This window comes from Gleimia sp. 6138-11-ORH1, assembly GCF_024814355.1.
Taxonomy (GTDB): Bacteria; Actinomycetota; Actinomycetes; order Actinomycetales; family Actinomycetaceae; genus Gleimia.
In genome coordinates, this window is the sequence record NZ_JANUXV010000003.1 from 1 (window position 1) to 57,671 (window position 57,671).

The window sequence follows — 57,671 nt, forward strand, 5'->3', positions numbered from 1 at the left end:
TGCGGTGGTCATAGCCTAAGGGAAACGCCCAGCCCCATCCCGAACCTGGAAGCTAAGCCTTAGCACGCTGATGGTACTGCACCCGCCAGGGTGTGGGAGAGTAAGACACCGCCGCAAACCAAACACACATAACTGGAGCACAAACACCAAAACCCCCAAAACGGGCGTGGTGTTTGTGCTCCAAAACAATACCCCCCAAAAACACAACACGAGGGCGTATGGGGGCACACAATCAGGGTGGAACACGCGCAAACGCGCAGAAGGGGCGCGCACACGCGGGATAACACACCCACAGCCACGCGAGGGCGCGCACACGCGGGATAACACGCCAACAGGCAGGGCGTAGAACACGAATAACATACGCATAATGACGTGCGTAGGATCAGTATGTGAGCAATGCCTGCCTAAAAGAAACTCCCATAAACCCAACTAGCACAGTTGAGTACCACAAACAGTACACGTTTACATCCACTCCCGGTTATAGGGGTGAAATAGATGCGCATGATGACGCGTCTATTGTAGTGCACACCTAGAGTACCGGTCGGATAGAGTAGCATTCAGTACCCAAGAAATCCAAAAACTTCCCGTGCAATCGTGCCTGTCCTCATAAGTTATTCTGCTGACCTCGCACGGCAGTCATACTTGCTTTTAGACTTGCAATTGTGCAGTTGTTTCTTTTGATTTTTGCTGTTTTAATTACATATGCTCTTTGTTTAGCTCATTCTACGTTTAAGGATCTTTATGCGTCATCTCCTGTTGAGACTTAACTTGATACAACGGCTCAGCCTGATAGGTGTCGCATTACTGATTGGCGCACAAGTCTGGTTCGACCTGTTAATTCCTGACTATATGGCCAATATTGTGCTTTTAACGCAAAGATCTGGTGTACAGCTTAGCCAACTTTGGTATATCGGGTTTTTGATGTTGCTGGCTGCCCTAGGGAGTGTTTCTGCCTCTGTCCTCTCTGCCTTGTTGGTAGAGCGGATCGCCGCTGGTTTCTCCCGCCAGCTACGTGCAGATTTATTTCACAAAGTTGGGTCTTTTTCTGCCGCTGAAATCAATAAGTTCTCTACCGCTAGTCTAATCACGAGGGCGACAAATGACGTTTCTCAAGTACAAAGGCTCATCTCGGTTTCGGTATGGTCTTTGGTACGTGGTCCCTTTATGATTGTTTTGGCTCTTTCCAAAATCTCTGGAAAGGGAAATGAGTGGCTTACCTTAACTTATATAGCAGTGTTCTTAATGGCCGCTGTTTTTGGTGTGATGCTCCGCCTGGTGATTCCTAAGTTTAAGCAGATGCAGGAACTAACCGATGAAGTTTCCCGCCTTACTCGTGAACATCTGCAGGGATTAGCTGTTGTGCACGCTACCAACTCTCAACGGCGGATCGAAGGTAAGTTTGCCGATGCAAATTTAGATCTCTTCAAAACGACAAGGTTCACCGGTCTTACATTTTCCCTTATGTTCCCGCTCATTATAGGGATTCTTAACCTTTTTTCCGTGGCTATTTTTTGGTTGGGTGCGCAACTCATTGAAGGAGCAGAAACGGATGCGAAACTAAGGTATTTCGCAGATATGGTGGTTTTTTCTAACTACGCAATTCAGATATTCATGTCTTTCTTTGTGATGTCTGTAGTTCTTTTTGTTTATCCTCGGGCGTCGGTGGCCGCGAAGCGTATAAATGAGGTCTTAAATACCTCTGCTTCGATTAGAGATCCACAAACGAATAACTCAACTGGTTTAGCTGAATCCTCTAAATCCTTAAAACCTAAATCTTTAACTCAAGCTGAAACAATTATGTTTTCGGAAGTGGACTTACCGGCTGATCAACAAGCAAATCAAACCGCCCTCGGGAAAATTGAATTTCGGAACGTTTCTTTCAGATTCCCAGATGCAGCTGACGATACACTCACAGGGATCAATCTGACGATTGAGCCAGGGCAAACCGTGGGCATTATTGGAGCTACCGGAAGCGGTAAAACTAGTTTTATTAACCTTATTGCTCGGTTTTATGATGTTTCTGCCGGACAAGTTTTAGTCGATGGGAAAGATGTCCGTGACTACAAACTGACTGAGCTATATGAAAAACTCGGCTATGTAACGCAGCAATCAGTTCTCTTTAAAGGCACGGTGGCTTCAAATGTAGCTTATGGGCTGCGGGAGCAGGGAATTCCCGTTGAGAAAGCACCGGTATCGGAGCAGGAAATTCCCGTTGAAAAAGCACCGGCTCTAAACTCTCCAGCAGATAATACTGTAGAAAAACCAGTTCAAAAGGTAGAAGCCTCTCTTAACTTACAAAAGGCTTTAGAGATTGCGCAGGTAGCTGATTTCGTGGCAAGTCAGGAAGCTGGTTTAGATATGGAGATTGCTCAGGCAGGTAAGAATGTTTCAGGTGGGCAAAAACAGCGTTTGGCGATTGCTCGAGCAATCGCTCGTGATCCTGAGATTTTAATATTTGATGACTCTTTTTCTGCGTTAGATTATCGGACTGACCGGTTATTGCGTGAGGGGCTAAAAGAGCATACTGCCGGAGCAACAACTTTGATTGTGGCACAAAGAATCGGGAGTATTCGCGAAGCAGACCAGATTATTGTGCTAGATGCGGGCGAGATAGTGGGAATGGGAACGCATAGCGAGTTGTTACAAACTTGTCCCATTTATCAAGAGATCGCTCACTCTCAGCTTAGCGAAGCAGAAATCAAAGGGGAGTGAGAGAGTATGGTAGGTAGAAGACAACAAATGCCTGAGAAAGCAAAGAATCTGCGGGCAGCGCTTGGAAAACTGGCTCGAGATTCACGGCGTTATACTTTAGCTTTGACATTAGCTTTGATCGGAACTTCAATTGCGACCCTTTTAACTGCGTTAGCTCCGGGATATTTTCAGCAGCTAACTGATTTGCTCTTAGCAGGTTTGAAAGCGGATTTAGATTGGGCACAGATTAATCGAGTTTTCTTTATTTTAGTGTTAATCTATGTGACTTCATTGATTTTTGATCAGATTGAAGGGTACGTTGTTACAGAAATTTCCCAGCGGATTGGGCGGAATCTGCGACAGCGGATTTCTGGGAAGATTAATCGTTTACCTTTTAAATATTTCAATCAGACTACTACCGGCGATATTATCAGCCGTGTAGCTAATGATGTGGACACTATTTCGTCTACTTTAGCTGAGAGTTTGGGGAGCCTGTTTTACTCAATCGTAATGTTCACCGCAGTATTGTTTTTGATGTTTTACACTTCTTGGCTGTTGGCTTTAGTGGCATTAAGTTCAGTTTTAGTGGGGATGTTTTTGACCGCGTTGATTATGAATAAGTCTCGTCGTTATTTTGTGGCGCAGCAAAAATTGTTGGGCGACTTGAACGGGCATATTGAAGAGGTTTTCACTAATCATCAGGTGGTGAAGGTTTATAACGGTTTCCCAAAGGCTACAGAGACTTTCGAGAATCTGAATGGCCAGTTATTCCAGGCAGCTTGGCGAGCTGGATGGATTTCTTCACTGATGCAGCCGATGATGCGTTTTATGGGAAACTTAGGTTATCTGACGGTGGCAGTTACCGGTGGCATTTTGGTTTACGAGCAGCAGATCACTTTTGGGGTGGTGGTTGCGTTTACTCTGTATTTACGGCAGTTGAGCCTGGCTCTGCAAGAGTTTGCGCAGCCGGCGGCTTCTTTGCAGCGCACAGGGGCGGCGACAGAGAGAATTTTTGAGTTCCTTGAAGCTGATGAGATCCTTCCCGATGGAGTTCTTCCCGAGGGCGGTAAAACGGAACTGCAAGTTTTGTCTCAGGTGCGCGGAGCGGTAGAGTTTCGGAATGTCCAGTTCGGATATGAACCTGATAAGCCGGTTATCCGTGATTTTAGTGCTTACGCGCACGTGGGTCAGAAAGTGGCTATTGTTGGGCCAACGGGGGCGGGTAAAACTACACTTGTTAATTTGCTGATGCGTTTTTATGAACTTGATGGCGGTCAGATTTTAATTGATGGCGTGGATATTACGCGTGTGAGCCGTGAGAATCTGCATCAGCAGTTTTGTATGGTTTTACAGGACACGTGGTTGTTCACGGGGAGCGTTTATGAGAATGTGGCTTATGCGCGTCCAGAGGCAACTATTGAAGAAGTGATTGCTGCTTGTAAGGCGGTGGGTATTCACAAGTTCGTGAAAGCACTTCCGAATCGTTATGACACGGTTTTGGATGAGAACACGCAGCTTTCTGTGGGGCAACGTCAGTTATTGACGATTGCGCGCGCTATGGTGCAGGATGCGCCCATTCTTATTTTGGATGAGGCAACCAGTTCGGTGGATACTCGCACTGAGCTAATTGTCCAAAAGGCGATGGATAGGTTAATGGAGGGGCGCACTTCTTTTGTGATTGCTCACCGTCTTTCAACGATTCGGAATGCTGATTTAATTTTGGTTATGAAAGATGGCGATATTTTAGAAAGCGGCAACCATTCGATGCTTTTAGAGAAAAACGGATTCTATGCGGATTTGTATAATTCTCAGTTTGCTTCGTAACCGCTATGATGGCTTAGGACAATTTTAGTTTCCAAATATTGAACGGACATTTGCGTCTAGGAATTTCTACTCAGGTTTTACCTGAAAGTTGGTGAGATACTTAGAGAGCTTTGTCCATCATCAGGAGAGATCTACTGTGACATCTGTTTTTGAATTTCTGGCTGCCCAGCCTATTTTGACACTATTCCTTGTACTTGGTGTGGGAATGGCTTTTGGGCATATTAAGATTAAGGGCGTCAGCTTAGGAGCTGCCGCGGTTCTTTTCTTTGCAATCGGTTTGTCTGCTTGGGCGCAGTCTTACGAAATTGCGGTACGTATTCCCCATGAGATGGGTATTCTTGGGCTGGCAATTTTTGCTTTCGCGATTGGGGTTACTTCCGGTCCAAGTTTCTTCCACAATTTGAAGACAGCTTTAGGGCCGATCGCAGCTATGCTAGCCCTCTATGTTGTAGCTGCGGGTGCCGCCTACGGGGTAGGTAAGTATGTTTTCCAAATGCCGATTTCATTAATTGCCGGCACATTTGCTGGGGCAACTACTAACACCCCAGCTTTGCACGCAGCACAACACGCTTCCGGTGACCCAGGGACAGCTACAATCGGCTACGCAGTAGCTTACCTATTCGGGGTTATCGGCATGCTAATTGCTGCATTAGCGGCGCTTGCTTACGGTAAAAGTGACACTGATAAGCCTTCCCCAATTTCTAACCGCACTATCCGCGTGGAACGCACCGATCATCCGGTGATTGGGGATCTCTACCAGAAATTTGATCGTAAAGTAACTTTCTCTCGCTTGCGTCGTGGTGAAACTGGCCCGATTTTTGCGCCTGCTTTGGAAGATACTTTAGATAAAGACGATTTGATTACTATCGTTGGCCCACATGAGTTAATTCAGAGTTTGGCAAACGAATTGGGTCACCCTTCAACTCACTCTTTGATCGCAGACCGTCGTTTCTTAGACTTCCGCCGGATCACCGTTTCTGACCCTAAGGTGGCGGGACGGACTATCGAATCTTTAGATTTGGATCTTAAGTTTAATGCGACTATTTCCCGTGTCCGTCGCGGCGACATTGACATGGTGGGTGAACCGAATTTGGTGCTCCAACTTGGTGACCGTGTTCGCGTGGTAGCTCCCACTCACAGCATGAAAGATGTAACCAAGTTCTTTGGAGATTCTTCGCGCGGGCTTTCCGATATTAACCCGATTGCTATGGGTGTGGGGATGACCTTAGGTATTCTCTTGGGTGAGCTTCCTATTTTGACTCCTACCGGCGAATACTTCTCAATTGGTGCGGCTGCAGGTACTTTAATCGTTGGTTTAATCTTCGGTAAGATCGGCCGTGTCGGTAAGGTAATTACTACTTTGCCTAACTCGGCAGCTGCAGTTCTTTCTGAGTTCGGCCTGTTGGTCTTTTTGGCTATGGCAGGTACTGTTGCAGGTGGACAGGTGGCTGAAGCCTTCGTGGGTGGCCAGTGGTGGAAGATCCTGGTGTTAGGTATGTTAATTACCTGCATTATGGCAGTTGGTATCTACGCTACTATGCGTTGGGTATTTAAGATTGGCGGAACTAAAACTGCAGGTATCCTTGGGGGTGCCCAAACTCAGCCAGCAGTATTGGCATTTGCAAATGGTCGTACCAACTTAGATCCACGTGTCGCCCTCGGATACGCGTTAGTTTACCCAGCGGCGATGATCGGGAAGATTTTGGTAGCGCAAATCCTGGGCGGACTGTAACCGGTGATTTGTTGGCAAACGCTAAGTTAATACGCTGAACTTAAGCTATTTGCACCTTTTTGTTGGGGCGGGAACTTTAGTTCCCGCCCCAATACCTTTACTTAAAATACGCGTATCCTCTGCTGGGCAGCTCAATCAAGAAACAAACAAACCAAAAGGTTAGCTCTAGTAAACCAAGAGATTCATGCCAGAAAATCAAGAGGTTGGAGTTAGTAAACCAAAAGGTTAGCGCAAAATAAACAAAAAGGTCTTTTCCAAACAACAGATAAACCCTTAGAGAAAAAGGCTAGTTTTCACCGGTTTTACGCGAACGTATGATGACCTATCCAAAATAAGAGACGGATAAGAGAAGCAAAACAATCATCCGTATAATAAAGCATTATGAGAAACAGCAGCATTGTGATTATTGATGCCGTGGTCATTGTGCCAGGGCGTGTGCTTTCTGCTGTTTAATAATAGGTGAAACACACGCCAGGCCCTTCGCAAGCAAAGCTTTAGCTGAAGGGATTTTTTTATACCCACTGAATCGGATAACAAAAACTAACTACAGAAAACCTGGCAGAACGGACAAAAAGTGACTAACTCAGAACAATCCGCCCCCACCCAAACAATGCGACTAACCGGCGCAGAAGCTATTGTGAAAACCCTGGAAAACCTAGGTGTAACCCACACATTCGGGATGCCAGGCGGAGCGATCCTCCCCACCTTCGATCCACTTATGGACTCAAAAATCCGGCATATTTTAATCCGCCATGAACAAGGCGCCGGACACGCAGCTGAAGGATACGCTATTTCCACGGGGGAAACCGGTTGCGCGATAGTCACCTCTGGTCCAGGCGCCACAAACACGCTCACCGCTTTGGCAGACGCCCACCTAGACTCAGTTCCCATCGTAATTATCTCTGGACAAGTAGGCACTAACTTCATCGGTACCGACGCTTTCCAAGAAGCAGACATAATCGGCGCTTCCATGCCAATCAGCAAACACGGTTTCATTGTCCGCGACGCAAAAGACATTCCCGCGCGGATCGTAGAAGCATTCCACCTGGCCAGAAGCGGACGACCCGGGCCAGTCCTGGTAGACATCACTAAGAGCGCCCAAAACGAAGAATTCGATTTCAGTTGGCCACCCCAACTAGACCTACCGGGCTACACCCCTGTGTACGCTCCCAAAGAAGAAGAAATCGAAGCCGCAGTAGAACTCATCGTAAATGCTAAGAAACCAGTACTCTACGTGGGCGGCGGTTTAATCCGCGCCAAAGCAAGCGAAGAACTAAAAGAACTGGTAGCCCTGACTGACTTTCCCGTAGTCACTACCTTACCGGCCCGCGGAGCATTCCCAGATACAGATCCACACCACTTGGGAATGCCCGGCATGCACGGCACTGTCCCTGCAGTGGGCGCACTGCAAAAAGCAGATTTGCTAATCAGCTTAGGGGCCCGTTTTGATGACCGCGTAACCGGTGACTTAGGTTCCTTCGCTCCTGAAGCGAAAGTCGTTCACATTGACATTGACGCTGCAGAACTATCGAAACTCCGCTTCGCAGATGTGCCAGTACACGCTGACTTAAAACCAGCTTTACAAGCAATCTGTAAAGCTCTGCCCACCGCCCTCGAGAAGAACCAAAAACGCGATCTGGCACCTTGGTGGAACGTACTTAACCGACTGAAAGAAGCCTACCCAGCAGGCTGGGAAGAACCCAGCGACGGGATGCTCGCCCCCCAGCATGTAATCCGCAGAATCTCAGACCTGACTGGGCCAAACGCGATTTACGTAACCGGCGTTGGACAACACCAAATGTGGGCTGCGCAGCATATTGACTTTGCTAACCCCGGCTCCTTCATCACCTCAGCCGGGCTGGGAACTATGGGATACTGTATTCCCGCAGCTATGGGGGCAAAACTTGGAAAGCCAGACACCCCCGTATGGGCCATTGATGGAGACGGCTCTTTCCAAATGACCAACCAGGAACTGGCCACCTGCGTAGTCAATAATATTCCCATCAAAATTGCGCTAATTAACAACTCAGTACTGGGCATGGTCCGCCAATGGCAAACCCTGTTCTACAACCAACGCTACTCAAATACGGTACTTGCCACCGAAGAGCAGGAAGTACCTAACTTCATTAAACTTGCCGAAGCCTACGGGATTGAAGGCCGACGCGTCTATACTGAAACTGAAGTGGAAGATGCAATCCAATGGGCACTAAGTGTAAATGACCGCCCCGTATTCATAGATTTCCGGGTTTCAAAAGACGCGCAGGTATGGCCGATGGTAGCTGCCGGAGTATCCAACGACGCAATTCAATACGCTCGCGGGATTGCCCCAGTTTGGGAAGAGGAGATTTAAGATGACGGAAAAACACGTTCTATCGATCCTGGTAGAAAATAAACCCGGAGTATTAACTCGCATTACCGCATTATTTGCGCGCCGTTCCTACAACATCGTTAGTTTAGCGGTGGGTGAAACTGAACAGCCTGAGACTTCCCGAGTTACTATCGCAATTGTCGGAGACGAAAACGAAATCGACCAGATAGTTAAGCAAACTAATAAACTAATTAACGTTCTGCATATTGAAGAACTTTCCAAAGTCCCCTCTGTACAACGGAGGCTAATGCTGATTAAAGTTAATGCAGACGAAAGTAGACGTACCGGAGTTTTACAGGTAGTGGAACTTTTCCGCGCCCACGTAGTCGATGTATCAGCAGAAAGCGTAGTTATCGAGTCAATCGGTAATGAAGAAAAACTAAATGCTCTGGTGGCAGCTTTAACGCCATACGGGGTGAAAGAAATTGTCCAATCTGGTTCAGTGGCAATCAGCCGTGGACCCAAAACCATTCGCAACGAAAAATAAGGAGAAATTCATGGCTGAAATGTTTTACGACGATGACGCAGACTTGGCGCTAATTCAAGGAAAGAAAGTTGCCATTATCGGATACGGTTCACAGGGGCACGCCCACGCACTTAACCTGCGTGACTCTGGAGTTGAAGTAGTAGTCGGTTTGCGCGAAGGCTCTGCATCTTGGGAAAAAGCAGCTGAACAGGGCTTAGAAGTAGCTCCCATCGCCAAAGCAGTAGCTGAAGCTGACGTGGTAATGATCCTCACTCCAGACCAGGTGCAGCGTCACGTTTACGCGGCAGAAATTGCGCCAAACCTAAAGGCAGACGCAGCACTCTTCTTTGCCCACGGTTTCAATATTCGCTTCGGATACATCACCCCTGATGCTTCACATGACATTTGCATGGTTGCGCCTAAGGGCCCCGGCCACACTGTCCGTCGCCAGTTCGAAGAAGGCCGTGGCGTGCCAGCTATTGTGGCAGTTGAAAACGATGCTTCCGGACAGGCTTGGGATTTGGCGCTTGCATACGCTAAGGCAGTGGGCGGAACCCGCGCTGGGGTAGTAAAGACCACTTTCAAAGAGGAAACTGAAACCGATCTTTTCGGTGAACAAGCGGTACTGTGTGGCGGGGTTTCCCAGCTGATTCAATACGGTTTCGAAACTTTAGTGGAAGCTGGTTACCAGCCTGAAATCGCCTACTTTGAAGTTTGCCATGAGCTTAAACTAATCGTTGATCTGATTAACGAGGGCGGTTTGGCTAAGCAACGTTGGTCCTGCTCTGACACTGCCGAATACGGTGACTACGTTTCTGGCCCCCGCGTAATCACTCCTGATGTGAAAGCTCACATGAAAGACGTGCTAACTGATATTCAGACAGGTGCGTTTGCTAAGCGTTTCATTGATGACCAGGACGCTGGGGCACCAGAGTTTTTGGCATTGCGCGCTAAGGGTGAATCCCACCCAATCGAAGCAACTGGACGTGGCCTGCGCCAAAGTTTCGGTTGGACTTCCCGTGACGAAGACTACACTGACGGCTCTGCAGCACGTTGAGTTAATTAAAGGGTTGGAGGGCGTAAGAAACGTTCTCCAACTCTTTAATTACGGCTAGCTAACTCCCTGTAACTATGGGAAGGTTAGCGAAGCAGAAAACTATTGAGGAACGGGGAAATGGAACAAAACACCGGCACACGCTTCACGCTTAAACCACACGCTACGCCCACAGACGCTGAGACTAAAGCGCAACTGTTGGCAGATCTTAAGTTCGGTAAGTATTTTACCGACTACATGGCTCATGCGCGGTGGACTGATGCAAATGGGTGGATTGAACAAGAAATCCGCCCCTACGGTCCGATTGAGCTTTCCCCCGCGGCCGCAGTATTGCACTATGGGCAGGAAGTTTTTGAGGGGTTAAAAGCGTACCGTCACCCAGATGGTTCAATTTGGAGTTTCCGCCCCGAATATAACGCGGCACGTTTTAATGCTTCTGCGCGGCGTCTGGCTATGCCAGAAATGCCAGTTGAAGATTTCCTAGCTTCCCTCACTGACCTGGTGGCAGCTGATCCCAGTTGGGTGCCCGACTCTGCAGGTTCTTCTCTCTATTTGCGTCCGTTCATGTTCGCTTCTGAACCTTTCTTAGGGGTACAACCAGCTGGCGAGTACACTTATTTGCTGATTGCTTCTCCAGTTGGCCCGTATTTTGCATCCGGGTTAAAACCAGTGAAAATTTGGATTACCACTGAATATCATCGGGCAGCTCCGGGGGGTACTGGGGCGGCGAAAACTTCCGGCAATTACGCGGCTTCACTTTTGCCACAGCAGTTGGCAGCGCAACGCGGTTACGATCAAGTATGTTACTTGGACGCGGTGCAGGGGCGTTTCCTTGAAGAGCTGGGTGGTATGAATGTTTTTGTAGTTTACGAGGACGGAAAAGTAGCCACTCCAGCTTTAACTGGAACTATTTTAGAAGGTGCCACCAGAGATTCTATTCTTACTCTCTTGCGCGATCATGAGATTGAAGTTGAAGAGACGAATATTGATTTTGAGCATTTAGTAGCGCAGATTAAGTTAGGTAAAGTAACGGAAATGTTCGCCTGCGGTACGGCGGCGGTAGTCACTCCGATCGGAGAGTTAGGTTCTGACGATTTCTCAGTGAAGTTACCTGGCGGTGATTTTACCCAGTGGGTTTATGATCGTCTCACTGGTATTCAAAACGGTACTGAACCTGATCCCCACGGGTGGATGTACAGGCTGTACTAGCACTCCAGACGAATCCTTAAAGCTGAGCATGTTGCAGAGCTTATTGCAGTCGACAACGTTTCTCTGGCAATCAATAAAGGTGAGAGTCATGCTTTGATTGGTCCAAATGGGGCTGGAAAGACAACGTTAGTTAAAATGGTCTCTACCATTTACATCCCTCTGCGGGGAGAATCGTCACTAATGGTTTCGACACCAAACGGCAGGTTTCGTGTGCTAGAAGAAATCTTGGCGTCGTCCTTGGTGGAGATCTTGGCTTTTACCCCAGGGCAACAGCGGAACAGAATTGGGAAATTGAAAGATATTATTAAACATTCTGGAGTGTCAGTTACGAGTACACTAATACTGCACGCACTATTCAAACAAAACGGCGTATCAGTCCCAATCGACTTGTTCTCTCACCCTGCAAGCTCTTGCGTTATACGCATGGGGAGGAGTTCCTTCTGGTGGGCACTAAGAGTGACTTGGTATCTGCAGATGAACTGGAGGAAATTAAAACACTGTTGCTTGCACAGCAGATCGCGTTTTCTTCACGTCAATCTATGAACCCGACAGTTTAGATGAGTTAAAACAGTGCTTAGAGGACACGGGAACAGCGGTAGTGTTCGGCAGATCTGGGGCGGGGAAGTCTTCCTTGATAAACCACTAACGCCGGGTTAGAAGCCAGGAGGTGCGTGACAAAGACGGTAAAGGACGGCACACCACTACTCGGCGTAGCCTGCACCAGCACGAGGGGATTATTCTGATAGATTCTTTTGGAGTGCGCGAGATTCCCGCGGTTGAAGATTTGGACAGTATCGACAGTGTCTTCTTGGATATTATCGAGGTCGCTCAAGAATGTTATTTCAGTGACTGCGCCCACGAACAGGAACCAGACTGCGCAGTTCAGGATGCTATTGAAGCTGGTGAACTTAGTGAGGATCGTCTTTTGCGCTATCGCAGAATGCAGTATGAAGCGTTACGAAACGATCCGGCACATAGGCGAGAGCAGCGCCGAAGTGAACGGCAATCTTCAAAAAACGCTACTCGTGGTAAACGCTTCGCAATGATGCAGAAGAATCGTCAAAACTAGCTCGGTTTTCTGTTCCCACTAATGCGGGAACGCAAACTCCCGCATTGGTAAAAGCGGGAAACAGGTTAGCGCCCGCGGCGCTGCAACTGGGAAATATCTCGTGCCGCCCCAGTAGAAGCCGAAGTCGCGGTCAGCGCATAAAGCTGCAAAGCCTGCGATACAGTGCGCTGGCGGCGTAAAGGCGTCCACGGATTTTCGCGTTCCAACTGCTTTTGACGGCGCTGCTCAAGTATCTCAGCCGGCACATCCAGATGCAAAAGACGTTCATTCACATCAATCACAATTCGATCTCCATCTTCGATTAAACCGATTAAACCGCCGGCAGCGGCCTCTGGAGAAATATGCCCCACGGAAATACCCGAAGTACCACCAGAAAAACGCCCATCGGTAATCAATGCCACTTCCTTACCCAAACCTCGCCCCTTAATGAAGGAAGTAGGGTAGAGCATTTCTTGCATGCCTGGACCACCGGCAGGACCCTCGTAGCGAATTACCACCACATGGCCTGCTTGGACCGTCTTATTAAGGATTTTCTCAATCGCTTCATCTTGGGATTCAAAGACTATGGCGGCGCCCTCGAAATGGAAAAGCGACGGGTCAATGCCAGCTGCTTTAATGATCGCGCCATCAGCAGCCAAGTTACCGTGTAAAACCGTTAAACCACCGTTTGCCGTGTAAGCATGTTGCACGTCGCGGATACACCCAGTAGCCGCGTCAGTATCTAACGAGGCCCAACGGTTTGCGGTAGAAAACGCTTCGGTAGTGCGCTTATTCCCCGGGGCAGCGTGGAATAAATCCAAAGCTTCGGTAGCTGGATTGGCGCTGCGAATATCCCACTTATTCAACCAAGATTGAAGATCTTTAGAATGAACTGAACGAACTGAGTGGCGTAAGAGACCACCTCGATTAAGCTCGCCTAGCAAGGCTGGTACGCCCCCGGCGCGGTGCACATCTTCCATGTGGTAGTCGTTGTGATTTGGAGCCACTTTCGATAGGCAAGGAACTGTATCCCCTAACCGGCCAATATCTTCCATAGTGAAATCCACGCCAGCTTCCACCGCCGCTGCCAAAAGGTGTAGCACCGTGTTAGAAGACCCGCCCATGGCCATATCCAAAGTCATCGCATTCTCAAACGCGTCTTTAGAAGCAATAGAACGCGGAAGCACGGAAGTGTCACCGTTGCCATAGTAGTCGCGGCATAGTTGCATAACCGTGCGCCCCGCTTCTTCAAATAAAGTCCGCCGCGCCGCGTGGGTGGCTAGGGTCGAGCCATTTCCGGGTAGGGAAAGCCCCAGCGCCTCAGTTAGGCAGTTCATTGAGTTAGCGGTGAACATGCCGGAACAAGCGCCACAGGTGGGGCAAGCGGCTTTTTCTAACGCCAAAATCTGCTCATCGGTTACGGAATCATCCGCGGTGGCGTTCATAACCGTCACCAAGTTGCCGCGCCCGTGTTCAGAAGGGCCCACAATCAGCTGCGGATCAATATTTTTACCCGCTTCCATCGGCCCGCCTGAGACGAAAACGGTAGGAATATTCAGCCGCAGCGCAGCTAGCAACATGCCGGGAGTGATCTTGTCACAGTTGGAAATGCACACCAGTGCGTCTGCGCAGTGGGCTTTCACCATGTATTCCACCGCGTCGGCAATAACTTCGCGGCTGGGGAGTGAATAGAGCATTCCCTCATGTCCCATGGCGATGCCGTCATCAACTGCGATGGTGTTGAATTCTTTGGAAACCCCTCCGTTTTCAGCGATTGACTCGGCTACGATTTTTCCCAGGTCGCGCAGGTGAACGTGTCCGGGAACAAACTGAGTAAATGAGTTGGCAATAGCGACAATAGGTTTCCCAAAATCGTCATCGCCCATTCCTGTAGCGCGCCACAGGGCACGTGCCCCGGCCATATTTCTTCCGCTGGTTGAGGTTGCGGACCGTAGGGGAATGCTCATTAATGCTCCTTGGAATTTTACAAATATGTTGTAATGGTAGCTGTTTTACTTTAGATTCCTCCAGAAATCCCAGGTTTTGGGGGTGAGATTTTAGAGACATTTGTGAGGGCGAGCAGGTTTCGCGGTGGCGGGTTGCTTTTCTTCCCGAGGGCGCTAGTGGAGCTGGCTTTTGCCGGTTTAGGCTTTGTGTGGATTTTTACTGGGATGCTTTAGGTGATCTAGCAAGGTGAGGGTAACGGATCTGGTAGTTGAAAGGAGCTAAGATGAAGCTTACAGTTTTCCAAGAAGAGCTTGATTGGACGTTTACTTGGCTGCTTGTTTGGATGTTTACTTGGCCGCTTGCTTGGCTTAAAGGGATGGGGCTTAATCTTGTTTTAGCCACCCTGTATCTGCTGATTTTTCCGTCAGAGAGTAATCCGAAGTACGACACGGGTTTGTATCTACTTCGCGACGTTCTTGATAGCGGATGTAACTACTACTAGTATTTTTGGTCCGGACTTGAAACCCACTTACGCGAACTTTGCGGCAGGGGAGTCTTTTACGCGGATTCTAGACCTGCAAACTTGGTGGTAGTGGCGTTGGGATTTTCCTGGGGCAACTGCCGGTGCAGTAGCAGCTTTTAAACTTAGGGGCTTGCAAAATTTGGAGAGACTAACTTGTCGTATTAGTCTCGCTTTCCAAAAATAGCTGTGCCCACGCGGATACGGGTGGCGCCCTCGGCAATAGCCAGTGGATAATCCCCACTCATCCCCATAGAAAGCTCCACCGCCTGCGATAGCTCCGGGAGCTTCACCGCTTCATCACGAATCCGCCGCAGATCCGCAAAAGACTTTGCAACCACACGCTGGTCACTTACAAAAGCGCCAATCGTCATAAACCCAATGACTTCTAAACCAGGAAGCTGCGCAATCTGCGCGGCGGCTTCCACGGCGCCCTCGGGAAGAAAACCCGACTTAGTATCCTCTCGCGACGTATTCACCTGCAGCATCACCTGCAACGGTTCGCCCGCTACCCGCTGCGAAACCGCGCGAGCCAACTCAAGCGAATCCAAAGTCTCAAACTGGTTGAAAACCCGCAGCGCATGGTTAATCTTATTCTTCTGCAACGGGCCAATTAGCACCGAAGAAAATGACGGAAGCTGCGCCGCACGTAAAAACGGGGTAGTCACCTGCGCTTCTTGCACCCGATTATGCGCCAAAAGCGCTGGGCGTCCACACGCTTCCAAAGCTTGCCCGGCCGCTAACGCCGCCTGCGCCGACTGGGTTTTAATCGCGATTTCCAAATCCACCGGCTGGGTACTTCCCACCTTAGCAATTTCCTTTTCGAGGGCGGTACACATTGCCTCTACGTTACGGTGAATGTAATCAAACTGCGGATCAAAAGTCATAGTCCCAGTCTAACTTTCCCTGTCCGCCTATCGGTAACTGGTAGTATCCGAATAGTGATTTTCGCTACGCTAAAGACATGAGCCAAAACTATGCATCCCTTCCCACTCGCGTCCTGCTACTTGGCAGCGGCGAACTGGGTAAAGAACTGACTATTTCTCTCAAACGCCTAGGCTGCTCTGTAGTAGCCTGTGACTCATACGCGAACGCTCCCGCCATGCAGGTAAGCGACGAATCGCGCGTTTTGAACATGACTGATGCCGCGGCTTTACATGCCGTAATCTCCGAAGTTAAACCCGACCTGGTAGTTCCAGAAGTAGAAAAACTGGCAGCTTCAGTTTTGGTTGAAGTAGCCGCTGCGCAGGAACTACACGTAGTTCCCTCTGCCCGCATCGTGGAACTAACTTTTGACCGCCAAGGGATCCGCACCCTGGCAGCTGAAAAAGCTAAAGTACCAACCTCACCGTATGCGTTTGCAGCTTCCTTGGAAGAACTCCGCGCCGGCGCACAAAAGGTCGGGTACCCATGCTACGTTAAACCAACTATGTCCTCTTCCGGACACGGGCAGTCACGGGTAGCTACGCCAGAAGATTTGGAAGCCGCTTGGAAGGAAGCGATCAGCGGAGCGCGGGCTGACACCGGGCGCGTCATTGTCGAAGGTGAAGTTAAGTTCGACTACGAAATCACTTTGCTAACTGTGCGCCACCTGGTAGACGGGCAGGTGCAGACTTCCTTCTGCGCCCCCATCGGACACCGCCAAGAATCAGGGGATTACGTAGAATCCTGGCAGCCTCACCCGATGTCCCCAGAGGTTTTGTTACAGGCACAAAAGGTAGCTCAGGCAGTAACCGACGCGTTGGCAGCAGATACTCCCGCGCACGAAGGAGAAGTGCTGGGGATTTTTGGGGTGGAACTGTTCATTGCCGGCAGTGACGTGTACTTTTCTGAACTGTCTCCGCGTCCCCACGATACTGGGTTAGTAACGCTGGCAACCCAGCCACTGTCAGAGTTTGACCTGCACGCCCGCGCTATTTTGGGGTTACCTTTGCACACTACTTTACGTGCTGCAGGTGCTTCAGCTCCTTTCAAGTCCCCACTTGAATCGCACGCCCCCGCATTTACCGGGGTAGCAGAAGCCTTAGCTGACCCAGCGGTGGATATACGTATTTTTGGGAAGCCTCAGGCCCATGTTGGGCGGCGCATGGCGGTGGCAGTGGCAACTGCGGAAACTGTAGAAGCAGCTCGCGCCTTAGCGAACTCGGCGCGCGATAAACTGGTGATTCGCTGACAAGAAATTTTCCAAAACCGTCCTCGGGAAAAACCAAAAATAACCTGCGGACGGGCGTTCCTACGCATAACGTTTCTGAAAGTTGCTTAGAATATGGGCAAATACAAGTGGCCATAATAATCTGGTTCGCTGATAGAAAACGGCTGCAAAGAAAGCCCATGTTGAGATTGTGAAGAAACCAGTGAAAATCAGTTTTTCGAAGCCTCCAAGGATAACCCCATCGATGTACATAGCTTGAATGCCGCTGCTGAGTGAGGCAGATTCCAATGTTGGGCTCCAAATTTCTTCAGGGAACTACTCGGTAATGAAAGAGCCTTTATACGCTACAGTCAGAAACATTATCGGGATGATGAAAAGATAGGATGCGAATCCAATAATGGACAATCGTACGCGCTTCCAAATATCACCCAAGTTGATTGACCTAGTAGAGGTGCCAACCGATATCGGCGAAATTGCATCAACATACATCCAAATTCCAGCGATTATGCAAAGGATAAGATTAAAAGCTCCATAGAGGGAAGTGTACTCCCAAGGGAAAATACTCATCAAAAAGATCAGCGGTGTCTCAGTCGATCCCACGATGAACACAAAAATACTGAAATCAGCCCAACATTCCAGTAATAGAGAACTCGGCAAGCCACTACTAAAACTGTGGCTATCAACGTTGGGGTACTACTAAACTTAGTGAACAAATAATAGGCAAGAATCCCAGTAAATAGAATTTCTTCGAGGGCGATCGCAATCAATGGCGCATACGAGTTGAAAGTCTACAGCTCAGCGGCGGATGTACGTATTTTGGGGAAACATCAGGCCCATGTAGGCCAGCGCATGGTAGTGGCAGTGGCAAGCGCACGTCAAAGCTAGTCGCCAACGTGCAATAGGCGCATAACCACCTCATTCGCAGCGGCTGACGCCTTCACATCCACGCAAGCTACTAAATGCCATGCCCCATCGCCCTCGGGATCTTCAAAAACGTAAGAAACCAGCCAAGCTACCTCAAGCGCCAAAGCTGTTTCTAAAACTGGCCCCGCAGACACACCTAAATCAAGGTAATCCGCTGCCGTGGGATTGGGAACGAAACTAAACCGATGCTTCGCCTGCGCTTCAGTAGAAGCCCCCAACCAGTCGTACTCATCCCAATAAGCATCTAACACATCCGCCCAACGATCCTCAGACCAAGTATCCACCCCGTCAAAGTCACTCAGCGCAACCAAGCCATCCAGATCATCCAAAGCAAACCGGCTGACTCGTAGGAAAACCGCTTTACGCACTAACTGCTGTAAAACCAGCGGATTCTTATCTAACCTAACCACCCCATTTTCGTCGGCACCAAACGCCAACTCCTGATCGCCGACCAGACCCTCTGCCCGCTCAGCTGCAGGATCAGCCAAAGCCTCCCACTCATCAAGCAGTGAAGAGTCAACGGAACGCACCAAAGCCCCCAGCCAGTCAATAATCTGCTCAACCATTTCCGCACGCAAAGCATCCGGCACCAACTGGCGAAGCGCCCGATACGCATCCGTCAAATAACGAAGCAAAACCCCTTCAGACATGGCAATGTCGTAACGAGAAATCACGTCAGAGAAAGTCATCGCATTCTCAACCATCATCCGCACCACCGACTTATGCGCCAGCTCCAAATCGCCAATCCACGGGTTTGCAGAGCGGAAAATCTGGAAAACCGGATCCAGCAAATCCTGCAATGGCTTTGGCCAAGTTACCTCTTCAACCGCAGCCATACGTTCTTCATACTCAATCCCAGCGCGTTTCATCGCCTCAATCGCTTCACCACGAGCTTCTCTTTCCAAGGCAAATAACAGTGGACGCGGATCTTCCAAAACAGCTTCCACCACAGAAACAACATCTAACGCCAAAGAATCAGAATCAGGATCTAACACTTCAAAAGCCGCTAAAGCAAAAGGAGATAAAGGCTGGTTCAAAGCAAAAGACTCTGGCAAATCAAGTTTCAACCGCAAGCGATCCGAAGATAGCTCAGCGGGAGAGTGAACCTGATCCACTCCAGAGACCTGCGCGGGATCAGAAGGAAGTACCTCCACCACACCGGCCTTACGTAAAGAAACAAAAATCTGCCCTAAACGCCGCAAATGCGGATTCGACTCAGTTGGTTTATCGTGATTGTCAGTCGCTAACTTCCACAGGCGAGCCGACGGAAGCGGAACAGACGCAGGGTTTGCTAAAACATTCAGAACCATCCCATGAGTAATCTCAAACTGAGACTGTAAAGCCTCTGGGGAAGCATTCACTAAACGCTCAAACGTGTTTTCCGACCAAGAAATCTGCCCTTCAGGTGGCTTCTTTTTCACCAGCTTCTTTAACTTCTTAGGATCGTCACCAGCTTTTAACGCAGCCATTCGATTCTCAATCACATGATCAGGAGCTTGGACCACTACCCAGCCGACCTCGTCAAAACCGGCACGGCCAGCTCGCCCCGCAATCTGGTGGAACTCCCGCGCTGAAAGAGTCCGCTGCCGCACTCCGTCAAACTTCACCAAAGAAGTAATCAACACCGTGGTAATGGGGACATTAATACCCACCCCCAAGGTGTCTGTCCCACAAATCGCTGCCAGTAGCCCCTGCTGAGTGAGCCGCTCAACCAACAGCCGGTAGCGAGGTAGCATTCCCGCATGGTGTATCCCCACCCCATGATGCAGGAGCTTACGCAGCGTCTGCCCAAAACCTTTACCAAACTTAAAACCGGCAGTAGCCGTTTTAATCTTCTCTTGATGGCGTTTAGAAATCAGCGTTGGCGTAGCCAAATCCGTCGCGGTAGATAAGGCAGCTTTTTGCCCAAAATGCACAATGTAAATCGGGTATTTACCCAACTCAATCAAATCAGCAACCGCCTGCCCCAACGGAAGCTGTGAATAGGACATTTCCAAAGGCACTGGACGCTGCGCCCCACTAACTAACTCAACCTCTCTGCCGGTGCGGCGCAACAGGTCAGCTTGGAAAAAATCTACCGCCCCTAACGTGGCGGAAAGTAGCACAAACTGCGGTTTATTAAGCTCTAATAAAGGCACCTGCCAAGCCCAGCCGCGCTCGCGGTCGCCGTAGTAGTGAAATTCGTCGATAATCACCATATCGGTGTCAAGGGACGCGCCTTCTCTAAGGGCTTGATTTGCCAGGATTTCAGCGGTGCAGCAGATGATCGGGGCGTCTGCATTGACTGAAGCATCTCCGGTTACCATGCCAACATTTTCAGCTCCGAACATTCGGACCAGCTCGAAAAATTTTTCACTCACTAAGGCTTTTAAAGGCGCGGTGTAGTAGGAACGACCCCCGCGTGCCAAAGATAGGAAATGCGCAGCCAAAGCAATCAGTGATTTACCTGAACCAGTTGGGGTAGCTGCAATGACGTGCTTATTGTCGATTAGGTGGAGGAAAGATTCATCTTGATGCGGGTAAAGGGGGCGCCCTCCGGCAGCTGCCCAGCTGGTGAATTTTTCATAGATGGCATCTGCATCGCCCAGCTGATCGTTATCTTCAAGTTCGTCTAAAAGCAGGTTTAAGGGTGCGTCCATAGTTTTATTGTCGCAAATATTTCTTTCTTTTCCGAGGGCGGTCTTTTCCGACGGCAGTGTTTTCCGAGGGCGGTCTTTTCCGCGGGAAGTGTTTTTCGACGGCAGTCTTTTCCGCGGGCGATTAGTAAAACCAAAGATTAGTGTTTAGTAAAACTAAAGATCAGTTAGTGGGGTGGGCTATTTCTTAAAACTCCTTTAACAAGTTTTTACATTCTGAGACAGATTATGATTTCCAAAGAGTCAGGCGGTAGCCTTACAGGTAAGTTACCAACTTAAAGCAAATGAAAGGAACGTAAAATGCCAGGTAAAACCTATCGCAGCTTTACGTTTTTGGGACGCCGATTTAACGGCGGTTCTTTCACCTGCCACAGGAGCGTAACTTCGTGAAGCTGGGACTTCAAATAGCTAACTGAGTTAAAGTAAGCAAACGCGTTAACCTCCAGGTGGGTTAACGCTTTTTTGTATGTAAATGAGGAAACTCGATTATCTGGAAATGGCTTGGACTAAAGCAGTGGAAAATATAAATCAGATTTTAACGTCAGCCCGTGAACTGTTAAGCCAAACGGTGGGATTCTTTTACGCGTGGATTTTGCTATTTATTCTTACCGGCGTAGGGATTTTCTTAACGGTCTACCTGCGCGTACCGCAGGTAGCTCATGTTAAGGATATTTTTACCTCATTAAAAGGTTCCCGCAATGCTGAAGGAGGACAGGTTTCTTCTTTCCAAGCTTTCGCTGTTGGCGTGGGAACCCGCGTGGGGATTGGAAATATCGCTGGAGTTGCTTTAGCTTTGGCAATCGGTGGTCCGGGAGCTATTTTCTGGATGTGGGTAATCGCCCTGATTGGGATGGCAACTTCGTTCACAGAATCTGTTTTGGCACAGGTTTACAAAGTACGCCAAGCTGATGGTTCTTACCGGGGCGGCCCAGCTGAGTACATCGAACGTGGTTTAGGGTGGAAAAAAGCTGGGATCATGTTCGCTATTTTCGCTGTTATTTCTAATGGTTTAGCTGTGCCGATGGTGCAGGTCAATACTATTTCCGCAACTCTTTTCACCAACCATCAGGTGCCGGCTTGGGGCACTATGCTGATTATGCTTGCTCTTTTAGCGCCTGTGATTATGGGGGGGATGCGGTCAGTTACCCGCGTTTCTGAATGGTTAGCTCCTTTCATGGCGCTTGCCTATATTCTGATTACCGTAGTAGTCATCGCCCTATTCCCAGTTGAAGCGGTGAACTCTTTAGTTTTGATTGTCCAGTCTGCGTTTGGTTTTGGCCCGGTTGCAGGCGGGGTTGTAGGTGGTGTTTTCACTGCTTTGGTAACTGGCGTGCGTCGGGGCTTATTCTCTAACGAGGCCGGTTTAGGAACTACTCCGCACGTGGCTGGCTCTGCGAATGTGAAACACCCGGCCGAACAGGGGTGGGTGCAGGCTTTAGGGGTTTTCATCGACACAATTATTGTCTGTACCGCTACCGCGATGCTGATTCTCATTTCTGGGGTTTACGCTCCAGGTATGACTGAGGAACAGGCAGGTTCATTAGCTGCTAATGCGGTAACAACTACTTTAGGTAGTTGGATGGCACTTCCGGTGAGCATTATTATTTTCATTTTCGGATACACCTCTGTTTACGGAGCGTACTCATACGGGCAAGTGGCGCTTGACCACTTGACAGATAACCGCCTGCTTTCTCAGGGGTTCAAAGTAGTTGCCACAGTTGTTGCAGCCCTGGGAGCAGTTTTAGAACTGCGAGTAGTCTGGGCTATCTCAGACCTGCTTTTAGGGATCGGAGCGGTGATTAACCTGGTTGCGATTGTGCTTTTGGCAAAGCACGCTAAAGCAGTTATGGAGGACTGGGGGAAGCAAAAGCAAGCTGGTAAAGAGCCAGTCTATAACTGGCAGGTTTAGTCAGCTGGGGCGGAGTCAAGGTGTTTGGCTCCGCCCTTTTAATTCGCGGCTTTGCTGGTTTTATCGGCTTTATTGGCTTCGGGATTTCCAGCACCGTTTTTTCAGCATAGTTTCAACAGGTCATACCCTTTCAGTCGGATTACTACTTGGAACCTCACCAGTAACTCAAGCAAAATCTGCAAATTGGTTCAGTAGGAAACAATCGAAACACCTATACTGGAAACATCGACTATTTTTACGGAGGCAATGATGCGCTTAGTACGTTTTTCGGCAGGGGGAGCAGACCCCAGATACGCCGCCCTCGATAATGATTCCACCAAACTGGTGGTGCTTAAAGGCGACCCACTTTTCCAAACTGTAGAACCAAGCGGCGAATTTTTCGACCTTGACGAAGTACGCTTACTTTCCCCAATGATTCCTCGCTCTAAAGTACTGGGCGCTGCTTTTAACTTCCGTAACCCAGCCAACCCGGGGGCAGAAGAACCAAAAGAACCAATCGTTTTCATGAAGCCTAATACCGCCGTAATTGGCCCAGATGACCCGATCGTACTTCCTGAATGGACGAATGAAGTAGTTTTTGAAACCGAAATTGCGGTGATCATTAAAACCCTGTGTAAGGACGTGAAAGCCGCTGACGCCGCAGAGGTGATTTTTGGGTACACGATTGCAAATGACGTAACTGCCCGCGACCGGCTTTTAAGTGACCGCACAATGCTGCGTGCAAAAACTTTCGACACGTCTTGCCCCGTGGGACCGTGGATCACCATCGACCCGCAGCTGGACGTGAATAACCTGGAAGTAACCACCCGCATTAACGGGGAAATAGTCCACCGAGGGAATACTGCCGATATGATTCATAAGATTCCCGCGTTGATTGAATACATTTCCCACACTTGCACGCTGCTACCAGGAGACATGATTTTAGTGGGTACCCCCGCCGGAAACGGAGAAATCAAAGCTGGCGATATTGTTGAATGTGAGATTTCCGGTTTAGGAGTTCTGCGCAATCCGGTGGTACGCCGCTAACTTTTAGAGGTTAAACGCAGAAAATGCGCTTCAAAAAACAGTAGATTTAGAAACCGCAGCGCGTTTGCTCCTACTTTTGTTACCCAGATGAAACAGACACCTTTCGACCCGATTTTAGCCCGCTGTGAACTGCCGATAATGGCAGTTGCCGGCGGGCTAAAACGCGCCCTTTCCTCAAACAGGCAACTGGTACTTTCCGCTTCTCCTGGCGCAGGAAAAACCACAATAGTGCCACTTTTAGTAGCCCAATCTCTTTTAGCGAGGGCGCAAACAGATGCTGAAAAGACCCCCAGCGGTTTGCTTCCTAAAGGTAGAGTTATCGTCGCCCAACCGCGTCGCGTTGCAGTACGTTCAGCTGCCCGCTACGTAGCATCTTTATTAGGTGAACCGGTGGGGAAAACTGTTGGGTGGCGGATGCGTGCAGACACTAAAGTTAGTGCAGAAACGCGCATCGAGTTCACTACCACGGGTACTCTTTTACGGAGGCTTTTAGCTGAACCAGACCTGCCGGGAGTAGACGCCCTAATTTTCGATGAAGTACATGAACGGCATTTAGATGCGGATTTAGCATTAGCTTTCGCCTTAGACGTGGCCGCGATTAGAGAAGATCTGACACTAATCGCCATGTCCGCCACGGCAGACACGCAGCGTTTCGCCGGGTTAATCAGCGAAACTCTAGGCGTGCAAACCCCTGTTTTAGAAGTGGAACACCCCCTCTTTCCTCTGGAAACTCGCTGGGTGCCCCCACGGAATCAAGCGTTGGATGTAAACGGCTTATCTAATGAGTTCTTAACTCATTTAGCTTCAGTTACGCAAACGGCGTTTACTGAGCACGGAAGTACTTTAGTTTTTGTAGACACGATCGCTAACACTGAACGTCTTTGCCAGCTGCTGACCGCCCGGAATATTCCCGCTTTTGCTTTGCATAGTCAGGTAACTGCCCAAAAACAAGATGAGATTTTAGCGTCCAGTGAGACAGCGCGGGTGATAGTAGCAACGGAAATCGCAGAAACCTCACTAACTGTACCGGGAGTAAACTGCGTGGTTGATAGTGGAGTTTCGCGGACACCTCGTTTTGACACTAACCGGCAGACAACTCATTTAGTGACTGTTAGTGCCAGCCAGTCAGCTTTAATCCAACGAGCTGGGCGAGCTAACCGCACCGGAAAAGGCATTGTCTATCGAGCTTTTTCACAAACAGAGTTTGCTCGGGCAAAAGCCTATGCGCCCCCAGAAATCTTAGGCGCAGATCTAACAGAAGCCACTTTACTTGCCTACGCTTGGTCTGCCCCAGAACAGTTAGCATTATTGGATGCTTTTCCAGGGGCAGCGCGAAAACGCGCAGAAGAAAACCTACTTCACATTGGAGCACTGGAACCGGAACTAAAAATCAGTGACTCAGGGCGAATACTGGCACAAATACCCACCGATCCGCGTTTAGCACATGGGCTTTTAACCGCTTTCGCCTGGGGAATTAAAGCACAAACCGCTGCGCGCGTTGTAGCCGAAATAGACGTGCACCTGGAAAAACGTTTAGTAAAACTGATTAAACACTACGGGGAAGCATATGCGCGAATCATACCGCCCTCGGAAATACCGGTGAGAGAAGCTGACGCGGCAGCGATTGTGTGGGGAGCTGCCTACCCGCTGCGGATTGCCCGCCTAACCAACGAAAATACGAAACTGGCAGTAGCGCGGTTCACCTCAGTTGCCGGAACAGGTTTAGAAGTAGAAGCGGGGACACAGTTAGCTGGCAGTAAGTGGATTGTTGCCGGCGAAACTCAAGGCATTAACGGCGTGATTAAAGTCCGCGCGGGAACTGCTATTTCAGAAGGATTGGTTTTATCTTTAGCACAGTTTAGTTTAAATGAAACTACTGAAATAAGGTTAGAAAATAGGCGTTTACTGGCGTGGAAAACTCGCCGTCTTGGAGCTTTAGAGTTGAACCGAAGCAAAGTACCAGCTACCGCAGCGCAAGTTTATGAAGCGTTAGAAAAGGAACTATCTCGCGGTGGCGCACAAGAATGGCAGCGTTTATTCCCAACTCCTGCTGAGGTAGTGCGGTTTGTGAACGCAAATAACTATTTAGCCGGTAAAGATAGTGCATTTAATGTGATTGATAGCCAGCTGTTAGCAGCCAATTTGGAGCTTTTCTTAGGAAATAGTTTGGCACAGATTTGCGCGGGAGCGTCGTTAGATACCGTGGATGTTCTGACGGGGCTGAAACTGATCGTAGGGTGGCAAACAGCTAACTTGATTGACACCTTAATCCCTGCACAGGTGAAAGTACCTTCTGGAAGGCAGGTGCCGGTAGAAATCGATCCTGAACGAGGCCCCACTATTTCAGTGAAATTGCAAGAATGTTTTGGGTGGCAAAACGTGCCGGCAGTGTTAGGGCGACAAATCAGTTTGGAGCTGCTTTCCCCAGCGGGAAGGCCCCTGGCAGTAACCGGAGATTTAACGCATTTCTTTAATGAAGTTTATGCCTCAGTGCGCGCTGAAATGCGAGGGCGCTACCCAAAGCACCCGTGGCCAGAAAACCCGTGGGAGGCGGTAGCCACTGCGAAAACAAAACGGGCGTTAGGGAATAGTTAAAGGCATAAGTAGATAATCTAAACCGGTTTTCGGCGCGAGAAACCGGCGACTCGCACCGAAAACCGGGAAACTATTTCACGGTTACCTAACTATTACGCGGCTACGGATTTGCTGCCTTATTTAAGAATGTTTCTTCACAAAATCTAAAACCAGCTCTAAAGATTCTTCCACTACAACCCGCGATGACGCGAAGTTAAAACGCACGTAATTGGGATAATCCGCCCCTAAAGTTTCCCCTGGGTTAGTGAGTACCCCAGTTTCCCTGTAGAGAGATTCAGCTAAACTCTCGTTTTTTGCTAAACCCATATCGGTTGGGAAGCGAAGAAAACCTAAGTAGCCTGCCTGGGGAAGCTGCCAGGCTAAATCACCGCCCTCGGCATTAAACTTTGCGAAAAGCTGGTCTGCTTGCAGCAGATTATCTGCCAGATAGTCACGCACATTAGTAAGCCAAGTCCCAGCGCGCGTATAGGCAGCAATAGTGGATTTTAACCCCAGGGGAGCTGCCCAACCCAGCACGTAGGAAAGCCTTTCCCACTGCGGGTAAAGCTCTGAATCTGGAGAGACAATCGCCTGCGCACAATGTAGTCCTGCCACATTGAACCCTTTAGAAGCTGCGGTAGCGGCAATAGTGTGATGCTGGTTTTGTGGCGCTACGGTGAGATAGGGAATATGTTTAGTGCCAGCAAGCACCAGGGGAGCGTGGATCTCGTCTGCGAAAACTAAGAACCCGTACTTTTGTGCCAGTTCACTAACTTTTTTTAACTCCTCGAGGGTCAGGGCACGTCCGGTAGGGTTCCACGGATTACACAGCACTAACCCGGCCGCTCCTTGAGTGGCAGCAGTTTCTATCGCCGCAAAATCTAACTCCCAACTTAACGCGTGACCAGTGCGCGTATAACGGGCGGGTACTTCCACTACCGTATGACCTACCTGCTGCGGAGAAGTAAGGAACGGCATATAAGCGGGGGTCGGTACAATTACTTGCGAGTTTGCTGGAAGCATATGTAAGAAAGCACGGAAAGCGTCTAATACGCTCATAATCGGCGTAATCCAACGGGGATAAACTTCCCAGTCGTACTGGGCCTTATAAAACTGTGCGGCTGCGCGCACCATCTGGTCTTTCAACCAGCAAGGCGGGTATCCGGTGTAACCGCTTTCCACCGTCTCATGTAGGGCTGCGGCAACTTCTGGGCACGGTTGGAAATCCATTTCCGCGACCCAGTGCCCCCGCAAAGGTGGGGCTTTAATGTGTTCCACAAAAGTAGGAACCGACCATTTCATTGTGCGCAAAGCACGCATAGATTCAGCGGAATAATCATCGAAACTGCGCATAAACTCTCCTGAACAGCGTTGAGCAGGTGTAGCAAATACTTTCCATCTATTCTACTCCTACAGAAAATAAAATTGGCGAGGGCGATAATTGAGCTTTCCAGAAAGAAACATAGTTTTGCTGCACGCCCTCGGAAATGGAAAAACGGAACGTGGCAAATCGCATTTAAACGCCAGGTGAGAAAAGGAGTAAACTGGAACTACTATGACTACTAATACTGGCGGAAAAGTCCGCGTTCGATTTTGCCCCTCGCCAACTGGCACCCCGCACGTCGGGTTAGTGCGCACCTGCCTATTTAACTGGGCTTGGGCACGCCACGTTGGTGGAACTTTCGTATTCCGTATTGAAGATACGGATGCGCAACGCGATTCAGAAGAGTCGTTTAATCAGATTATTGACTCGCTCACCTGGCTGGGCTTGGACTGGGATGAGGGTGTTCTCAAGGGCGGTCCACATGAGCCTTACCGCCAGTCTCAGCGCATGGATATTTACCAAGAGGTAGCCGCTAAACTACTTGCTGCTGGCTACGCCTACGAATCTTGGTCAACTCCTGAAGAAATTGAAGCTCGCCACCGGGCGGCGGGGAGAGATCCTAAACTTGGGTACGACGGGTACGACCGTAACCTAACTGAGGAACAAAAAGCTGCTTACCGAGCAGAGGGTCGCCAGCCAGTACTGCGTATGCGTATGCCTGATGAGCCGATTACTTTCACGGATTTAGTGCGTGGGGAAATTACTTTCCAACCGGGTTCAGTGCCAGACTATGTGATTGTGCGCGCCAACGGTGACCCGCTTTACACGCTGGTAAACCCCGTGGATGACGCGCTGATGGACATTACTCACGTTCTGCGTGGGGAAGACCTATTATCGTCCACCCCACGTCAGATTGTGCTTTACCGAGCCTTGTTAGAACTGGGAATCGCACAGCAAATGCCTTTCTTTGGACACTTGCCTTATGTGATGGGTGAGGGAAATAAGAAGCTTTCTAAACGCGACCCAGAATCTAACCTGCTGCTGCACCGGGAAAAAGGTATGATTCGCGAAGGCTTGTTGAACTACTTGGCTTTGCTGGGTTGGTCGATTAGCCCCGATTATGACATTTTCACTCCGGAAGAGATGGTAGAGGCTTTTGACATTCACAGTGTGAACCCGAATCCGGCTCGTTTCGATCTGAAGAAGTGTATTGCAATTAATGCGGAGCATATTCGTCGTCTGGACACGGCTGATTTCATGCGTCGTTGCGTACCTTACCTGCACCGCGATGGGGTAGTTTCTGCTGATAACTTTGAGGCTTTAACTGACCGTGAAAAAGAGATTATGGAGGCGGGAGCACCGCTGATTCAGACACGTATTCAGCTTTTGGGTGAAGCTACTGGAATGTTAGGCTTCCTGTTTAACGGTACTGAAACTATTGAATACGATGAGAAGTCGGTTTCTAAAGTGGGGGCTGATGCGCCAGCTGTGTTAGCTAAGGGCATTGCCGTTTTAGACGGTTTGGAAGAGTTTACTGTGGAATCCGTTGAAGCTGCTATGCGGGCCGCTTTGATTGAAGAAATGGGATTGAAACCACGGTTTGCTTTCGGGCCGCTTCGCTTAGCTATTTCTGGACGACCAGTTTCTCCGCCACTATTTGAATCTATCGAGATTCTGGGTAAGGAAGCGACTATTGAACGCTTTAAGAAACTGAAAGACCTACTGGAAAGCTAAGGTTAATCAGGATTTACTGGGGCACTTGCGAGTGCCCCAGTTTTCTTTATGTATTTTAGTTAGCCCAAATGAGTGGGGTGAAAGAGAATGATTGTTGGCAGGGAAGCTAATATGCTAATTGTAAGCTAAAGATTGTATAAGCTACGTCAGCGGGAGAATCACAGTGAGTGAATCTAAAACAGAACAAACTACTATCCGGATCGATCAGCCAGTTCGCTCTATCGAAGAAGACCTATTGGGGCGTAAACCAGAAGTGGACAATCTTGTCAGCTTTCTGCATTCAGTTGATTGTAGTCAAGGTTTAGTTGTTGGTATTGAAGGTCCGTGGGGTATTGGGAAAACTAGCTTCATTAACTTTGTAACAGAAGCATGTTCTAAAGAGGAAAAGTCAAAATATGTTACCTTAGAGTTTAACCCATGGTTGTTTTCTGGAGCAGATGATTTAATTAGTCGGTTCTTTTCTGAAATCAGTGCTCAGCTGAGCAATAAAAAGGTTGCAGAGAAGTTGGCCAAAAATTTTCGTCGATATTCAAGTTCATTAGCTCCGCTTGCGAAATTAAGTAAAGTCACAGAAGTAGCGTACGAAATCTTAAATAAGTTCTTTAAGAAAAGCAGCGTACATGAGGTGAGGAAAGAGTTAATCGAGAACCTTGCAGGAATAGAAAAACGTTTGCTGATTGTCCTTGATGATATCGATCGACTACCTCCTGATGAAATGAAGGAGATTTTTAAACTGGTAAGATTAACTGGCAATTTTCCAAATGTGATTTATTTGCTGGGTTTAGACTACAAGCGCACTTTAGCCTTACTTGAAGATACAGGTATCAAAGATCAGGAATATCTAGAGAAAATTATCCAAATTAACTACACAGTGCCAGGGGTACATGGGAAATTCTTAGATGAGCAGTTTAATGAACGCGGGGTGCAAACCCTTCCTCAGGTCTGGGAGCGTTTGGAAAAAGACTCAAGATGGAAAGATGAGATAATTCCGAAGATTATTCAGCCAGAGCTGAAAACTTTCCGGAACATCAACAGATTCTTCGCTTCCATTGCGGTAACAATTTCAAGCTTACAAGACCAGGTCAATAATACCGACCTTTTGGCATTAGAAGCTTTAAGAATTTTCCACCCTGAGATTTGGCAGGAATTCAAAGACAATCGTAGACATGTATCTATGTTTGAGGACTCACAGAATCTCTTCTTTGAAGAACCTAAACTTCCAGACTACTTTAAACAATTAAAAGGGAAGTTTTCAAATAATCAAGAAATAATTACGGTTTTAATAGATCACCTTTTCCCAGCAATCATTTCCAAAGAGAATATGAAACAGGAAAACCTCCCCAACTGGATGAACGATAAAAGGGTTGCTTATGGCCCTTTTTTTGAGCTTTATCTTGATAGGTTTGCTGGTGAGAGAATACTCCGGCAGCAATATTCTGAAAAGGCTTTTAAGTTAATTGGCGAAACGGATCGCTTTAAAGAATTTGTTGAAGCCTTAGACATAGATAAGTTCATTTGGGTGGTTAAAAATCTTTGTCTTTCTAACTATGATAAAGAAAAGATTCATTCTGTTCTGCCAATGCTACTGCAAAACGCTGAAAGATTAGCAGATAGCACATTTGAAGATCCTAATATACGCACTAACTTTAGAGAGATGTTCGAATACTTTTTTCTATTTCTATATAAAAATAAAAATAGTGATGAGAATCTAATAACTGATATAGAGAAGATATTACAAATGGGCGTCTCTTTAAGTACTCAGTACATCTTTCTGCGAAAAACTACTTCAAATATTACGGGTAACACTAAACTGGAAGAGAAACGAGATGCAATTGCGGAAGATTTATTCCAGAAAATCCCAAATGACTGGGAGCAAGAATGGTACTTACCAGAGATTTATCAACTTCTTGCGATAGAAAAAGGCTTCCAATATGACGCGGAAAAAACTCCGGTAGACCTTTTATATCGCGCATTATTTGTGGAAACAACTAAGTGGAGAGATATTACAGGAGAACAAATATATAAGTTTTACTATGAAAAACCTTCTGCATTTGGAAGTATTGAGAATTTACGAAAGATCGTTGAAAGGGTCCACGCAAAATACGGAGATTGTCTGGTTATACAGGCAGTAGACAAGTATTTAGCTGAGCAAACACAAACTGAGACTTCCTAAAACGGCATTAATATTTTTCTGTATTTCGCAGTTCGCGTTTAGCAAGCAGAATAAGTAACTGTATAGACAGATCATGTCCATCTATATACGCCTGGTCTTCTCTTCTCATGAAGAAAGCCGGAGAAACAAAAGGAAGAATCCCCAGCAAAGAAAACTCCCATTCCCAACAGAAGTTTTGTTTATCAATTACAAAAGGAATGAGCTGCACAGATTTTCCTTTTCCTGCGCTACCACAACTTCATCTCTTGCTTCCAAGCAAGAAACAGGTAGATAGGTAACACCTTGAAGAATTTCATTTGTGGTTTGTAAAAGTAGAAAGTTCTGCAGGTTCTGCCTCCATTAGAAACAGGAAAACTCCTGTTTATGGCTGGACTATGATGACGGTTCCTCGCGTGTGTTCGGTAAGGGAGCGCTCGGCTACATACGGTTTTACACCCAGTTGGAAGATTAAGAAGATGCTGAACCCCAGCATGAGAACCAGCTGAATACTAGCGGTGATTGTGCTACTCATCGTATTATCTCTAGACGGTTGAAGGAGGGGACTATTTCGAGGATGCTCATAATCCGCAAGCTACTGAAGGAATGCTACATAGAATTTGCATTATGAGAATGAAACGAAACTGATTCGATTCATCTTTGTGCTGGAGAGAGAAATATTCTCATCTTGCTTAATATCCGAACTTATGAAGAAGCAGACATTGAAACGACGCTTGAGCTAAGGGGAGCATATATGAAACCTATGGCTACACCACAGTTCATGGGGTTTTCTTCGGGATCATGCCTAACCTAATGATTACGACTAGCTACTTTGCATAAGATAAATGGCAATTGTTGGGAGCAACAAAAAACCCCTGGAAAACCAGGGGTGATTGTACTCCCAACGGGATTTGAACCCGTGTTACCGCCGTGAGAGGGCGGCGTCCTAGGCCGCTAGACGATGGGAGCCTATGACGCACTTTCGTGCTGAGTATCATTTGCTGATACTTCGCTGGGGTACTAGGACTCGAACCTAGACTAAATGAACCAGAATCACTCGTGCTGCCAATTACACCATACCCCATGGTGTTCCGCTCACAGTTTCCTAATGAGTGGCACGTTCAATAACTTTACCGGAATTTCTAACTAACTTCAAAATCGCTTAGCTGTGTTCCCAAACACAGCCGGGGTGTAATAAGTAACTTATCAAAAGCTAAGTAGTGAATCCGTTACCTCACTAAAACCGCCCCTAACAAGAGGAAATAGGTTTAGCTAATTTTGCTTTCTTCCGCCCGGCGCAGGAACTCTGAGAGCCGGTTTGCTGCCGCAACTACAGAAGGCCCAAATTGGCGTCCCGGTTGGCGTCCCATTCTTTCAATCGGCCCAGAAATCGAAAGGGCAGCGATTACTTTCCCACCCGGCCCGCGCACCGGAGCGGAAACGGAAGCAACCCCTTCTTCTCTTTCCCCAACTGACTGCGCCCAGCCACGCCGACGAACTGAAGATAGCATTGTCGCATTAAAAGCTGCTCCGTAGAGTCCGCGGTGTAACCGGTCAGGTTCTTCCCAAGCCAGTAGGATCTGTGAAGCAGAACCAACTTTCATAGAAAGGGTAGCCCCCACCGGGATAGAGTCGCGCAAACCCATCTGACGTTCCGCTGCGGCAACGCAGATACGCTGATCGCCCTGCGCGCGGAAAAGCTGAGTGGATTCCTTAGTGTGGTCACGTAAAGCCACTAGCACTGGAGTAGCAGACGCCAAAAGCCGGTCTTCACCTGCCACCGAAGCTAGTTCATTTAATCGTGGGCCTAAAATAAAACGGCCCTGCATATCGCGTGCAACGAGTCTGTGATACTCGAGGGCAACAGCAAGGCGGTGAGCGGTAGGGCGCGCTAACTCAGTAGTTGCAACTAACTGAGCTAAAGTTGCCGGACCGTTTTCTAAAGCAGATAATACCAATGCGGCTTTGTCTAAAACACCAACGCCGCTTCCGGTGGATTCTTCTTCCTCCATAAGCAAATTATGACATCTCAACAAGTGAGATGACAAATCTTTTAATAAAATTGTCAGCCAGAAAATCATCTAAAATCAGTCACCTTCTCTGCCTATAACAAACACCATTTCGTTTAACAGAGTAGAATCAATAGTTGAAACGAAAGAATAAGGACGGAAATATGGAACGAATTCTGCGAGTAAACGGTGGAAAACCCCTCACCGGGGAAATCACCGTACGCGGCGCAAAAAACTTTGTACCCAAAGCTATGGTGGCTTCACTACTGGGAACCCAACCATCAGTCCTAAGTAACGTTCCCCGGATCCGCGACGTAGACGTAGTTTCTGAACTGCTCACCCTACACGGAGTGCGCGTAAACTATGACCCTGGCGCAGGCACTATCACCTTAGACCCCTCGAACGTGGAAAGCGCACACGTTGCCGACATTGACGCCCTGGCTGGCTCATCACGAATTCCCATCCTTTTCTGCGGCCCCCTCTTACATCGCCTGGGCGAAGCCTTCATCCCCGACCTGGGCGGCTGCAATATCGGAGGGCGCCCAATCGACTTCCACTTAGATACCCTCCGCCGCTTCGGCGCAGAAGTAACCCGCACTGAAACCGGCACCCATATCAGTGCAAAAAATGGGCTTAAAGGTACCAAAATCCACCTACCTTACCCATCGGTCGGAGCCACTGAACAAACCCTACTCACTGCTGTAATGGCTGAAGGTTTAACCGAACTTTCCGGCGCGGCAATTGAACCTGAAATAATGGATCTCATCAACGTCTTACAAAAGATGGGTGCCATCATGAGCGTTGATACAGACCGCACGATCCGCATTGAAGGGGTGAAAGAACTTTCCGGCTTCCGCCACACGTCTCTTCCAGACAGAATCGAAGCAGCTTCATGGGCTTCTGCTGCTTTAGCCACCAAAGGTGACATTTTTGTGCGTGGCGCACACCAGCCTGACATGACTACTTTCTTAAACACCTACCGTAAGGTTGGCGGAGCATTTGATATTTCCGACGAAGGTATCCACTTTTGGCATCCAGGTGGAGAACTAAACTCCATCGTTTTGGAAACTAACGTTCACCCCGGTTTCATGACTGACTGGCAACAGCCCCTGGTAGTGGCTCTTACCCAAGCCAGAGGGTTATCCATCATGCATGAAACAGTTTACGAAGACCGTCTGGGATTCACCTCTGCACTAAAAGAAATGGGTGCAAATATTCAAACTTACCGCGAATGTTTAGGCGGATTACAATGCCGCTTCGGACAAAGAAACTACCGTCATTCAGCGGTTATTTCCGGGCCCACTCCACTGCGTGCCGCAGATATTACAGTCCCAGACTTACGCGGAGGCTTTTCTTACCTGATTGCCGCTTTAGCAGCCGAAGGAACTTCCCGCGTCTATGGAATTGACGTTATTTCGCGCGGCTATGAGCACTTCCTTTCTAAGCTGCGTGCCTTAAACGCAGATGTGGAACTGGAAAACTAAATAAACCCCACTGAAATTCCCGTAAAGAAAAAGGAAAACCGGTGAGTAAAGCACCTGAAGGAATCTATCGCCTGGCACTGGAAGTTTGTCGTCCCATCACCAGAGGGCTAACTAAAGCCACTTGGAAAGGTCAAGAAAACTTCCCGAAAGATCGCCCATTCATTGTGATTATGAATCACCTGAGCGAGTTTGACGCTTTCGTGTTAATGCACTTTATTACCGATCAGGGTGTCGCAGTACGCGCCCTGGCTAAAGCCTCCCTATTTAAGGTACCTCTGCTGGGGAGCCTTTTACGTAAAACCAATATGGTGGAAGTCCACCGCGGAAATGAGCGTAGTAAAGACGCCCTCGAAGCAGCTAAAAAAGCGATTTTAGCCGGAGAAAGTATCGCCCTTTTCCCAGAGGGGACGCTAACAACCGACCCGGAATTTTGGCCCATGCACTTCAAAACGGGGGCAGCCCGTTTAGCGTTAGCTACCGGCGCTCCGGTAATCCCCATAGCTCACTGGGGAAGCCAAAACGTGATGCACCGGTTTGGAAACTCGATTATGAAGTTCTGGAAACGCCACGCAACCACCGTGGTTGCCGGCCCCGCAATTGATTTAAGCGATTTACCACAAGATGAAACTGACCGCGAAGCAGTTGCTACCGCTAATCGCCGTATGGAAGATGCAATCCGCAGTATGCTTGCGCAAATCCGCGGGGAAGCAGTACCCACACAGATTTGGAATCCAAAGACCCAGGCGTACGAACCCCTGGAAACTGCGGGAGAATAAAAATGACAGAAAACCATAAAAAACCCCGCGTTATGCTACTTTTCGGAGGGCGCAGCGGGGAACACGTGATTTCCTGCGCCACCGCGGCAGCAGTGATGGAAGCGATTGACCGCACCCGCTATGAAGTTATTCCCGTGGGGATTACCGTAAGCGGAGACTGGGTGCCTGCCTTAGATGACCCACAGCATTACGCTCTTAAAGACGGGGAAGGCACGTATGTAAATGCCGCAGACGAACGAGTTGCCCTTTTAGCAGGAACCAACCGGCTAGTAGGATACTCAGTGACCAACCCCGCAGAGTTAAAAGATCTGGGCGAAATAGACGTAGTTTTCCCCCTGTTACACGGGCCATTTGGGGAAGATGGGACTATCCAGGGGCTGTTAGAAACAGCTGACTTACGTTACGTAGGCTGTGGTTTGACCGCGTCAGCAACCTCAATGGATAAACACCTGACAAAAACCATCATTTCCCAAGCTGGGATTGCAGTAGGGAAGTGGGAACTAATCACTGACCGGCAGTGGCAGACTAACCGTTTAGCTGTGCTAGAGAGAATCCGCGCCTTAGGGAAAGTTGTTTTCGTTAAACCTAACCGCGCCGGTTCTTCGGTGGGAATCAGCCGCGTTGCCGATTTTGCTGATTTAGAAGCAGCGATTGAAGCTGCCCGCGAACATGATCTGCGAGTAATCGTAGAAGCAGAAACTTCCGGAAGAGAACTGGAATGTGGGGTACTGGAGTTTCCAGATGGCCCGCGCCCATCTGAAATTGGGGAGATCGCGGTTTGCGGCGCAGACTTTTACGATTTTGAAACCAAATATCAAGACCCCGAGGCAGTTAAGCTCTCCATTCCCGCTAACATTTCCGAGGACGTTAAAGTACGTATCCAAAATGCGGCGATTGAAGTATTTGAAGCTTTAGGGTGCGAAGGTTTATCTCGGGTAGATTTCTTTTACGATGAGGAAACTAAACAGCTTACTTTGAATGAAATTAATACGATGCCCGGGTTCACTCCATTTTCCATGTATCCGATGATGTGGAAGCAAAAAGGGCTAAGCTATTCTGAGTTAGTTTCCCATCTAATTGAACTGGCTCTCAGTCGTCGAGTCGGCTTACGTTAAACTCAGCAACCATTGCTTTAACAATAGGACTATTGGCTGAATCTGACGCTTGTCCGCACTATTTACACTAAGGTAGAAGTATGAAACCACGCGTAACGCTTGTAACTTCAAAAGAAATGCCAAACTTATATTCCGATGAGGCTGGCCTGTTAGACGCCCTTCGGGAAAGAGACTGTGATCCGCAGATTAAATGCTGGGACGACCCAGAAGTAGATTGGAAAGAAGCCGGATTAGTTGTGATCCGCTCAGTTTCTGACTACGCCAATCGACGTGAAGAATTTTTAGCTTGGGCAAAACAAGTACCCCGTATCTTGAACCATCCAGACGTATTGGAATGGAATACGGATAAACACTACCTGCAGGTATTAGAAAAATACGGGCTGCCAGTGATCCCAACTACTTGGATTGAACCATCCGATAATCTCTCCAAACACCGCGTGCACTCACGATTCCCAGCACTTCAAGACTTCGTGATTAAACCAGCGGTATCTTCAGGGTTAAGAGATATTGGACGTTACTCTGCCATTCAACCTAAGTCACGACAAGCAGCTGTGCTGCACGTAATGGACTTACTATCCCAAGGGCGCTCCGTAATGCTTCAGCGCTACCGAGAAGAAATTGACACCCACGGTGAAATCTCCCTGGTTTTCTTCAACGGTTTAGTCTCACACGCGGTAGAAAAGAAAGCTATGCTGCACCCCTCTGAAGTGACTGACGCTTCCATGCATGAAACTCTTTCAATCGCGCGAGAAGCCACTTCAGAAGAATGGGCTTGGGGTGAAGAAATCCGCCGCGCCGTACACGCCTACGTGAAAGACCGTTTAGGCAGAGACGAACAATTCCTCTTTAACCGCGTGGACATCGTCCCAGACGGGAAAGGTTCCTTCATGGTGATGGAAGTGTCCCTAGTGGACGCCCAGCTTTACCTAAACTCTTCCCCGCAGGCGCTACGGAACTTCGCAGACGCTATTTCAGTGCGCGCCCACTGGTAAACCTGAAATAAACATTTTAAGTTCGCACCGGAAACTTCGGTGCGAACTTTTTTCTTGCCGGTAAAACCAGGAGATTTCACCAAAAAATACTTTATTCTCTAACCGGGTAGAGCTTTAATCTTTCTGACAGGTGAGGCTCTATTGCTTTCCGCAGGCAAGGGGAATGAAGCTGGCGCAGTGACAACTAAACCGCTAAGTAATGTAGGTAACAGGCTCCTGGATTTGTGGAGCGGGGGAGATACCTGGTATTCTTCTAATGTTGTTGAAAAACAATAATGGTGGCTGTAGTTCAGCTGGTAGAGCACCTGGTTGTGGTCCAGGACGTCGCGGGTTCAAGTCCCGTCAGCCACCCGGTCAATCGCCTCAGAGAATCTCTGAGGCGATTTTCTTTTCCCAAACTGAAATAGAGACAGAGATCATCTCCCCTAAACTGCTCAAAGAATGGATTGCAGTTGCTGAAATAAAACTAATCTAGCTATGATAAGACGTGCTATGACTCGGCCGGGAAACAATAACTAACCCGGGGATCACCGACGAGCATCTGGAAGAAAAGCCCCTACCAGCGGTAGGAAAGCCGATTAGAACCAGACGGGTAAGCCCGAAAAAGCTGTAATCAAGCGGCACTGAAAAGTGCAAGCGAGGTGGTACCGCGGAGTATCAGAAACCTCCCACCTAAAGGGAAGTCCTAACTTCGTCCTCGGAAAAAGTCGCTTCAGCGACCTGCAGAAACCGAAACCTCGGCAACAAACCAGCCGAACCAAAAGGACGAAAAAGGAATGACAGAAAACACTTCCGCACAGTACCCGTTACACCGCGACGGAGCCGTAGAAGCCGCGCCTTCTTTCCCACAAATGGAAGAAGCCACCTTAGCGTATTGGAAAGCTAACGACACTTTCAAACGTTCCATTAGCAACCGTCCTGCCGGCGAAAACGGCGCAAACGAATTCGTATTCTACGACGGCCCTCCATTTGCCAACGGCCTCCCGCACTACGGGCACCTGCTAACCGGCTACGTAAAAGACCTGGTGGGGCGCTACCGCACCATGCACGGCGCACACGTAGAACGACGCTTCGGCTGGGACACCCACGGTCTACCTGCAGAACTAGAAGCCGAACGTATCCTGGGAATCGAAGACAAATCCCAAATCGAAGGCGAATGCGGGATCGGTATCGGTGCGTTCAACGACGCCTGCCGCACCTCGGTAATGCGTTACACCAAAGAATGGCAAGAATATATCACTCGCCAAGCTCGCTGGGTAGACTTTGAAAACGACTACAAAACCATGGACGCAGACTACATGGAGTCAGTCATCTGGGCATTTAAGACCCTCTACGATAAGGGGCTAGCCTACGAAGGGCACCGCGTTCTGCCATACTGTTGGAACGACCAAACCCCACTATCCAACCACGAACTAAAAATGGATGACGACGTCTACCAAGACCGGCAAGACAACACCGTCACCGTGGGACTACGCTTAGAAACCGGAGAACTAGCGCTCATCTGGACCACCACTCCATGGACCCTGCCATCTAACCTGGCAGTTGCTGTAGGCCCAGACGTAGACTACGTCACCGTCACCCCCGCAGAAGGAGCTTTAGCAGGTGAAAAAGTTATCCTCGCTAAAGCACTGCTTGCTGCCTACGAAAGAGAACTGGGGGAAAACCCAGAAGTAGTTGCCGAAATGAAAGGCACAGACCTGGTGGGACGCGCCTACGCGCCAATCTTTGACTACTTCGTAAATAAAGACGAAAAAGTACCGGGACCAAATGCTTGGCATATTATCCCCGGCGACTTTGTCACCACCGAAGACGGTACCGGTTTAGTGCATATCGCACCCGCATTTGGTGAAGACGATATGAATATCTGTGTAGACGCAGGCATTCTTCCAGTTGTGCCAGTTGATGATGGGGGACGCTTCACCAGCGAAGTTTCCGATTATCAGGGCATCCAAGTATTCGAAGCTAATAAGCTAATCATCACCGATTTACGTGATGGCTCTGGCCCGCTGGCTAAACGCCCTGAAAATGAGCGTGCAGTACTGGTACGCCAGGCGTCTTACGTACACTCTTACCCGCACTGTTGGCGTTGCCGCCAACCACTGATCTACCGTGCGGTAGGCTCCTGGTTCGTGGCAGTTACTAAGTTCCGCGACCGGATGGTTGAACTTAACCAGGATATCCGCTGGGTGCCAGAACACATTAAAGATGGGCAGTTCGGCAAGTGGCTCGAGGGCGCCCGCGACTGGTCAATTTCCCGCAACCGCTTCTGGGGTTCACCTATTCCCGTGTGGAAATCAGACAATCCAGATTACCCGCGTATTGATGTATACGGTTCAATTGCTGAACTGGAAGCAGACTTTGGGGTAGAGGTTAAGGACCTGCACCGGCCTTTCATCGACTCTTTAGTGCGTCCTAACCCAGATGACCCAACCGGTAAATCTATGATGCGTCGTATCCCTGACGTGCTGGACTGCTGGTTTGATTCTGGCGCCATGCCTTTTGCACAGGTACATTACCCGTTTGAGAATCAAGAGTGGTTTGAAAACCACTACCCGGGTGATTTCATCGTGGAGTACATTGGGCAAACTCGCGGTTGGTTCTACACCCTCCACGTGCTGGCCACCGCCTTATTTGACCGTCCTGCTTTCCGTAACTGTATCTCGCACGGGATTGTTTTGGGCGATGACGGACGTAAAATGTCTAAGTCTTTGCGCAACTATCCAGATGTAAATGGGGTTTTCAACGACTATGGTTCGGACGCGATGCGTTGGTTCCTCATGTCCAGCCCGATTGTACGTGGCGGTAACTTGATCGTTGCAGAACAGGGAATCCGAGACACCGTCCGCCAGATTCTGCTGCCCATGTGGAACTCGTACTACTTCTTCACCCTCTATGCGGGAACCTGTAACGGTGGAAAAGGCTACTTAGCTAAAGCGATTGCTTTTGATGATGCAAACCGGGTAGCTGCCCTGCCGGTAATGGACCGCTACCTGCTTGCCTCCACTAAGGATTTAGCTGACGCAGTGGCAGAAGCCATGGAGAACTTCGATATTCCCGGAGCCTCTGGTTTAATCCGCGAATACTTAGATCTGCTGACTAACTGGTATGTGCGTACTTCCCGCCAGCGTTTCTGGGATGAAGATACGGATGCTTTCGATACTCTTTACACGGCACTTGAAGTGCTCACCCGCGTAGCTGCTCCGTTCTTACCACTACTTAGCGAAGAAATCTGGAGAGGTTTAACCGGAGGAGAATCAGTACACTTAGCCGACTACCCAAATATCGGTGAAGCGTGGGCAGATAAAGCCCTGGTAGCCACTATGGACGAAACCCGCGACGTAGTCTCTGCAGCTCACTCTCTACGTAAAGCTGAGAAGATTCGCGTACGTCAGCCACTTCATTCCTTACAGGTAGTTTCTGATTTAGCTGTGGAACTACAGCCTTACGCGCAACTAATCGCCTCTGAAGTGAACGTGAAAGAAGTTCTTTTACAAGTTCCGGCAGATTGTGGTTTAGAAGTAAGCGAAGAACTGGGACTTAACCCCCGCGAATTCCCACCGGCAATTCGTAAGTTCACTTCACAGCTATTTGCGGCGCAAAAGAGCGGCAAATGGGAAGTTTCTGAAGATAGCGTCATCTTCCCAGAAATCCTGGTAGATGGAGCTCCGGTGAAACTTGAAGCGGGCCAGTTTACTTTAGCGACTAAGGTAGCTGCTGCGGAAGGTACCACTGCCGCTGTCTTAGCCTCTGGTTCTTTCATCGTCTTGGATACTACTTTAGATGAGGCTTTAGAAGCTGAAGGGTATGCGCGTGACTTGATTCGCGCCGTCCAAGACGAACGTAAGAACACTGGCCTTCACGTAGCTGACCGGATCTCTTTGCAGATCACTGTTCCAGAGGCAAAAGTTGCAGCAACCACAGCACATCTAGAGATGATTAAGCATGAGACTCTTGCCTTAGAAGCAACTGTAGTAGCCGGTGTTGAACTGGCAGTGACAGTAGCTAAGCTAGACTAACCAGCAGATAAAATCCCTAGCTAAAGGAAAAGTAGTGACCACAGGGCATGAAAACGAAGAATACCAAGTTCATCTAGATGAAGATTTGGTGGAATATCTAGCAGACTCAGGTGAAGCTGACTACCAGCCCACCACCGCTGAGTTAGCTGAACAAACCGTTAATCGTGATGTTCAAGATGAACTACGGTCGTTTTTCGACGAACACCGTTTCGGTGTGCCGGAAGATGATTTAGATGAAGAACCTTCGTATTCTCGCCCACAGCTGATGACTAAACAGGAAGCTCAGCAGGTTGAAACTCAGTTCTTAGCCCTACAGGAGTCGATTCTTAGACGGACCCCGGAAAATAAGTTCGACCCCACGCTAGAACGCGTAAAAATGGCTTTCAACCTACTGGGCGACCCACAGCTTTCCTACCGGAGTGTGCACGTCAGTGGCACAAATGGCAAGACCTCAACCTCGCGGATGCTATCAGCTTTACTGCAGGCATCTGGGCGGAAAGTGGGACGCTACACCAGCCCACATTTGAATACCATGTGTGAGCGAATTTGTGTAAATGAAGAACCCATCAGCCAAGCCCAGTTTTTAGCAGCTTACGCTGATGTAGCCCCCTACATTTCGATTGTGGACGACTATTCAAAGCGACAGGACGGCCCGCAGCTATCTTTCTTTGAAGTTCTTACCGTAGTAGGTTTAGCAGCTTTTGCTGATATTCCGGTAGACGCTGCGGTAGTTGAAGTGGGAATAGGTGGGCTTTGGGACGCCACAAACGTGTTGGACGCAGAAGTTTCGGTGATTACTCCAATTGGAATAGACCACCAAGCCTATTTGGGAGATACCGCGGTAGAGGCTGCCCAGATTAAGGCAGATATTATTAAGCCAGGAGCGATTGCTGTTTCTGCGTTGCAAGAACCAGAAGTTGAGGAAGTATTGCGCCGACACGCACAGAAAGTCGGTGCGCAAATCCGGTTTGTTGGCGACGATATCATGATCGTTGATCGGCGGGTCGCGGTGGGCGGTCAAGTTATCTCAGTACAAACCCCAGCTGCCCTTTATCAAGATATTTTTGTTCCCCTGCATGGGATTCACCAAGCGCAGAACGCGGCTTTAGCTTTAGCTGCCATGGAAGCATTTAACGGAGGGCGCGCGGTAGAAGCCTCTATCGTAGAAGAAGGCTTCGCCATGGCAACTTCCCCCGGACGTATGGAAATAGTCCGTACCTCTCCATCCATTCTGGTGGACGCAGCGCATAACCCACATGGCGCTCACGCTTTAGCTGAGGCGCTGGGAGAATCTTTCGACTACTCCTTCATAACTGGAGTTTACGCAGCTATGGCGGATAAAGATGTTGAATCTGTATTGGCTGAGTTAGAACCAGTTTTAGATGAAATTGTAGTTACCACCATGAATAGTCCCCGGGCGATGGACGTGGAAGAACTTGCAGAAATTGCCAGTGACGTATTCGGCCCAGATCGGGTGCATCTACAGCGAAAGCTAATTGATGCGGTAGATAAAGCAGTGGAACTATGCGACTCAACCTTAGACCCAGCGACTTCAACAGGGGTAGTGGTCTTTGGATCAGTAGTTCTGGCTGGTGAAGCTAGAGAACTCCTAATGCGTTAAAGATTATCTACCTAAAAATGGGGCGGACGGCATGACAAAGTCGTCCGCCTTTTTTAGTTTGCAGGTAGTTTGAGAAAACCGCTCATTAAAATTTGTAAATTTGAACATTCGCTAGCAATCGTGGTTTCTGCTGACAAGGAAAAGCGATTGTGTAAAGATTGAAATGATAGGTTGTGTTTGCGCCTATTAGTAAACCCATAGCTTTGGGCGTCAAAGAAGTCGCCGCAACTCAAAGGAGAAAAGTATGAAGAAGCTAGTTAATGACGTACATAGTGTAGTAAAAGAAAGTCTTGAAGGTTTTGAAGCTGCCCACGCAGAGATAATCACCGTCCACTACGGTCCCGATTACATTACTCGAACACATCCAAAAGAAGCTGGAAAAGTAGGCTTAATCTCTGGAGGTGGTTCCGGACATGAACCATTGCACGGAGGGTTTGTGGGCTTTGGAATGCTTGACGCAGCAGTTCCGGGTGCAGTCTTTACTTCCCCCACCCCCGACCCGATCGTAGAAGCTACTAAAGCTGCTGACCGCGGGGCAGGTGTACTACACATCGTCAAAAACTACACCGGTGACGTCCTTAACTTTGAAACCGCGGCGGAACTATGCGAAATGGAAGGGATTGAAGTTGCTACCGTAGTTACCGATGACGACGTGGCAGTTGAAGACTCCCTCTACACCGCAGGACGACGTGGCGTAGCCGGCACATTCTTAGTTGAAAAGATTGCCGGAGCCGCCGCCGAACGCGGAGATGACTTAGAAACCGTTAGGCAAATCGCGCAAAAAGTCAATGACCACACTCGTTCCATGGGATTGGCATTAGGCGCTTGCACAGTCCCTCACGCCGGTAAGCCCAGCTTCGATCTTGACGAAACTGAAGTAGAAATGGGAATCGGTATCCATGGTGAACCCGGCTACCGCCGGATCCCCATGGCACCAGCAGACGTTTTGACTGAAGAAATGTACGAAAAGATCAAAACAGACCTTCCTTTTGCCAGCGGAGATGAAGTAATCGTCCTCGTCAATGGCATGGGCGGCACCCCCGTGTCAGAACTGTACATCGTAAACCGCAAAGTACACGAACTGCTTAAACGAGACGGAATCACCCCGGTGCGCACCCTGGTAGGTAACTACGTTACCTCTTTGGAAATGCCAGGCTGTTCCATCACTTTACTGAAAGTCCACGATGACGTTGTTGAACTATTCGACGCACCTGTAAACACCGTGGCATACCGGAAAGGAATGTAATCAATGACCTTAGATACTCAGTGGGCACTACGTTGGATCGAAAACTGCCGGAAAGTAATCCACGAAAACCGCGACTACCTGATTGACCTGGACCGAGCCATCGGCGACGGCGACCACGGTGAAAATATGGATCGCGGCTTCACCGCAGTAGTCGAAGCCCTGGGAACCACTGAAACTACCGACATTGCTTCAGCTTTGAAACTGGTGGCAAAAACACTGCTCTCCACCGTCGGTGGGGCAGCTGGGCCACTTTATGGCACCGCCTACCTGCGGGCTGCTGGCAAATGCACTAAACCAGAACTGGAAGCAACTGACGTAGTTGAGCTCATTGAAGCCGCCTTAGGTGGGATCCAAGCCCGTGGTAAAGCTACCACCGGGGAAAAAACCATGGTAGATGCTTGGGCAGCAGCATTAGAAGCCGCCAAATCAGCTGCTGACAGTGGCAAACCCGCCGCTGAAGTTCTGGTTGCCGTCGCGGAAGCTGCGCGCAGCGGAGCAGAAGCAACTTTGGAAATGAAAGCAACTAAGGGGCGTGCCTCTTACCTGGGGGAACGCTCAATCGGACACCTAGATCCCGGTGCCGTTTCCTCAGCAATCATTTTTGAACAGGCCGTTGCCGCTGTGAAAGTGAGCTGACATGGCGAAACCAGTATCTTTAGTGCTAGTTTCCCATTCAGCAAAGTTAGCAGAAGGCTTAGCTGAAGTGGCTGCACAAATGGCACCAGATGTGCTGATTTTGGCAGCCGGTGGCAATGACGAGGGCGGGATTGGCACTAGCTTCGACAAAATTGACGCTGCGGTGACAGAAGCAATCGCAACTTCCGCCGTGGTGATCCTCTCTGACCTGGGCTCTGCCACGATGACCGTGGAAAACGTTTTAGAATTCCTCGGCGATGACAACGCCCAGTGGATTGACGGACCACTGGTGGAAGGCGCCGTTTTAGCGGCGGTGGCTGCCCAACAAGACGGCGACTTAGAAACGGTACTTAACGCCGTTAAAGAAGCTACCTTGCAGTGGGATTACCGGGAGAAAGAAACCGGCGCAGAGGCAACGCCCTCGGCAAAAGTTGAAAACCCGATTGAGATTCCCGCTGGAGCAGTATCGGCCCAAGTTGTCTTAGCTGACCCCGACGGGCTACATGCCCGCCCAGCTGCGATGGTGGCTCGCACCGTTGCCGGGGTAGACGCGCAAGTAACCATCAACGGTGTGGACGCCCGCTCAGTCTTGGCTCTAATGGGACTGGGAACTAAAGGCGGAGACACGGTCACTATCGTGGCTACCGGAAACGCGGCAAACAGCATATTAGAAGCCGTAGTTAAAGAACTCGGCTAAAACAGTTAAGCCCCGCACCAGCAGAAAATTTCTCAGCCTGGGCGGGGCTTAACTATATAAGGGCAAACTGCTACGGGAAAACCAGTTTGAAAAACTAAAAATTCGCAAGCTGGAAAGAAAATAAGCCGCCGCAGTAGCCGGTAAACTGAAAAAATAGACCAGTATCTAAAGGAGGAAACATGGGTCGCCCAATTTTTGACGAAGCTGTCGAAAGTACTCTGATTGTGATGAAGCCAGACGGCTACAGGCGTAACCTAACCGGCGAAGTAATCGCCCGAATCGAACGCAAAGGCTACCAGGTAACTGCCATTAAAATTATGGAAGCAGAAGAGGACCTGCTGCGTGCCCACTATCATGAACTGGTAGAACGCCCCTTCTTCCCCGAAATTCTCAGCTACATGACCAGTGGCCCAGTTGTTGCTATGGTAGTGCAGGGCGGGCAAGTAATCACCGGAATGCGAGCTATGCTGGGCGTAACCGACCCTACTTTAGCGGCACCGGGAACTATCCGCGGAGATTTTGGGCGCGAATGGGAACCGGGTGTAATCGAAAATATTGCCCACGGTTCAGATAGTCCAGAGAATGCTAAACGCGAAATCTCTCTGTGGTTCCCGGAACTTTTCGCGTAAAACCTCTCAGAAAGTCACCTGGTTACAAATAGCCAGGTGACTTTACTTTTTGCAGACAAAGTTACTTCAATCCCAGCGGGGACTGCGGTAAACTCGTGGTTATGTACCTGAAAACACTTACCGTCCGGGGGTTTAAGTCTTTTGCTTCGGCAACGACCCTGCACCTGGAACCGGGGATTACCTGCGTTGTAGGCCCAAATGGTTCCGGTAAGTCTAACGTGGTAGATGCCCTCACCTGGGTGATGGGAGAACAGGGTGCCAAAAATCTGCGAGGCGGGCAGATGGCTGACGTTATTTTCGCAGGTACTTCACAGCGGGCAGCTTTAGGCAGAGCCCAAGTTTCTTTAACGATCGATAACTCAGATGGGCTTTTACCGATTGAATATTCGGAAGTAACGATCAGCCGCACACTGTTTCGCGGGGGAGGTTCTGAATATTCGATAAATAACACTCCGTGTCGGCTACTGGATATTCAAGAACTACTTTCCGATACCGGCATGGGCCGGCAAATGCACGTGATTATTGGACAGGGGCAGCTTGACACAGTACTGGCTGCCGGTGCCGATGAACGTCGCGGTTTCATTGAAGAAGCTGCCGGAGTTTTAAAACACCGGCGCCGGAAAGAACGGGCACTAAAGAAACTCACTTCAATGGAATCTAACCTGGTGCGCGTAAAAGACTTAGTAGGTGAATTACAGCGGCAACTTCGCCCTTTAGCGCGGCAAGCAGAAGCAGCTCGCCGGGCAGAGGTAGTCCAAGCGGAGTTAAGAGATGCCGGTGCCCGTTTACTGGCAGACGATTTAGCCGCCCTGCAAACCAAATTAGTAGCTGCCCAGCAGGGAAAAATTGAGTTATTGGCACAAATCACCGAGTTTGAAAAGCTGGTGAAATGCACCCAAACTGACCTGGCACAGGCGGAAGAACAATCCTTACAAGCTACACCGCGAATCGGGCAGCTAACTGATTTATGGCGTGAACTGAATACGGTTTGTGCGAACTTAAATACGCTTTCCCAAGTGGCTTCTGAACGGCTGCGGGGAGCGCAACAGCAGCTGGCGGCCCCAAATGTGGATTTAACTCAGCTAGAACAGCGGGTGCAGCAGGCAAACCAAGAAGACGGAGAACTGCTCCAAGCCGTAGAAGCTGCGCAGCTTAAGTTGAAAGAGGCGATTACCTTTCGAGAATCATCTGAAGCGAAAGCGCGGGTGGCACAAGAGGCTTGGAAACAGGCTTTGGCAACTCAGGCTACGCAAAAAGAACGGATGGCTCGGCTCCACGGTGAAGTACGTTCAGCGCAGCAGCGGGTTGCGGCGCAACAGGCTGAGATTGAACGTTTAGAAGAATCGATTAAAGCAGCCCGCGAGCGGTTGGAGTTGGCGCGGCAACTGGTGGCGGAGCTTCCGCAACTTCCAGCGGAAGGTGAATCAGAAGTTGCTTTGGCGCATCAAACTGCGGGGGTGGCCAGAGATAGTGCGCGTGATTTGGTTGATAAACTGCTGCGGGCTGAGCGCGATGCCCGTTCAGAGCAGGCAACGTGGGTGGCGCGTCGAGACACGTTGGCGGGAGCGTTGGCACCTGAAGATGAAACGGCGCTGTTACTTTCTGAAGCGGATGTGTTAGGAACATTAGCGCAGTTTGTGAAAGTTCAGCCCGGATATGAAAATCAGGTGGCAGTAGCTTTAGCTGGGTTGGCTGACGCTGCGGTGACTGGTGAATGGCAGGTTGCGTTGCAACTGGTGCAACAGGGCGTTTCTAAAGGGGCAGGTAGTCAGCGCCTGGTAGTTTCTGATTTTTCAGTGGGTTCTGTTCGTAGCCAAGTGGATTTAGCAGCTAAGCAGATTCTTCCCGAGGGCGCTGTGTGGGCACTTTCAGTGGTTGAATGTACCCCAGGCGTCCAGACTTTAGTGGAGCATTTGTTAGCGGATTGTGTTTTAGTGGGGGAGTTAAGCGCGGCTGAAAACCTGCTTTCCCTACCGGGGGTGGGGAAAGTTATTACGGCTTCAGGGATTGAAGTTACTCCTTATAGTATTGCTACTGGCAGAGGTGCGACTGTTTCAGTTTTGCAACGCCAAGCTGATTTTGAATATGCGTCCACGCAAGCTACTTTAGCGGCCGGTGAAGTAGAAAAGATTGAAAACCAGCTGCAGCAGGCGCGGCGCGACTATGATCTTAAAGTTAGTGAAGCTAACCGACTTTTGAAAGAACTTAGGGAAACGGATGCGCAGCGCGCTAAGTTAGTGGAAGAGCGTGCTAAAGCCACTTCCCAGGAACGTGCGGTTGCGGGGGAACTTTCCCGTTTAGAAGCTATGCGGCTAAAACTTCAGTCTGGGTTAGAATCTGCCCAAGAAGCTGAGGTGGTAGCGCAAAGTCGTTTAGTGCAAGCTGAGCAAATACAGCAAGACACCGGGGAAGAACAAGTTGTGCTGGCTTTAGTTAAAGCTGAAGAAACTGAAGCTGCCGCGGTTAAAGCACGCTCTGGGGAAACTCAGTTGCGGTTAGAAATTCGCACTTTAGAAGAACAATCTAATCGCGCGAAAGATAGGGCGCGGAGTTTACGTGCCCAACTGGGTAAAGCCCGTGAAGAAGAACTACGTTATCAACGGCAAGAAGCTAAACGTAAACAGCGTTTGTTGGCTTTAACTGAAGTGCAGCAAAAAGTCCAAGCTCCGCTTCATTTAGCGCAGCAGGCCTTAGCGCAGGCAGTTTACGAATTGGAGCAAGCTCAGGCGCAGCGGAATGAAAATAGTGAGCATCTGGGGCAGCTGCGGAAAACCTTTGAAGCTCATCGGCAGTCAGTGGCGGAGCTAAAAGAAGTTCTTCACCGCGGAGAAATTAGTTTACAAGAGCTACAGTTGCGTTTTGATCATTTAGCAGCTGAAGGTAGGGAAGCGTTTGCTTTAGAAGCTGAAGAACTGCTAGCTCAGTTTGGGCCAGAACAACTGGTAGAAGCAGATGAACCCTACCCCTATGTGCGAGCTGAACAAGAAGCGCGTTTAGCAAAAGCACGTAAGGCTTTAGAGCGACTGGGGAAAGTTAATCCGCTGGCGTTAGAAGAATACGAGGCTTTACAAACTCGGCACACTTTTTTGCAAGAGCAGCTGCGAGATCTCCAGCAGTCTAAGGCTGACCTATTAGAAATCGTCGCAGAGGTTGATACCCGCGTGCAAGAGGTTTTTGCGCAGGCCTTTGCGGATGTGCAAAAGTCTTTCGCCCACGTGTTTGCCACCCTATTTCCCGGCGGCAAAGGGAAACTGACGCTCACCGATCCGGATGATTTATTAAATACCGGAGTTGAGATTGAAGCTCGCCCAGCGGGGAAGAAGATTACTCGGCTTTCACTATTATCAGGTGGAGAGCGTTCCTTAGCGGCCATTGCTTTGTTGGTAGCGATTTTTAAAGCACGTCCGTCCCCGTTTTATGTGATGGATGAGGTTGAAGCCGCGTTAGATGACGTGAACCTCTCTCGGCTTTTAGAGATTTTTAAAGAACTTCAGTTAGATTCGCAGCTGATTATTATTACTCACCAAAAGCGCACTATGCAGATTGCGGATGCGCTTTACGGGGTAACTATGCGCGATGGGGTAAGTCAGGTAGTTTCATCTCGACTAAATGAAGACCACGATTAAAAGCTCCTCTTCTGAGCTGACCTTTAGAGTTGAAGATAAGAGTTAGCTGGCATTTTCTGAAACTTGCGTTCAAATCAGCGTTTTTACGCAGCTAATTTGAGAAGATACAAGTGTGACTGGAATTCTTTTAGTTTTTCTATTTGTAATGGGAATTAGCCTATTGTTAGCAATAGGTGCGTTGCTGGTTATCCTCCTTTCGCGGCGGAGCCTACGTGATTGGCAGACACACTATACTGCTGAAAATCGCCAGTGGAAAGAAGAAGACGAAGCCGGAATAGTTTATGAGCCAGTCGCTCCCACACAAGGCGATTTCTATAAAGTCGTCGATGAAAACGCCACCTTGGGTTCGGGGTATCTAACAGCTGAAGAGTTAGCCGTGCCCGAAGACATGAAACCGCGCAACGGGCGTTAGATCAAGTTAGTTTAATCTAATAGTTTTATATCTGGCTGAGGGTACCAAAGCGCTAACTGTACCGCAGTTTAGTATGATTAAAACTATGACTACAAATTACGATTTCTTACTATCTACCCCAGCCATCATCGGCTACATTATTTTCGGCCTTTTGGTTATCGGGGGAATCTGGTTCACCGTTTCCACCCGCCGTAAAGAACTTCCTAAACCAACTGAAAAACCACGTTTAGAAAGCAAACCCTCCGCCGAGGAACCCCCGGCAGAACCAGAAACTTCCGGTGACGCCCTCGAACAAGAAATCACTGCAGAAAAACTTGCAGAAGTAATCGCAGAAGCTACCATCCCAGCTTTAGAACAGCCTGAAAGTGCAGCTGGGAGAATGGAACGGCTCCGCTCCCGCCTGGCCGGTTCCGGCTCTTTAGGGAAAATGCTACTGGGCCTCCTTTCCAAAGGTGACCTTTCTGAAAGCGACTGGGAAGAATTTGAAGACACCCTCCTCATGGCTGACCTGGGGTTAGAAGCCACCGAAGAAATCATGGCAAATCTGCGCGCCGCCGTGCAGGTAAAAAATACTACCGACCCGAAAGAAGCCAAAGAACTCCTCCGCGCAGAACTGCTGAAACTGGTAAACCCCGACTTAGATCGCAGTCTGAAACTGGAAGTCACCGAAACTACAGACGGCACTCGCCACCCAGCGGTAGTCTTAATGGTAGGTGTAAACGGCACCGGCAAAACCACCACCGTGGGTAAACTAGCCCGCCTACTGGTATCTGAAAATCGTAAAGTAGTCCTCGGCGCAGCCGACACTTTCCGCGCCGCCGCAGCCGAACAACTCACCACCTGGGGAGAAAGAGTAGGCGTAGAAACCGTACGTTCTGAAATAGAAGGAGCCGACCCAGCTTCAGTAGCTTTCGACGCAGTTAAACGCGGACAAGAAGTTACCGCCGACGTAGTCCTCGTAGACACCGCCGGACGACTCCAAAACAAATCCACCCTCATGGACGAACTGGGCAAAGTAAAACGCGTCATGGAAAAACGCGGCCCCGTCTCTGAAGTCCTCTTAGTCCTAGACGCCACCACCGGACAAAACGGAATGCGCCAAGCTGAAGTCTTTGCAGAAGTAGTAGACGTAACCGGGGTAGTCCTTACAAAACTAGACGGCTCAGCTAAAGGCGGGGTAGTGGTTTCCGTCCAACGCACCCTGGGAGTTCCCGTGAAATTAGTTGGCCTGGGAGAAGGCGCAGACGACCTGGCCCCCTTCAACCCAGAAGACTTCGTCGACGCAATCCTCAATTAACGCTAGAATCAAACGTAGAAAAGTAAGCACTCCACCGAGTGAAAGCAAACTAGCCAAGGGCTTCAAGTGTTCCAAAACCTATCAGATAAACTAAGTGACTCTTTCCGGAAACTACGCGGCAAAGGCGTAATCACCGAAGCAGACATTGACGCAACCGCAGCAGAAATCCGCCGCGCCCTGTTAGACGCAGACGTGGCACTGCCAGTTGTCCGCCAATTCGTAGCCAACGTTAAAGAAAAAGCCCTGGGGGCCACCGTCACCAAAGGACTTAAACCCGGACAGCAGGTAGTCCGCGTTGTACACGACGAACTGGTGGAAATCCTCGGCGGGGAAACCCGCGAACTACACTTCGCCCAACGCGGCCCCACCATCTTCATGCTGGCCGGTCTCCAAGGTGCGGGTAAAACCACCCTGGCGGGAAAACTTGCCAAATGGATGCGCGGAGAAAATAAACGCGTTCTGCTGGTAGCCTCAGACCTCCAACGCCCCAACGCCGTAAACCAGCTGCAGGTAGTTGGCGAACGCGCCGGAGTGGACGTCTGGGCCCCAGAACCAGGTAACGGCATTGGAGACCCCGTCCAAGTAGCCCGCACCGGCGTTAATCACGCGATTGAAAACGGCTACGACCTGGTAGTTGTCGATACCGCCGGACGCCTGGGCGTAGACGAAGAAATGATGCAGCAGGCCCGCAACATTCGTGACGCGGTAAACCCACACGAAATCATCTTCGTCCTGGACGCCATGGTCGGCCAGGACGCCGTACAAACTTCAGTAGCTTTCCGTGACGGAGTAGGCTTCACCGGCGTAGTCCTTTCTAAACTCGACGGTGACGCTCGCGGTGGTGCCGCCCTATCTGTCCGCGGTGTAACCGGACAACCTATTCTCTTTGCCTCCACCGGGGAAGGACTGGACGACTTTGAACGGTTCCACCCCGACCGGATGGCCAGCCGTATCCTCGACATGGGTGATATTCTCACCCTGATTGAGCAGGCAGAAAAGAAAATCGACCAAGAAAGCGCTCAAGAAGCAGCACTGAAAGCTCTTTCTGGAGAACTCACCTTAGAAGACTTCCTCAGCCAACTACAGCAAATCCGCAAACTTGGTTCGATGAAGAAAATCCTGGGAATGCTCCCCGGCATGGGACAAATGAAAGGACAGCTCGATAACTTCGACGAAAAAGAAGTTAATCGGATTGAAGCCATCGTCCGTTCCATGACCCCCGCTGAGCGGCGCGACGTGCGACTACTAAACGGTTCACGCCGAGCACGTATTGCAAAAGGTTCAGGAACTACCGTTACCGAAGTAAATTCTCTGTTAAAGCGTTTTGAAGCTGCGAAAGAAATGATGAAACGCATGGGGGGAATGGCCGGAGGAGGCGCAATGCCAGGCTTTGGCAATCTGCCAGCTTCCGGTAAACGCGCAAACGCTCGTAAACCAAAACAGGCGAAGAAAAAGTCAAAGAGTAAAGTTTCCGGCAACCCCGCGAAACGCCGCCGGCAAGAACTGGGAGAGATGATTCCGAAACAACATCGCGCTGGCGCTGCTTTTGGAGCTTCCGCTCCAGTTGATGCGCCTCGACCAACTTTAGATGAGCTTCCCGAAGACATCCGTCGTATGTTAGGTGGCCTGTAGTGCCTGCCCTGCGTTTACGTGGGAAAATTTTATGGCAATCCCCCGCTTCGGTGGGGGATTCCCCATACGTGGTGAAACCCTCGCCCTCGGGAAAAGATACTTTAGTACGGCCCTTAAAAAACCCAACTTGGGTGCAGGGCGACTTTCTGATTGAAAACGGCCGTATCTACCAAGTTCCTGCCACGGGAAGTGCCGACGTAGAGGGGTGGATTTTGCCGGGACTGGTAGATGTCCACTGCCATATCGGGATTAAAATGGGAGGCTTTGCCACGGGGGCAGAAATGCTGGAGCAAGCCCGCGAAAACCACCGCTCAGGAACTTTGCTGGTCAGAGACTGCGGTTCCCCTAACGATAACTCACACGTTGCCAACCACCCCGATACGCTCCGTTTAGTGCGTGCCGGGCGGCATCTGGCTAAGCCTAAACGCTACATTCAAGGCTCGGCTTTGGAACTGGCCACTGATGCTCAGCTGCCCGCAGCGATGGTGGCGCAAGCGCGCGCCGGTGACGGCTGGGTGAAGCTGGTGGGGGACTGGATTGACCGCAGTGACGGGACCAGTTCAGATCTAAAACCCCTGTGGGATCGGCAGGCTTTAGCAGATGGAGTTGCTGCGGTGCATGAGATAGGTGGGCGCGTTACCGTTCACACTTTCGCCCGCGCAACTATTGACAGTTTACTGGCAGCCCAAGTGGACTGTATTGAACATGGTACGGGGATGAGTGCGGAGCAAATTAACGAAGCTGCTCGCCTGGGAATCGCAATTACTCCCACTTTGCTGCAGGTTGGTTTATTTAATCAGTTCGCTGCGGCAGCGGGGAAGAAATATCCTGTTTATGCCGAGCATATGTTGGCTTTACAAGCGGGCCATAAGCGGGTACTGGAGAACTTTGTGGATAGTGGCGTGCGGCTTTTGCCGGGAACTGATGCGGGTGGTTTCCAGCCGCACGGGCAGCTGCCCGCAGAAATGCTGCGCTGGAAAGAGATGGGTTTTTCTAACCAGCAGATTATCGATATGACAACTTGGCAGGCACGTGACTATTTGGGATTTGCTTCTCTTTCCGAGGGCGCCGTGGCGGACCTGGTGGTTTATGAGCGTAATCCGGTGGAGGATCTTTCGATTTTAGCTACCCCGAAGTTTGTACATTTAGGGCAAGTTAGTGATGAATCAGCTTAGGGTGAGCAATCACACCTTTATTTTTCCCTTTGATTTTCTAAAACGCTTTGGGTTTTCGCGTTAAATCTGGCAAAATAAGTAGTTGTACTCGAAGTATGCAGACCCTCTCTCTGTAGGACTTCGCGTCCGGGATTCATATATGTATCCATGACCCCCGGATAAATAAATGAATCCAAAACTAATAATGAGGAGTGACCACTAAAGTGGCAGTTCGTATTCGACTAAAGCGCATGGGCAAAATCCATGCACCTTTCTACCGTGTTGTAGTTGTTGACCAGCGTAAGAAGCGTGACGGTCGCGTTATTGAAGAAATTGGTATTTACGATCCAACTCGTACCCCATCTGTCATCGAAATTAAGGGTGAACGGGCACAGTACTGGTTGGGTGTGGGCGCACAGCCATCCGATCAGGTTCTGAACCTACTGAAGCTGACCGGTGACTGGGCAGCACATAAGGGTGTTAAGAACCCTGTTTCTCGCGTTAAGTACGCTTCTGCTGACGCTGAAGCAGCTGCTAAGGCAATCAAGGCTGCAGAAGAAGAAGCTATTAAGCGTAAGGCTGACCTGGCTGAAGCAAAGGCTAAGGAAGAAGCAGAAAAGGCAGCTGCAGCTGCTGCTGAAGAAGCATCCGCTGAAGAAGTAGCTGAAGAAGCTGCAACTGAGGAAGCCTGAGCATGTTAGCTGACGCACTTGAGCATTTGGTAAGCGGGATTGTTGATAATCCTGAGGATGTTGAAGTTACCTCGCGTTCTATGCGCCGAGGCCAGCTTTTAGAAGTCCGCGTAAACCCAGATGACTTGGGACGTGTAATTGGCCGTAACGGTCGGACCGCACGTGCTTTGCGCTCAGTGATTTCTGCGCTTTCAACCAGAGGACCTGTTCGCGTAGACGTAATCGATACCGATCGGGACTAATCCTTTCTAGTTTAGGGCGGTGTGAACAAGCTTCACACCGCCCTAAACTATACTAGAAACTAAATATAGTACTCAGTTTCAGTAGGAAACTAACTACAGTATTTACCTGCATGGGTAAACCGGCCAGTAAAGGAATTAAATTGGATTTAACAGTAGCGGAAGTAGGCGCAGCCCATGCTCTCAAAGGTGAAGTACTTTTAAACCTACACACGGATATTCCTGAAGAACGGATTTATCCTACCGCCCAGTTCCGCACTATTCCCACTGCCGCCGGCCCTTTAACCGTAGAAACGGTGCGGGTTCACAAGGGGCGTTTAGCAGTCCGTTTTAGTGGACACTCAGACCGTAATGCGGCTGAAGCTTTACGTGGGGTGAAACTGGTAATTGACGCTGACGAAGTAGAGTTAGAAGAAGACGCTTGGTACGCTCACGAGCTGATTGGTTTTACAGCAAAACACGTAGACGGTACTAACTTAGGGGAAGTCACTGACCTGATTTTAGGGGACGCACAGGACCTGTTAGAAGTTAGTTATGCGGGTCGTAAAGTACTGGTCCCATTCGTTGAAGAACTGGTTCCAGAAATTGATGAAGAAGCCGAAGTGGTGCTACTTGATCCGCCGGGTGGATTATTTGATGAAAACTTTGATTCCTCCGCTGAAAATTCGCAGTAGGTTTACCAATGCGTTTTGATTTCATCTCAATTTTCCCCCAGTATTTCAACGCTTTAGACCTTTCTCTAATGGGAAAGGCAGTTCAAAAGGGGCAGATTTCCATTAAGGTCCATGACCTGCGAGATTGGACTGAAGATAAACACCGCACGGTAGATGACGCGCCTTATGGTGGCGGTGCTGGTATGGTTATGCGCGCCGATATTTGGGGCAGAGCTTTAGATCAGGTAGTTTCTGCTTTTGGTAGGCGCGTGCTGGCGGTCCCCACTCCCAGTGGGATTCCTTTAACTCAGGAAATCGCGCGGAGTCTTGTTAGCGCCGATCAGATTGTTTTTGCCTGTGGCCGCTATGAAGGAATCGACTATCGGGTGGTGGAACACTACCGGGAAGATACTGACGTAGAAGTTTTAGAATACTCTATCGGCGACTATGTGCTTAACGGCGGGGAAGTGGCTGCTTTGGTGCTAGTTGAAGCGGTAGCGCGCCTGCTAGATGGCTTTATGTCTAATCCCGAGTCCTTAGTTGAGGAATCATTTGAAAATAACCTGTTGGAATACCCCGCTTATACGCGCCCGCTTGCGTGGCAGGGGAGGGAAGTACCGCAGGTGTTGCGCGGTGGAAACCACGCAGAAATCGAGCAGTGGCGCCGGGAAATTTCTTTAATGCGTACCGCCACGCGCCGCCCTGATTTAGTACAGGCTTTAGACCCGGCCTCTTTAAGTGAACGCGACTTGGCAACTTTGGCTTTCTACGGTTGGATACATAACGCCGAGGGCGGCTGGCATAAAGTCAATTTCACGGTGACTGCGCAAAGCGTGTGGGCAGCTGACCACAGTGGTAAGTTTTTAGGATCTCTTTCTTGGGTGGAAGGGGAAAAAAGTCACTTACCACAGCGTTTGCGGACACAGAATCAAGTAGTGGTAAAAGACTGGGATGCGCCGGGAAATATGGCGTTAAAAGTTGCTTTATTGCGTCATTTTGTTACTGCCCACAGTGAACTTTCCGCACAGGGATTAGATGGTATCCCGAGGCAACTCGTAGCGTTGGTGGAGTCTGAAGCAAAACCCCTGATTAACGCAGCCCGAGCGTTAGGATTTGCGAAGCGAGGAAGGATCTCCTTGCAGAATGCGCAGGGGCGTCACTTTGTGCAAGTGTTAGTCTATGCAAAATAGTGGGGGCTACATAGCGTAGGATGCCACGGAAATACCTTTTTTGCAGTGTGGTGTTCTGTCAAAGGATAACGGTATTGAGCTTATTCAATGGGGATGCGTAGATTATCCTATGGTTGAAAGACAGGGGGACGAACGTGTGCCAGTTGTAGTGATGCTGGCATAATGTTACGCCCCGGGAATATCCAGGTCGGATTTAGCGATTTCTTCGATATTGACGTCTTTAAAAGATAGTACGTGAACGGTTTTAACGAAGCGGGCTGGACGGTAA

At 49.4% G+C, this 57,671-nt stretch carries 43 protein-coding genes, 3 tRNA genes, 1 rRNA gene and 1 pseudogene (1 of these 48 running past the window's edge); 38 read left to right on the forward strand and 10 right to left on the reverse strand.

The window, feature by feature from the left end; genetic code table 11:
• The 11 genes and pseudogenes from rrf to NXS08_RS05105 all read left to right on the forward strand — a co-directional run bounded on the left by rrf (position 1) and on the right by NXS08_RS05105 (position 12,413).
• Positions 1 to 117 (forward strand): 5S ribosomal RNA (rrf, locus tag NXS08_RS05065).
• 624 nt (positions 118 to 741) lie between these two features.
• On the forward strand, positions 742 to 2,712 hold the full coding sequence (locus NXS08_RS05070) for an ABC transporter ATP-binding protein (protein ID WP_259138060.1): 1,971 nt from the start codon (positions 742 to 744) through the stop codon (positions 2,710 to 2,712).
• A 27-nt stretch (positions 2,713 to 2,739) separates the two neighbouring features.
• On the forward strand, positions 2,740 to 4,515 hold the full coding sequence (locus NXS08_RS05075; RefSeq protein WP_259138062.1) for an ABC transporter ATP-binding protein: 1,776 nt from the start codon (positions 2,740 to 2,742) through the stop codon (positions 4,513 to 4,515).
• Positions 4,516 to 4,651: 136 nt separating this feature from the next.
• Entirely contained in the window at positions 4,652 to 6,247 is a 1,596-nt protein-coding gene (locus NXS08_RS05080) for an aspartate:alanine exchanger family transporter (RefSeq protein ID WP_259138064.1), read from the forward strand.
• Positions 6,248 to 6,857: 610 nt separating this feature from the next.
• Complete coding sequence (locus tag NXS08_RS05085) at positions 6,858 to 8,597, forward strand: acetolactate synthase large subunit (protein WP_259138305.1); 1,740 nt, start codon at positions 6,858 to 6,860, stop codon at positions 8,595 to 8,597.
• A 1-nt stretch (position 8,598) separates the two neighbouring features.
• Positions 8,599 to 9,102: an acetolactate synthase small subunit gene (gene ilvN, locus NXS08_RS05090; RefSeq protein WP_259138066.1), complete on the forward strand. Its 504-nt coding sequence runs from the start codon at positions 8,599 to 8,601 to the stop codon at positions 9,100 to 9,102.
• A gap of 10 nt (positions 9,103 to 9,112) precedes the next feature.
• Positions 9,113 to 10,138 carry a ketol-acid reductoisomerase gene (gene ilvC / locus NXS08_RS05095; RefSeq protein WP_259138069.1) on the forward strand — a complete coding sequence of 342 codons (1,026 nt, stop codon included), beginning with the start codon at positions 9,113 to 9,115 and terminating at the stop codon, positions 10,136 to 10,138.
• Positions 10,139 to 10,255: 117 nt separating this feature from the next.
• The gene (locus tag NXS08_RS05100; RefSeq protein WP_259138071.1) at positions 10,256 to 11,344 is read left to right on the forward strand and encodes a branched-chain amino acid aminotransferase; all 1,089 of its coding nucleotides are present in this window, start codon (positions 10,256 to 10,258) and stop codon (positions 11,342 to 11,344) included.
• A 63-nt stretch (positions 11,345 to 11,407) separates the two neighbouring features.
• Positions 11,408 to 11,887, forward strand: a complete 480-nt coding sequence (locus NXS08_RS07420) for an ATP-binding cassette domain-containing protein (RefSeq protein WP_396232254.1) — start codon at positions 11,408 to 11,410, stop codon at positions 11,885 to 11,887.
• Positions 11,874 to 11,990: pseudogene (rsgA, locus tag NXS08_RS07425) on the forward strand (GTPase RsgA); the annotation flags it as partial. The gene NXS08_RS07420 and the pseudogene rsgA, both read left to right, overlap by 14 nt.
• Before the next feature lie 21 nt (positions 11,991 to 12,011).
• Complete coding sequence (locus NXS08_RS05105) at positions 12,012 to 12,413, forward strand: hypothetical protein (RefSeq protein WP_259138073.1); 402 nt, start codon at positions 12,012 to 12,014, stop codon at positions 12,411 to 12,413.
• A gap of 65 nt (positions 12,414 to 12,478) precedes the next feature.
• Here the strand turns inward: NXS08_RS05105 and ilvD are convergent, their stop codons facing one another.
• A complete protein-coding gene (gene ilvD, locus NXS08_RS05110) occupies positions 12,479 to 14,359 on the reverse strand; it encodes a dihydroxy-acid dehydratase (protein ID WP_259138075.1) in 1,881 nt (626 codons plus the stop codon).
• Between the two features lie 263 nt (positions 14,360 to 14,622).
• Between ilvD and NXS08_RS05115 the strand changes: the two genes are divergently transcribed.
• The gene (locus NXS08_RS05115; RefSeq protein ID WP_259138077.1) at positions 14,623 to 14,841 is read left to right on the forward strand and encodes a hypothetical protein; all 219 of its coding nucleotides are present in this window, start codon (positions 14,623 to 14,625) and stop codon (positions 14,839 to 14,841) included.
• A gap of 182 nt (positions 14,842 to 15,023) precedes the next feature.
• On the opposite strand, the gene NXS08_RS05120 is transcribed toward NXS08_RS05115, so the two are convergent.
• Entirely contained in the window at positions 15,024 to 15,746 is a 723-nt protein-coding gene (locus NXS08_RS05120) for a YggS family pyridoxal phosphate-dependent enzyme (protein WP_259138079.1), read from the reverse strand.
• A gap of 77 nt (positions 15,747 to 15,823) precedes the next feature.
• Here NXS08_RS05120 and purT point away from each other — a divergent pair, with 77 nt between their 5' ends.
• On the forward strand, positions 15,824 to 17,032 hold the full coding sequence (gene purT / locus NXS08_RS05125) for a formate-dependent phosphoribosylglycinamide formyltransferase (RefSeq protein ID WP_259138081.1): 1,209 nt from the start codon (positions 15,824 to 15,826) through the stop codon (positions 17,030 to 17,032).
• A gap of 860 nt (positions 17,033 to 17,892) precedes the next feature.
• Here the strand turns inward: purT and NXS08_RS05130 are convergent.
• Positions 17,893 to 20,574: an RNA helicase gene (locus NXS08_RS05130; RefSeq protein WP_259138083.1), complete on the reverse strand. Its 2,682-nt coding sequence runs from the start codon at positions 20,572 to 20,574 to the stop codon at positions 17,893 to 17,895.
• Positions 20,575 to 21,067: 493 nt separating this feature from the next.
• Here NXS08_RS05130 and NXS08_RS05135 point away from each other — a divergent pair, with 493 nt between their 5' ends.
• From NXS08_RS05135 to NXS08_RS05145, 3 genes are all read left to right on the forward strand, one after another.
• Positions 21,068 to 22,480, forward strand: a complete 1,413-nt coding sequence (locus tag NXS08_RS05135; protein ID WP_259138085.1) for a sodium:alanine symporter family protein — start codon at positions 21,068 to 21,070, stop codon at positions 22,478 to 22,480.
• Positions 22,481 to 22,729: 249 nt separating this feature from the next.
• Entirely contained in the window at positions 22,730 to 23,506 is a 777-nt protein-coding gene (locus NXS08_RS05140) for a fumarylacetoacetate hydrolase family protein (RefSeq protein WP_259138307.1), read from the forward strand.
• 87 nt (positions 23,507 to 23,593) lie between these two features.
• Positions 23,594 to 26,101 (forward strand): ATP-dependent RNA helicase, encoded by a 2,508-nt coding sequence (locus NXS08_RS05145; RefSeq protein WP_259138087.1) that lies wholly within the window; start codon positions 23,594 to 23,596, stop codon positions 26,099 to 26,101.
• A gap of 120 nt (positions 26,102 to 26,221) precedes the next feature.
• Here the strand turns inward: NXS08_RS05145 and NXS08_RS05150 are convergent, their stop codons facing one another.
• On the reverse strand, positions 26,222 to 27,433 hold the full coding sequence (locus tag NXS08_RS05150) for a MalY/PatB family protein (RefSeq protein ID WP_259138089.1): 1,212 nt from the start codon (positions 27,431 to 27,433) through the stop codon (positions 26,222 to 26,224).
• 202 nt (positions 27,434 to 27,635) lie between these two features.
• Here NXS08_RS05150 and gltX point away from each other — a divergent pair, with 202 nt between their 5' ends.
• Together gltX and NXS08_RS05160 are read left to right on the forward strand one after the other, a co-directional pair.
• Positions 27,636 to 29,138, forward strand: a complete 1,503-nt coding sequence (gltX, locus tag NXS08_RS05155) for a glutamate--tRNA ligase (RefSeq protein ID WP_259138091.1) — start codon at positions 27,636 to 27,638, stop codon at positions 29,136 to 29,138.
• A 163-nt stretch (positions 29,139 to 29,301) separates the two neighbouring features.
• On the forward strand, positions 29,302 to 31,311 hold the full coding sequence (locus NXS08_RS05160; protein WP_259138094.1) for a KAP family NTPase: 2,010 nt from the start codon (positions 29,302 to 29,304) through the stop codon (positions 31,309 to 31,311).
• Between the two features lie 7 nt (positions 31,312 to 31,318).
• Here the strand turns inward: NXS08_RS05160 and NXS08_RS05165 are convergent, their stop codons facing one another.
• The 5 genes from NXS08_RS05165 to NXS08_RS05185 form a co-directional block, all read right to left on the reverse strand.
• Complete coding sequence (locus NXS08_RS05165; RefSeq protein ID WP_259138096.1) at positions 31,319 to 31,519, reverse strand: hypothetical protein; 201 nt, start codon at positions 31,517 to 31,519, stop codon at positions 31,319 to 31,321.
• A 153-nt stretch (positions 31,520 to 31,672) separates the two neighbouring features.
• Positions 31,673 to 31,822 carry a hypothetical protein gene (locus tag NXS08_RS05170; protein ID WP_259138098.1) on the reverse strand — a complete coding sequence of 50 codons (150 nt, stop codon included), beginning with the start codon at positions 31,820 to 31,822 and terminating at the stop codon, positions 31,673 to 31,675.
• A gap of 361 nt (positions 31,823 to 32,183) precedes the next feature.
• Positions 32,184 to 32,256: transfer RNA gene (locus NXS08_RS05175), tRNA-Glu, on the reverse strand.
• 43 nt (positions 32,257 to 32,299) lie between these two features.
• A tRNA-Gln gene (locus tag NXS08_RS05180) sits at positions 32,300 to 32,371 on the reverse strand.
• 184 nt (positions 32,372 to 32,555) lie between these two features.
• Positions 32,556 to 33,299, reverse strand: a complete 744-nt coding sequence (locus NXS08_RS05185; RefSeq protein WP_259138100.1) for an IclR family transcriptional regulator — start codon at positions 33,297 to 33,299, stop codon at positions 32,556 to 32,558.
• Between the two features lie 161 nt (positions 33,300 to 33,460).
• On the opposite strand from NXS08_RS05185, the gene murA reads away from it, so the two are divergent.
• From murA to trmD, 20 genes are all read left to right on the forward strand, one after another.
• The gene (gene murA / locus NXS08_RS05190) at positions 33,461 to 34,780 is read left to right on the forward strand and encodes a UDP-N-acetylglucosamine 1-carboxyvinyltransferase (RefSeq protein WP_259138309.1); all 1,320 of its coding nucleotides are present in this window, start codon (positions 33,461 to 33,463) and stop codon (positions 34,778 to 34,780) included.
• 41 nt (positions 34,781 to 34,821) lie between these two features.
• Positions 34,822 to 35,556 (forward strand): 1-acyl-sn-glycerol-3-phosphate acyltransferase, encoded by a 735-nt coding sequence (locus NXS08_RS05195; RefSeq protein ID WP_259138102.1) that lies wholly within the window; start codon positions 34,822 to 34,824, stop codon positions 35,554 to 35,556.
• 2 nt (positions 35,557 to 35,558) lie between these two features.
• Complete coding sequence (locus NXS08_RS05200) at positions 35,559 to 36,671, forward strand: D-alanine--D-alanine ligase family protein (protein WP_259138104.1); 1,113 nt, start codon at positions 35,559 to 35,561, stop codon at positions 36,669 to 36,671.
• 80 nt (positions 36,672 to 36,751) lie between these two features.
• Entirely contained in the window at positions 36,752 to 37,663 is a 912-nt protein-coding gene (locus tag NXS08_RS05205; protein WP_259138106.1) for a RimK family alpha-L-glutamate ligase, read from the forward strand.
• A 278-nt stretch (positions 37,664 to 37,941) separates the two neighbouring features.
• Positions 37,942 to 38,014, forward strand: a tRNA-His gene (locus NXS08_RS05210).
• A gap of 425 nt (positions 38,015 to 38,439) precedes the next feature.
• Positions 38,440 to 41,679 carry an isoleucine--tRNA ligase gene (gene ileS, locus NXS08_RS05215; RefSeq protein ID WP_259138108.1) on the forward strand — a complete coding sequence of 1,080 codons (3,240 nt, stop codon included), beginning with the start codon at positions 38,440 to 38,442 and terminating at the stop codon, positions 41,677 to 41,679.
• A gap of 34 nt (positions 41,680 to 41,713) precedes the next feature.
• Positions 41,714 to 43,300 carry a folylpolyglutamate synthase/dihydrofolate synthase family protein gene (locus tag NXS08_RS05220; RefSeq protein ID WP_259138110.1) on the forward strand — a complete coding sequence of 529 codons (1,587 nt, stop codon included), beginning with the start codon at positions 41,714 to 41,716 and terminating at the stop codon, positions 43,298 to 43,300.
• 244 nt (positions 43,301 to 43,544) lie between these two features.
• Positions 43,545 to 44,546, forward strand: a complete 1,002-nt coding sequence (gene dhaK, locus NXS08_RS05225) for a dihydroxyacetone kinase subunit DhaK (RefSeq protein WP_259138112.1) — start codon at positions 43,545 to 43,547, stop codon at positions 44,544 to 44,546.
• A gap of 3 nt (positions 44,547 to 44,549) precedes the next feature.
• Positions 44,550 to 45,182: a dihydroxyacetone kinase subunit DhaL gene (dhaL, locus tag NXS08_RS05230; protein WP_259138114.1), complete on the forward strand. Its 633-nt coding sequence runs from the start codon at positions 44,550 to 44,552 to the stop codon at positions 45,180 to 45,182.
• A gap of 1 nt (position 45,183) precedes the next feature.
• The gene (gene dhaM / locus NXS08_RS05235) at positions 45,184 to 45,879 is read left to right on the forward strand and encodes a dihydroxyacetone kinase phosphoryl donor subunit DhaM (protein WP_259138117.1); all 696 of its coding nucleotides are present in this window, start codon (positions 45,184 to 45,186) and stop codon (positions 45,877 to 45,879) included.
• A gap of 179 nt (positions 45,880 to 46,058) precedes the next feature.
• Positions 46,059 to 46,508, forward strand: coding sequence for a nucleoside-diphosphate kinase (gene ndk / locus NXS08_RS05240; RefSeq protein ID WP_259138120.1), 450 nt, complete (start codon positions 46,059 to 46,061; stop codon positions 46,506 to 46,508).
• Between the two features lie 101 nt (positions 46,509 to 46,609).
• Positions 46,610 to 50,134 (forward strand): chromosome segregation protein SMC, encoded by a 3,525-nt coding sequence (gene smc, locus NXS08_RS05245; protein ID WP_259138124.1) that lies wholly within the window; start codon positions 46,610 to 46,612, stop codon positions 50,132 to 50,134.
• Positions 50,135 to 50,246: 112 nt separating this feature from the next.
• A complete protein-coding gene (locus NXS08_RS05250) occupies positions 50,247 to 50,546 on the forward strand; it encodes a hypothetical protein (protein WP_259138126.1) in 300 nt (99 codons plus the stop codon).
• A gap of 85 nt (positions 50,547 to 50,631) precedes the next feature.
• Positions 50,632 to 51,843: a signal recognition particle-docking protein FtsY gene (ftsY, locus tag NXS08_RS05255; protein WP_259138128.1), complete on the forward strand. Its 1,212-nt coding sequence runs from the start codon at positions 50,632 to 50,634 to the stop codon at positions 51,841 to 51,843.
• 66 nt (positions 51,844 to 51,909) lie between these two features.
• Positions 51,910 to 53,475, forward strand: coding sequence for a signal recognition particle protein (gene ffh, locus NXS08_RS05260; protein WP_259138130.1), 1,566 nt, complete (start codon positions 51,910 to 51,912; stop codon positions 53,473 to 53,475).
• Positions 53,475 to 54,650 (forward strand): amidohydrolase family protein, encoded by a 1,176-nt coding sequence (locus tag NXS08_RS05265; RefSeq protein WP_259138132.1) that lies wholly within the window; start codon positions 53,475 to 53,477, stop codon positions 54,648 to 54,650. The genes ffh and NXS08_RS05265 overlap by 1 nt, the downstream gene beginning before the upstream one ends.
• Before the next feature lie 203 nt (positions 54,651 to 54,853).
• Entirely contained in the window at positions 54,854 to 55,321 is a 468-nt protein-coding gene (gene rpsP, locus NXS08_RS05270) for a 30S ribosomal protein S16 (protein WP_259138311.1), read from the forward strand.
• 2 nt (positions 55,322 to 55,323) lie between these two features.
• Positions 55,324 to 55,563 carry an RNA-binding protein gene (locus tag NXS08_RS05275; RefSeq protein WP_006546339.1) on the forward strand — a complete coding sequence of 80 codons (240 nt, stop codon included), beginning with the start codon at positions 55,324 to 55,326 and terminating at the stop codon, positions 55,561 to 55,563.
• Positions 55,564 to 55,703: 140 nt separating this feature from the next.
• Positions 55,704 to 56,234, forward strand: coding sequence for a ribosome maturation factor RimM (rimM, locus tag NXS08_RS05280; protein WP_259138136.1), 531 nt, complete (start codon positions 55,704 to 55,706; stop codon positions 56,232 to 56,234).
• Positions 56,235 to 56,242: 8 nt separating this feature from the next.
• Complete coding sequence (trmD, locus tag NXS08_RS05285; RefSeq protein ID WP_259138139.1) at positions 56,243 to 57,403, forward strand: tRNA (guanosine(37)-N1)-methyltransferase TrmD; 1,161 nt, start codon at positions 56,243 to 56,245, stop codon at positions 57,401 to 57,403.
• 165 nt (positions 57,404 to 57,568) lie between these two features.
• On the opposite strand, the gene NXS08_RS05290 is transcribed toward trmD, so the two are convergent.
• Positions 57,569 to 57,671, reverse strand: partial view of a DUF2469 domain-containing protein gene (locus tag NXS08_RS05290; RefSeq protein ID WP_259138142.1) — the 3' portion only. 203 nt of this gene lie beyond the right edge of the window; the window shows 103 of its 306 coding nt (coding positions 204-306); its start codon lies beyond the right edge, outside the window; it ends in the stop codon at positions 57,569 to 57,571.

Bases quoted from the DNA above. Each gene is read 5' to 3' on its own strand.
- NXS08_RS05140 (WP_259138307.1), top strand. From the start codon at position 22,730: ATGCGCTTAGTACGTTTTTCGGCAGGGGGAGCAGACCCCAGATACGCC.
- NXS08_RS05075 (WP_259138062.1), top strand. From the start codon at position 2,740: ATGCCTGAGAAAGCAAAGAATCTGCGGGCAGCGCTTGGAAAACTGGCT.
- NXS08_RS05120 (WP_259138079.1), bottom strand. From the start codon at position 15,746: ATGACTTTTGATCCGCAGTTTGATTACATTCACCGTAACGTAGAGGCA.
- NXS08_RS05115 (WP_259138077.1), top strand. From the start codon at position 14,623: ATGAAGCTTACAGTTTTCCAAGAAGAGCTTGATTGGACGTTTACTTGG.
- dhaM (WP_259138117.1), top strand. From the start codon at position 45,184: ATGGCGAAACCAGTATCTTTAGTGCTAGTTTCCCATTCAGCAAAGTTA.
- NXS08_RS05275 (WP_006546339.1), top strand. From the start codon at position 55,324: ATGTTAGCTGACGCACTTGAGCATTTGGTAAGCGGGATTGTTGATAAT.
- NXS08_RS05185 (WP_259138100.1), bottom strand. From the start codon at position 33,299: ATGGAGGAAGAAGAATCCACCGGAAGCGGCGTTGGTGTTTTAGACAAA.
- NXS08_RS05145 (WP_259138087.1), top strand. From the start codon at position 23,594: ATGAAACAGACACCTTTCGACCCGATTTTAGCCCGCTGTGAACTGCCG.
- ndk (WP_259138120.1), top strand. From the start codon at position 46,059: ATGGGTCGCCCAATTTTTGACGAAGCTGTCGAAAGTACTCTGATTGTG.
- ilvC (WP_259138069.1), top strand. From the start codon at position 9,113: ATGGCTGAAATGTTTTACGACGATGACGCAGACTTGGCGCTAATTCAA.
- NXS08_RS05085 (WP_259138305.1), top strand. From the start codon at position 6,858: ATGCGACTAACCGGCGCAGAAGCTATTGTGAAAACCCTGGAAAACCTA.
- NXS08_RS05200 (WP_259138104.1), top strand. From the start codon at position 35,559: ATGACAGAAAACCATAAAAAACCCCGCGTTATGCTACTTTTCGGAGGG.
- ilvD (WP_259138075.1), bottom strand. From the start codon at position 14,359: ATGAGCATTCCCCTACGGTCCGCAACCTCAACCAGCGGAAGAAATATG.
- NXS08_RS05205 (WP_259138106.1), top strand. From the start codon at position 36,752: ATGAAACCACGCGTAACGCTTGTAACTTCAAAAGAAATGCCAAACTTA.
- ileS (WP_259138108.1), top strand. From the start codon at position 38,440: ATGACAGAAAACACTTCCGCACAGTACCCGTTACACCGCGACGGAGCC.
- NXS08_RS05070 (WP_259138060.1), top strand. From the start codon at position 742: ATGCGTCATCTCCTGTTGAGACTTAACTTGATACAACGGCTCAGCCTG.
- murA (WP_259138309.1), top strand. From the start codon at position 33,461: ATGGAACGAATTCTGCGAGTAAACGGTGGAAAACCCCTCACCGGGGAA.
- NXS08_RS05170 (WP_259138098.1), bottom strand. From the start codon at position 31,822: ATGAGTAGCACAATCACCGCTAGTATTCAGCTGGTTCTCATGCTGGGG.
- NXS08_RS05150 (WP_259138089.1), bottom strand. From the start codon at position 27,433: ATGCGCAGTTTCGATGATTATTCCGCTGAATCTATGCGTGCTTTGCGC.
- gltX (WP_259138091.1), top strand. From the start codon at position 27,636: ATGACTACTAATACTGGCGGAAAAGTCCGCGTTCGATTTTGCCCCTCG.
- NXS08_RS05135 (WP_259138085.1), top strand. From the start codon at position 21,068: ATGGCTTGGACTAAAGCAGTGGAAAATATAAATCAGATTTTAACGTCA.
- dhaL (WP_259138114.1), top strand. From the start codon at position 44,550: ATGACCTTAGATACTCAGTGGGCACTACGTTGGATCGAAAACTGCCGG.
- smc (WP_259138124.1), top strand. From the start codon at position 46,610: ATGTACCTGAAAACACTTACCGTCCGGGGGTTTAAGTCTTTTGCTTCG.
- NXS08_RS05130 (WP_259138083.1), bottom strand. From the start codon at position 20,574: ATGGACGCACCCTTAAACCTGCTTTTAGACGAACTTGAAGATAACGAT.
- NXS08_RS05100 (WP_259138071.1), top strand. From the start codon at position 10,256: ATGGAACAAAACACCGGCACACGCTTCACGCTTAAACCACACGCTACG.
- ftsY (WP_259138128.1), top strand. From the start codon at position 50,632: ATGACTACAAATTACGATTTCTTACTATCTACCCCAGCCATCATCGGC.
- trmD (WP_259138139.1), top strand. From the start codon at position 56,243: ATGCGTTTTGATTTCATCTCAATTTTCCCCCAGTATTTCAACGCTTTA.
- ilvN (WP_259138066.1), top strand. From the start codon at position 8,599: ATGACGGAAAAACACGTTCTATCGATCCTGGTAGAAAATAAACCCGGA.
- purT (WP_259138081.1), top strand. From the start codon at position 15,824: ATGAGCCAAAACTATGCATCCCTTCCCACTCGCGTCCTGCTACTTGGC.
- dhaK (WP_259138112.1), top strand. From the start codon at position 43,545: ATGAAGAAGCTAGTTAATGACGTACATAGTGTAGTAAAAGAAAGTCTT.